General features: G+C 42.8%; 50 protein-coding genes and 2 pseudogenes (2 of these 52 cut by a window edge). 34 read left to right on the plus strand and 18 right to left on the minus strand.

All coding sequences use genetic code 11. The features are described 5' to 3' along the window. The 5 genes from HF322_RS00220 to HF322_RS00240 all read left to right on the plus strand — a co-directional run. A protein-coding gene (locus tag HF322_RS00220; RefSeq protein WP_219848132.1) for a serine hydrolase crosses the window boundary here: on the plus strand, positions 1–1,310 show its 3' portion. It extends 10 nt beyond the left edge of the window; only the last 1,310 of its 1,320 coding nucleotides appear in the window; the start codon falls outside the window, past its left edge; it ends in the stop codon at positions 1,308–1,310. A 233-nt stretch (positions 1,311–1,543) separates the two neighbouring features. Further along, a complete protein-coding gene (locus tag HF322_RS00225; RefSeq protein WP_169391392.1) occupies positions 1,544–2,794 on the plus strand; it encodes an FAD-binding oxidoreductase in 1,251 nt (416 codons plus the stop codon). A 111-nt stretch (positions 2,795–2,905) separates the two neighbouring features. Then, the gene (gene cobT, locus HF322_RS00230; protein WP_169391393.1) at positions 2,906–3,958 is read left to right on the plus strand and encodes a nicotinate-nucleotide--dimethylbenzimidazole phosphoribosyltransferase; all 1,053 of its coding nucleotides are present in this window, start codon (positions 2,906–2,908) and stop codon (positions 3,956–3,958) included. Continuing rightward, entirely contained in the window at positions 3,958–4,794 is an 837-nt protein-coding gene (locus HF322_RS00235) for an adenosylcobinamide-GDP ribazoletransferase (protein ID WP_169391394.1), read from the plus strand. Before cobT ends, HF322_RS00235 begins: the two co-directional genes overlap by 1 nt. 15 nt (positions 4,795–4,809) lie before the next feature. Continuing rightward, positions 4,810–5,376: a histidine phosphatase family protein gene (locus tag HF322_RS00240; RefSeq protein WP_169391395.1), complete on the plus strand. Its 567-nt coding sequence runs from the start codon at positions 4,810–4,812 to the stop codon at positions 5,374–5,376. Positions 5,377–5,378: 2 nt separating this feature from the next. Here the strand turns inward: HF322_RS00240 and HF322_RS00245 are convergent, their stop codons facing one another. Both HF322_RS00245 and HF322_RS00250 read right to left on the minus strand, forming a co-directional pair. Further along, positions 5,379–5,708 carry an SMR family transporter gene (locus HF322_RS00245; protein WP_188211208.1) on the minus strand — a complete coding sequence of 110 codons (330 nt, stop codon included), beginning with the start codon at positions 5,706–5,708 and terminating at the stop codon, positions 5,379–5,381. A 79-nt stretch (positions 5,709–5,787) separates the two neighbouring features. Beyond that, positions 5,788–6,924 (minus strand): glycerate kinase, encoded by a 1,137-nt coding sequence (locus HF322_RS00250; RefSeq protein WP_169391397.1) that lies wholly within the window; start codon positions 6,922–6,924, stop codon positions 5,788–5,790. A gap of 116 nt (positions 6,925–7,040) precedes the next feature. On the opposite strand from HF322_RS00250, the gene HF322_RS00255 reads away from it, so the two are divergent. Then, positions 7,041–7,886, plus strand: a complete 846-nt coding sequence (locus tag HF322_RS00255) for a WG repeat-containing protein (protein WP_169391398.1) — start codon at positions 7,041–7,043, stop codon at positions 7,884–7,886. Between the two features lie 25 nt (positions 7,887–7,911). Here the strand turns inward: HF322_RS00255 and HF322_RS00260 are convergent, their stop codons facing one another. Beyond that, positions 7,912–9,090, minus strand: a complete 1,179-nt coding sequence (locus HF322_RS00260; protein ID WP_169391399.1) for an MFS transporter — start codon at positions 9,088–9,090, stop codon at positions 7,912–7,914. Next, positions 9,090–10,289 (minus strand): amino acid aminotransferase, encoded by a 1,200-nt coding sequence (locus tag HF322_RS00265; protein ID WP_169391400.1) that lies wholly within the window; start codon positions 10,287–10,289, stop codon positions 9,090–9,092. The genes HF322_RS00260 and HF322_RS00265 overlap by 1 nt, the downstream gene beginning before the upstream one ends. Positions 10,290–10,692: 403 nt before the next feature. Between HF322_RS00265 and HF322_RS00270 the strand changes: the two genes are divergently transcribed. From HF322_RS00270 to modB, 16 genes are all read left to right on the plus strand, one after another. Then, on the plus strand, positions 10,693–12,981 hold the full coding sequence (locus HF322_RS00270; protein ID WP_169391401.1) for an FdhF/YdeP family oxidoreductase: 2,289 nt from the start codon (positions 10,693–10,695) through the stop codon (positions 12,979–12,981). A 1-nt stretch (position 12,982) separates the two neighbouring features. Beyond that, positions 12,983–13,918: a formate dehydrogenase accessory sulfurtransferase FdhD gene (gene fdhD, locus HF322_RS00275; protein ID WP_169391932.1), complete on the plus strand. Its 936-nt coding sequence runs from the start codon at positions 12,983–12,985 to the stop codon at positions 13,916–13,918. A gap of 277 nt (positions 13,919–14,195) precedes the next feature. After that, positions 14,196–14,840 (plus strand): 2Fe-2S iron-sulfur cluster-binding protein, encoded by a 645-nt coding sequence (locus tag HF322_RS00280; RefSeq protein WP_169391402.1) that lies wholly within the window; start codon positions 14,196–14,198, stop codon positions 14,838–14,840. After that, the gene (locus HF322_RS00285) at positions 14,837–15,874 is read left to right on the plus strand and encodes a xanthine dehydrogenase family protein subunit M (RefSeq protein WP_169391403.1); all 1,038 of its coding nucleotides are present in this window, start codon (positions 14,837–14,839) and stop codon (positions 15,872–15,874) included. The genes HF322_RS00280 and HF322_RS00285 overlap by 4 nt, the downstream gene beginning before the upstream one ends. 9 nt (positions 15,875–15,883) lie before the next feature. Next, positions 15,884–18,364, plus strand: a complete 2,481-nt coding sequence (locus HF322_RS00290; protein ID WP_169391404.1) for a xanthine dehydrogenase family protein molybdopterin-binding subunit — start codon at positions 15,884–15,886, stop codon at positions 18,362–18,364. Continuing rightward, complete coding sequence (locus HF322_RS00295) at positions 18,364–19,497, plus strand: XdhC family protein (protein ID WP_169391405.1); 1,134 nt, start codon at positions 18,364–18,366, stop codon at positions 19,495–19,497. Before HF322_RS00290 ends, HF322_RS00295 begins: the two co-directional genes overlap by 1 nt. Positions 19,498–19,505: 8 nt before the next feature. Next, entirely contained in the window at positions 19,506–20,216 is a 711-nt protein-coding gene (locus tag HF322_RS00300) for a nucleotidyltransferase family protein (RefSeq protein ID WP_169391406.1), read from the plus strand. A 55-nt stretch (positions 20,217–20,271) separates the two neighbouring features. Continuing rightward, positions 20,272–21,567, plus strand: coding sequence for a gephyrin-like molybdotransferase Glp (gene glp, locus HF322_RS00305; RefSeq protein WP_169391407.1), 1,296 nt, complete (start codon positions 20,272–20,274; stop codon positions 21,565–21,567). Positions 21,568–21,716: 149 nt separating this feature from the next. Continuing rightward, positions 21,717–22,835: a GTP 3',8-cyclase MoaA gene (gene moaA / locus HF322_RS00310; protein ID WP_169391408.1), complete on the plus strand. Its 1,119-nt coding sequence runs from the start codon at positions 21,717–21,719 to the stop codon at positions 22,833–22,835. A 78-nt stretch (positions 22,836–22,913) separates the two neighbouring features. Next, on the plus strand, positions 22,914–23,441 hold the full coding sequence (gene moaB / locus HF322_RS00315; RefSeq protein ID WP_169391409.1) for a molybdenum cofactor biosynthesis protein B: 528 nt from the start codon (positions 22,914–22,916) through the stop codon (positions 23,439–23,441). 42 nt (positions 23,442–23,483) lie between these two features. Further along, positions 23,484–24,170 (plus strand): molybdenum cofactor guanylyltransferase, encoded by a 687-nt coding sequence (locus HF322_RS00320; protein ID WP_169391410.1) that lies wholly within the window; start codon positions 23,484–23,486, stop codon positions 24,168–24,170. Between the two features lie 16 nt (positions 24,171–24,186). Next, positions 24,187–24,699, plus strand: a complete 513-nt coding sequence (gene moaC / locus HF322_RS00325) for a cyclic pyranopterin monophosphate synthase MoaC (protein ID WP_169391411.1) — start codon at positions 24,187–24,189, stop codon at positions 24,697–24,699. Between the two features lie 29 nt (positions 24,700–24,728). Further along, a complete protein-coding gene (locus HF322_RS00330; RefSeq protein WP_169391412.1) occupies positions 24,729–24,989 on the plus strand; it encodes a MoaD/ThiS family protein in 261 nt (86 codons plus the stop codon). Between the two features lie 18 nt (positions 24,990–25,007). After that, positions 25,008–25,511: a molybdenum cofactor biosynthesis protein MoaE gene (locus HF322_RS00335; RefSeq protein ID WP_169391413.1), complete on the plus strand. Its 504-nt coding sequence runs from the start codon at positions 25,008–25,010 to the stop codon at positions 25,509–25,511. 91 nt (positions 25,512–25,602) lie between these two features. Further along, positions 25,603–26,526 carry a molybdate ABC transporter substrate-binding protein gene (gene modA, locus HF322_RS00340; protein WP_223193108.1) on the plus strand — a complete coding sequence of 308 codons (924 nt, stop codon included), beginning with the start codon at positions 25,603–25,605 and terminating at the stop codon, positions 26,524–26,526. 45 nt (positions 26,527–26,571) lie between these two features. After that, complete coding sequence (gene modB, locus HF322_RS00345; RefSeq protein ID WP_169391934.1) at positions 26,572–27,270, plus strand: molybdate ABC transporter permease subunit; 699 nt, start codon at positions 26,572–26,574, stop codon at positions 27,268–27,270. Positions 27,271–27,339: 69 nt separating this feature from the next. Here modB and HF322_RS00350 read toward each other — a convergent pair whose 3' ends face one another. After that, positions 27,340–27,873 (minus strand): DUF2058 domain-containing protein, encoded by a 534-nt coding sequence (locus HF322_RS00350; protein WP_169391414.1) that lies wholly within the window; start codon positions 27,871–27,873, stop codon positions 27,340–27,342. A 331-nt stretch (positions 27,874–28,204) separates the two neighbouring features. On the opposite strand from HF322_RS00350, the gene HF322_RS00355 reads away from it, so the two are divergent. Beyond that, positions 28,205–29,608, plus strand: coding sequence for an aspartate ammonia-lyase (locus tag HF322_RS00355; RefSeq protein ID WP_308811475.1), 1,404 nt, complete (start codon positions 28,205–28,207; stop codon positions 29,606–29,608). Positions 29,609–29,652: 44 nt separating this feature from the next. Here HF322_RS00355 and HF322_RS00360 read toward each other — a convergent pair whose 3' ends face one another. The 6 genes from HF322_RS00360 to otsB form a co-directional block, all read right to left on the minus strand. After that, positions 29,653–30,321, minus strand: a complete 669-nt coding sequence (locus tag HF322_RS00360) for a glycosyltransferase family 2 protein (protein ID WP_169391416.1) — start codon at positions 30,319–30,321, stop codon at positions 29,653–29,655. A 50-nt stretch (positions 30,322–30,371) separates the two neighbouring features. After that, positions 30,372–31,142 carry a class I SAM-dependent DNA methyltransferase gene (locus tag HF322_RS00365; RefSeq protein WP_375138512.1) on the minus strand — a complete coding sequence of 257 codons (771 nt, stop codon included), beginning with the start codon at positions 31,140–31,142 and terminating at the stop codon, positions 30,372–30,374. Further along, entirely contained in the window at positions 31,126–31,980 is an 855-nt protein-coding gene (locus tag HF322_RS00370) for a PIG-L deacetylase family protein (protein WP_169391417.1), read from the minus strand. The genes HF322_RS00365 and HF322_RS00370 overlap by 17 nt, the downstream gene beginning before the upstream one ends. Further along, a complete protein-coding gene (locus HF322_RS00375) occupies positions 31,968–33,044 on the minus strand; it encodes an acyl-CoA dehydrogenase family protein (RefSeq protein WP_223193109.1) in 1,077 nt (358 codons plus the stop codon). Before HF322_RS00375 ends, HF322_RS00370 begins: the two co-directional genes overlap by 13 nt. Positions 33,045–33,156: 112 nt before the next feature. After that, positions 33,157–34,659 (minus strand): trehalose-6-phosphate synthase, encoded by a 1,503-nt coding sequence (locus tag HF322_RS00380; protein WP_169391418.1) that lies wholly within the window; start codon positions 34,657–34,659, stop codon positions 33,157–33,159. Further along, the gene (gene otsB, locus HF322_RS00385) at positions 34,656–35,579 is read right to left on the minus strand and encodes a trehalose-phosphatase (RefSeq protein WP_169391419.1); all 924 of its coding nucleotides are present in this window, start codon (positions 35,577–35,579) and stop codon (positions 34,656–34,658) included. Before otsB ends, HF322_RS00380 begins: the two co-directional genes overlap by 4 nt. 549 nt (positions 35,580–36,128) lie before the next feature. Between otsB and HF322_RS00390 the strand changes: the two genes are divergently transcribed. The 6 genes from HF322_RS00390 (at position 36,129) to HF322_RS00415 (ending at position 46,639) form a co-directional block, all read left to right on the plus strand. Next, a complete protein-coding gene (locus tag HF322_RS00390; protein WP_169391420.1) occupies positions 36,129–36,680 on the plus strand; it encodes a hypothetical protein in 552 nt (183 codons plus the stop codon). Next, on the plus strand, positions 36,664–38,889 hold the full coding sequence (locus HF322_RS00395) for a hypothetical protein (RefSeq protein ID WP_169391421.1): 2,226 nt from the start codon (positions 36,664–36,666) through the stop codon (positions 38,887–38,889). The genes HF322_RS00390 and HF322_RS00395 overlap by 17 nt, the downstream gene beginning before the upstream one ends. Next, positions 38,886–40,217, plus strand: a complete 1,332-nt coding sequence (locus HF322_RS00400) for a hypothetical protein (protein WP_169391422.1) — start codon at positions 38,886–38,888, stop codon at positions 40,215–40,217. Before HF322_RS00395 ends, HF322_RS00400 begins: the two co-directional genes overlap by 4 nt. A 421-nt stretch (positions 40,218–40,638) precedes the next feature. Then, positions 40,639–41,172 carry a hypothetical protein gene (locus HF322_RS00405; RefSeq protein ID WP_169391423.1) on the plus strand — a complete coding sequence of 178 codons (534 nt, stop codon included), beginning with the start codon at positions 40,639–40,641 and terminating at the stop codon, positions 41,170–41,172. Between the two features lie 3 nt (positions 41,173–41,175). Next, positions 41,176–43,491 carry a hypothetical protein gene (locus HF322_RS00410; protein ID WP_169391424.1) on the plus strand — a complete coding sequence of 772 codons (2,316 nt, stop codon included), beginning with the start codon at positions 41,176–41,178 and terminating at the stop codon, positions 43,489–43,491. Next, positions 43,445–46,639, plus strand: coding sequence for a tyrosine-type recombinase/integrase (locus HF322_RS00415; RefSeq protein ID WP_169391425.1), 3,195 nt, complete (start codon positions 43,445–43,447; stop codon positions 46,637–46,639). The genes HF322_RS00410 and HF322_RS00415 overlap by 47 nt, the downstream gene beginning before the upstream one ends. 308 nt (positions 46,640–46,947) lie before the next feature. On the opposite strand, the gene HF322_RS00420 is transcribed toward HF322_RS00415, so the two are convergent. Next, positions 46,948–48,528 carry a hypothetical protein gene (locus tag HF322_RS00420; RefSeq protein ID WP_169391426.1) on the minus strand — a complete coding sequence of 527 codons (1,581 nt, stop codon included), beginning with the start codon at positions 48,526–48,528 and terminating at the stop codon, positions 46,948–46,950. A 179-nt stretch (positions 48,529–48,707) separates the two neighbouring features. Beyond that, positions 48,708–49,271 (minus strand): hypothetical protein, encoded by a 564-nt coding sequence (locus HF322_RS00425; RefSeq protein ID WP_169391427.1) that lies wholly within the window; start codon positions 49,269–49,271, stop codon positions 48,708–48,710. A gap of 207 nt (positions 49,272–49,478) precedes the next feature. Here HF322_RS00425 and HF322_RS00430 point away from each other — a divergent pair, with 207 nt between their 5' ends. The 5 genes and pseudogenes from HF322_RS00430 to HF322_RS00445 all read left to right on the plus strand — a co-directional run bounded on the left by HF322_RS00430 (position 49,479) and on the right by HF322_RS00445 (position 52,456). Next, positions 49,479–49,835, plus strand: a complete 357-nt coding sequence (locus HF322_RS00430) for a type II toxin-antitoxin system RelE/ParE family toxin (RefSeq protein WP_169391428.1) — start codon at positions 49,479–49,481, stop codon at positions 49,833–49,835. Further along, positions 49,828–50,130: a helix-turn-helix domain-containing protein gene (locus tag HF322_RS00435; protein WP_169391429.1), complete on the plus strand. Its 303-nt coding sequence runs from the start codon at positions 49,828–49,830 to the stop codon at positions 50,128–50,130. The genes HF322_RS00430 and HF322_RS00435 overlap by 8 nt, the downstream gene beginning before the upstream one ends. Before the next feature lie 419 nt (positions 50,131–50,549). After that, a pseudogene (locus tag HF322_RS11590) lies at positions 50,550–50,633 on the plus strand (transposase); the annotation flags it as partial. Between the two features lie 30 nt (positions 50,634–50,663). Further along, on the plus strand, positions 50,664–51,134 hold the full coding sequence (locus HF322_RS11595) for a transposase (RefSeq protein WP_258192769.1): 471 nt from the start codon (positions 50,664–50,666) through the stop codon (positions 51,132–51,134). 198 nt (positions 51,135–51,332) lie between these two features. Beyond that, positions 51,333–52,456, plus strand: a protein-coding gene (locus tag HF322_RS00445) for an IS3 family transposase (protein ID WP_169391937.1) whose coding sequence is annotated in 2 segments (ribosomal slippage) — positions 51,333–51,531 and positions 51,531–52,456 — 1,125 coding nt in all. Because the reading frame shifts where the segments join, the coding sequence is not laid out codon by codon here. A gap of 47 nt (positions 52,457–52,503) precedes the next feature. Here HF322_RS00445 and HF322_RS11770 read toward each other — a convergent pair. The 5 genes and pseudogenes from HF322_RS11770 to HF322_RS00465 form a co-directional block, all read right to left on the minus strand. After that, a pseudogene (locus HF322_RS11770) lies at positions 52,504–52,614 on the minus strand (IS3 family transposase); the annotation flags it as partial. 437 nt (positions 52,615–53,051) lie between these two features. Next, a complete protein-coding gene (locus HF322_RS00450; protein WP_169391430.1) occupies positions 53,052–55,568 on the minus strand; it encodes a DUF927 domain-containing protein in 2,517 nt (838 codons plus the stop codon). After that, the gene (locus HF322_RS00455; protein ID WP_169391431.1) at positions 55,561–55,827 is read right to left on the minus strand and encodes an AlpA family transcriptional regulator; all 267 of its coding nucleotides are present in this window, start codon (positions 55,825–55,827) and stop codon (positions 55,561–55,563) included. Before HF322_RS00455 ends, HF322_RS00450 begins: the two co-directional genes overlap by 8 nt. Before the next feature lie 126 nt (positions 55,828–55,953). Continuing rightward, complete coding sequence (locus HF322_RS00460) at positions 55,954–56,820, minus strand: hypothetical protein (RefSeq protein ID WP_169391432.1); 867 nt, start codon at positions 56,818–56,820, stop codon at positions 55,954–55,956. Positions 56,821–56,825: 5 nt separating this feature from the next. After that, on the minus strand, positions 56,826–57,671 hold the 3' portion of the coding sequence (locus HF322_RS00465) for a tyrosine-type recombinase/integrase (RefSeq protein WP_169391433.1). The gene runs 345 nt beyond the window's last position; the window shows 846 of its 1,191 coding nt (coding positions 346–1,191); its start codon lies off the right edge, out of view; it ends in the stop codon at positions 56,826–56,828.

The following is a 57,671-nucleotide window of genomic DNA, read 5'->3' on the forward strand; positions in this document are numbered from 1 at the left end:
TACCAAATCGTATCATTCAAGACCGCTTGCAATCTTTATTAACCCAATTACAGCTTGATGATGTACCAGCGGGCGGGGCGGTGGTGGTTTATAAAGATGGCGTTTGTTTGGCAAGTGGGTCGGTAGGATTGGCGCGAGCGGGATTGCCTTGGCAGCCGGATACCTTATCGCTTAATTTTTCAGCGGGAAAAGGGATTTTGGCGACGCTGATTCATGTGCTCGTGTCAAACGGCATTTTGGAGTATGACGCGCCGATCAGCCGCTATTGGTCAGAGTTTGGCGTGAATGGCAAAGCAAAAATTACGCTTCGTGAGGTGCTATCGCATCAAGCCAATTTGTTTGCCATTACCAGTCTTGAGATTGATGCGCTTTCAATGATGAATTGGTCATTGATGATTAAGAAAGTCGCGGCAATGTCGCCTACCATTCCTGCGCCCATGCCCGATAGTCAAATGCCTTACGCTAGTGCTTACAGCGCGCTGATTTATGGTTGGGTGCTTGGTGGTTTGATTGAAGCGGCAACCCATCAACCTTTTCAGGACGTGCTTAAAACCTATTTGACCGAGCCTCTTGGTATTAGTAATTGCTGTTATTTTGGCGTACCAAGTAATAAGGTTAATCTTGTGGCAAAGCTGCCCAAAGATTTTGCGGCAGAGTCGCCTACCAAAAAACGCCGAAAGCCGGTACTAAAAACAGAAAGCGCAGAAACGCTTGCCACGTTTGAGCAGCTGCCAAGTTATGCGTGCTGGCAAGAACTTGCTGTTAAAAATGGCATTGCAAGTGAAGATAAACCGCTTAATACGGCGCAAATTAGCCGCTTATATTTTGACCAAAGTAAGCTTAATCTAAAAAATTATAAAGCGGCGCTCATTCCGAATGGCGCAGGGATTGATTATTACTCTCGTGATGCGCTGCAATCGGTGATGCCGGCGGTCAATGGCATTGCCAGTGCCAAAGCCCTTGCTATTATTTATGCGATGCTCGCAAGTGGCGGAAATTGGCAAGGTAAAACACTGATAGATAGCGCGACTTTTGCTAAATTATCAACGCCGCAAGTCGATGGTCAAGATGCCGTCATGCCAACGAACATGATGTGGCGGATGGGTTATCATCGATTGTTCCAAGTGTGTTCGCCCTCAAACGGTTTGGGATTTGGTCATATGGGCTACAACGGCGCGTCGGCATGGTGTGACCCCGAGCGCAATTTGTCGTTTGCCTTTGTGCATAATTTTGATGTGACGATGCTGACCGATATTCGCCAATTTGCCTTAACTGAGGCAGTAATCGCCATGGTTGATGAGTTGTTTTAAAACGTATAGCAGCCGTTTTTAACGTCACCTTGAATGGTAATAATGATTTTTGATACTAAATTAAATAACTAAAATTTAGTTTGATCGAAAATAATAGTTAAGAGAGGTTTATTAATTTTTTGATTAGCGTTACTATCACTATTTCTATATCGTAACGCAGCGGTCAACCAGCGCGGCGTTATTTTTTTTGGTAGCTTAATATCATAAGCTTAAAGTCATAAAAAGGGTCAGATATGCGCTATGATGTGATTGTAGTTGGGGCAGGAATGGTAGGAACATCCATTGCTTGGCATTTGCAAAAAAATGGCTCAAAGGTATTGCTGCTTGATAAAAAGCTGCCAGGGTCGGAAACGTCGTACGGTAACGCGGGGCTGATTCAGCGCGAGGCGGTGCACACCCATCCTTTTCCGCGCCAAGTGTCGGAGATTTTTCGTGTTCTGCCCAACCAAGGCACGGACATTCGCTATCGTCTGCCGGCGCTATTTCGCTATCATCAAGCGCTACTGCAGTATTGGAAATACTCAACGCCGCAGTCGGTTGCCAAAATTGAAAAAGAATGGCAAACCTTGATTGAGCATTGTACCCGCGAGCATCAAGTGATGATTGAAGCGTCCGGCGCGGATGAGTTGATTTCGCGTGATGGTTGGTTGCAGCTGCATCGCTCGGAGGAGACCCTAAAAGCGGCAATTGAGGCGGCGGTTCTTGACCAAGAAGTGGGCGTTGAGCATAAAGTGGTCAGCATTGAGGAGCTCAAAGCCTTAGAGCCAAATGCCAATTTTGATGATTTTGTTGGCGGGATTCATTGGCTGAACTCATGGCAGGTGTCAAATCCAAGTGCTTTGGTAAAAGCTTATGCCAAAAACTTTGAGGAGATTGGCGGCACGTTATTGACGCTTGATGTGACCGACCTTAAGCAAATCGATAGTGGCTGGCAAGTGACGACTGAAGGCGGCAAACAGTTTGAAGCGGACGATTTAGCAGTGGCGGCAGGACCGTGGTCAAACCATTTGATTAAACCATTAGGCTATGATTTACCGCTGTTCCCAATGCGCGGCTACCATCAGCATTTTATTATTAATCATAAAAACTCAATTCATCACAGCATGTTTGATATGGATAAAGGTTTTGTGATGGGACCGTTCCAACAAGGCATCCGCATCACCACGGGTGCTGAGATGACGTTGATGGAAGCGCCCAAAAACTTCGGTCAGCTTGAAACCGTGCTTAGATATGCGCGCCGGATTTTGCCGCTTGATGAGGCGGTGGAGTCCGAAGCTTGGGCAGGATCGCGACCTTGTATGCCAGACATGAAGCCAGTGATTGGTCGAGCGAGCAAACACGAGCATTTATGGTTTGCCTTTGGTCATAGCCATCAAGGTTTCACGCTTGGACCTGTAACCGGTCGGATTATGGAAGAGTTGATTCATAATAAACCGGTATTAGTTGATGTTGCGCCGTTTAATGCCGATCGTTTTGGTGATTAACCGTTAATAAAAAAGCGGCTACCGAAGTCAAATTTTTTAATTGGTAGCGGCTTTTTTTGCCTTAGTTTTTTTGCATTTTTTGATTGATATCATTTATTTTAGGATGTTCCTTTGACAGCTTTGATTATCCCAGCGGTTCCTTTGATTGCAAATGTTGAGCTTGAAAATGAGCTTGCCCACAAACTTGATAATAAAACCAAACCGCAAGGTGCGCTTGGTCGCCTTGAAAGTTTAGCGCTTCAGCTTGGGATGATTTTAGAGACGACAACGCCGAGCATTATTGATCCTGAAATCTATGTGTTTGCTGCTGACCATGGCTTAACAAAACATGGCACATCCGCATTTCCAAGTGCCGTGACGGCGCAAATGGTACAAAACTTTTTAAATGGCGGCGCGGCAATTAACGTTTTGGCGCGTCAGCATCATATTGGCTTAAAAGTCGTTGATGCAGGCGTCAATGCAACCTTTGCACCGAATAAAAACTTGCTTGATCGTAAAGTTCGCATGGGCAGCCGTGACGCGCTGACCGAGCCTGCAATGACGCCGGAGGAGTGCCAAACCGCGCTTAATCATGGCATGATGATTGCCGAAAATATGGCTGGCAATTTGCTGATGGTTGGTGAGATGGGTATTGGTAATACCTCAGCGGCAAGTTTGCTGCTGGTCAAACTGGGTAATTTGCCAATTGCAACTTGTATCGGTCGTGGGACAGGGCTTGACGATTTGGGGCTTGCAAACAAGCAAGCCATTTTAAGTCAAGTGCTAGCCCGTCATGACAATGCCAAATCACCGTTTGATATCCTAGCGGCGCTGGGTGGTCTTGAGATTGCGATGATGGCAGGGGCACTGATAAAAGCGGCTAGCCTGCGCAAAATTTTACTTATTGATGGTTTTATTGCAAGTAGTGCGCTATTGGTCGCTGAACATCTTGCCCCTAACACCGCTCAATTTGCTGTGTTTGCTCATAAATCGGCTGAAGCTGGTCATATTGAAATGCTAAAACTGCTCAATGCCAAGCCCCTTTTAGACATGGACTTGCGCTTAGGCGAGGGCAGTGGCGCAGCGCTTGCTTATTCGCTTTTGGTATCGGCTTGCGCGATTATGAACGAGATGGCAAGCTTTAGCGAGGCGGGCGTTAGCGAAAAATCGGTGACAGCTCATTAATGGCAAATTCGCAAAAATCATCAGTCGGGCTTGTTGCTACCTTGCGCCATGAATGGCGACTTATCTTAATTGCCATTCAGTTTTTAACCCGAATCCCCGTACTAAGTATTCCAAACTATCAGCCCGATTGGCTTCACCAAAGCAGTCGCCATTTTCCGGCAGTTGGGCTGTTGGTTGGGGTGCTTTGCGCGGTCGTTTTTTGGCTGATGAGCTTAATTTTTACGCCCTTAGTTGCCGCGATAGTTAGTACCGCGTTTGGCGTTCGGTTGACCGGCGCGTTTCATGAAGACGGTCTTGCTGACATTTGTGATGGTCTTGGTGGCGGCTATACCCGCGAGCGCGTGCTGACCATTATGAAAGACTCAAGGCTTGGTACGTTTGGCGTATTGGGATTGGGATTGGCTATTTTAACCAAAGTTGCACTTTTGGCAAGTATGCCACCGATGATTGCGGTTGTCGCACTTATTATTGCTCATGGTGCGTCTCGTCTTTGCTGCATTAGCCTTATTGCGCTGCTGCTTTATGGCGGTGATATTGAGCACGCTCGCGCCAAACCGATGGCGCAATCATTAAGCATCAAGCAGGCGTTGGTAGCGGGCAGCTGGCTTGTGATAGCACTGTTGTTATTAATGCTTGTTTTTCCAAAAACGCTGCAAAGCATTGGTATTTTTCAGTGGATTTTAGCGGCAGTTTTGGCAATTTTTGCGACCGATTATTGGCGGCGATTGCTCAAGCGTCGACTTGGCGGCTATACGGGTGACGGTCTTGGGGCGACTCAGCAAATCAGCGAGATTGCTATTTATGCCGGATTTGCGGCGACATTTGCATTGAATTAATTGACAAAAATCATCATGACCACCTTTTATCTTTGGCGACACCCAAAGCCTAATGCAGCAAAATATCGCTGCATCGGTCAAACGGACTTAACCGTCAATCGCCGAAAAAGCAAACGCCTTGCCAATAAAATTTCCCGTTTTGCTCGCCGTCATCACTTACCAAAAGTGATTTGGGTCAGTCCGCTATTACGCTCGCGACTTGTTGGCGAATGTTTGGCAGCGCGTGGTTTTGTTTGCCATATTGACCCGCGATTGATGGAGATTGATTTTGGCGATTGGGACGGCAAATTTTGGCAAAATATTGACAAAGCGCAAATCGATGCTTGGTGTGCTGATTTTGCAAATTTTGCGCCGGATAATGGTGAGAATTTAACGGAATTTTTTGCGCGAATTGAAGACTTTATAGCAAGCTTTGATAATGAAAAAAGCCCTGAAACAACATCGCCAAAGCTTATCGTTGGTCATTCCGGTTGGATAACGGCGGCAACGATGATTGCCAATGACCAAGCCGTGCCAACTGATGCCGCAACGTGGTCAAAAGCGGTAAGCTACAATGAACTTCGCGTTCTTAAGATAAAATAAAATCAATGCCCTGCCGTTTTAGAAAATAAATTAATCACTAAAACGCCGCCGACAATCATTACAATGCCGATAATAGCAAACAAATCCAAGCGCTGCTTAAACACAATCAGCCCAATGAGCGCGGTCAACACAATACCAACGCCGCCCCAAATGGCGTAAGCAATGCCAAGTGGAATAGTTTTGAGTGTTTGGGTCAAAAAATAAAACGAGAAAACATAAAGTATGGCGGTTGCAAGCGTTGGCAGTAGCCGCGTGAACTGCTCGGATTTCATCAAAAACGTTGTTCCGCTGACTTCAAAAACAATGGCAAGCGCCAAAAAGGTATAGCCCATGACGACTGGGTTGCTGCTCATAATAATTCTCAAAAATTTGCATTAAACGAATCATTATATCGCGTAATTGGTAAGCAAGTTAAAAAATCCGGCTACCAAGTTTCAGCGCGGCGGCTAAGTTCTTTGCGGTAACTTTAATATTATCAAACGCAGAAGCAAAAACGATATCGGGCGAATCAAGGCGTTGGATACTTGGCAAAATCACATCAAATGGCAAATCATAACTTTGCTGATAAATGGTATTATCAACGCCGCCGCAAATGGCAACAACGGGTTTGTATTGCGCTTTGGCAGCATTGGCAACATCCACCGCGACTTTTCCCATGAGGCTTTGAGCATCGAGTTTGCCCTCGCCGGTGATCACCAAATCGGCGCGGCTAATATGTTCTGCTAATCGAACGCTGTCCGCGACAATGTCAAATCCCGATTGCATTTTGGCATTTAAAAAGGTTAATAGCGCAAAGCCAAGACCGCCTGCTGCGCCTGCGCCTTGGGCGTTTTGGTAGTCGGGGTAACCGTGATTGTAAATGATGTTAGCAAATTTGGATAAGCTGTTGTCTAAATGAACCACCTCCGCCGCGCTTGCACCTTTTTGTGGGGAGAAAATTGCGCTTGCTCCGAGTTGACCGCATAGCGGATTGATGACATCGCTTGCCACCTCGATAGGGATATATTTAAGTAAAAAATCACTCGAATCCATCCGTGCTAAATTTATTAACGCGCCGCCGCCACTTTTTAACAGTTGACCTTTATCATCAAAAAATTTCATTCCAAGTGCTTGCAGCATCCCTGCGCCGCCATCATTGGTTGCGCTGCCGCCAAGCCCAATAATTAAATGCTCAGCACCGTTATTGATAGCGTCGATAATAAGCTCGCCAACACCAAAGCTTGAGGTTAGTAGCGGGTTGCGTTCATGGATCGCAAGCAGCGGTAATCCGCAAGCGTTTGCCGTTTCAATCACCGCCGTTTTGTTGCCAAGCATTAAGTAGCGCGCGCGAATGGGGCGCAATAGCGGATCATGAACCAAAACCTCAATCCAGTTGCCGCCAAGCGCAAAGGCAAGCACCTCGCTTGTGCCTTCGCCACCATCCGCCATCGGCAGCAAGGTAACATTGGCGTTTGGGAAAACCTCACAAAACCCAGCTTGAATCGCGCGGCAAACGTCGATGGCGGTAAGGCTTTCTTTGAAGCTGTCGGGGGCGATTAAAAGGTTCATGGTCATCCTTATTTATTTTATAAAAAATGAACTTTTGCCTATTTTTAATGAGTAGAGTTGTTATAATAAGCAATCCAATTTATGTTGATTAATTTTTCAAAAAGTTAGGAATACTTATGAAACTGCATTTTGTCCCATTGTTTGCTGCCATTTTAATTATTATCTTAACTTCACAAGCATCTGCTTATAGTGATGATGATTGTAAACCACCAAAAACCAGCTTTAGCGAGACGCTTTGCACAACCGATGCTAATATTTTTGTTGGCATGGATAAAGATTATCAGCCGCAAACGTTATTAAACAAGCAAGGTAAAGTGATTGCAAGCTTAAAAGGCTTTGATCAAGTGGGAACGTGGGAGCTGAGCGAGGGTCTGTTGCCTGTTTCTAAAAATGGCAAAATCGGTTATCTTAATACCCAAGGCAAGCTGGTTGTTCCGACCGTTTATGACAGCGTAGGCGATGAGGACAATAAATACGATGAATCTTGGGCAAATTTGGTGGATAGCGGTCGTATCACAGTCAAAAAAAATGGTAAATTTGGTGTGATTGATACCAATAACAAAACCATCGTTCCATTTAATAAATACGCGAAAATTGATGGGTTTTTTGATGGTCGGGCGGTGGTGTTTTCTGCCAAATCGCAAAAATATGGCGTGATTAACACGTCAGGAAAAGAAGTGGTCGCGCCGATTTATGACAATGTTTATGGAACCCTCGGCGGCAATGAAGGCTATTCTGAAGGGTTGGCAGGCGTTCTCAAAGGTAAAAATTGGGGCTTTGTTAATGGTGCTCATAAAGTAGTCATCCCATTTCGCTATGCTGATGACAACGTTCAACGCCTTGGGGTAAATTATTTAGGCGCGACTTATTTCGTTTTTGATAAAGGCGTTGCCGAAGTCAGCACTAAAAATGGCGAACCGGTTTGTATTAACAAGTCCGGCAAAACGGTCGCTTGTCGCTAAAGGGTTAAAAATTTTCAAATAAAAATCAGCGCGACCGAAAGCCATATCGGCGCGCCGACCAAACAATCATAAATGCCATGACTGACAACATCAGCACCGCCCAAGGAAAGGACACCGCGCCAAACTGATTGAGTAATATCGCGCCGGTTAAACTGCCACCACCGACCGCGATATTAAAAATGGTCACAAACATCGATTGCGCGACATCAGTATTTTCGCGAGCGGCATCGGCAAGCGCAGTTTGTAGCATGATTGGCGCGCCGCCAAAGGTCACGCCCCAAAGGGCAACGGCGATAAATACGACTGCTTTAACATCACCAAACAAGCCTAAAGCAAGCGCGGCAAGGACAAACGTTGCCAAACTGACTAAGGTTAATTGCCTCGGGTGATTATCCACCAAAAGCCCCGTGAGCCAAATTCCCAATAATGCCGCAACGCCAAACAGCAACAGCACAACATCAACGCGACCTTCAAGTCCTGATAACGTCAAAAATGGCTCAATATAAGTATAGAGAGTATTGTGCGCTAAAATCCAAAACAAAAGCGTCAATAAAATTGCCCAAATGCCTTTGATTTTAGCAACTTTGCTTAATGGCAAGCGCTGACTTGCGCTTTGACCGGCAAAGTCTGGAATAAACAAACGAATCCAAAAAAACAGCATCAAAGTTAAGGCGGACATCACCCAAAACACGCCGCGCCAGTCAAATATCCCGCCAAGCCAAGTGCCAAGCGGGACGCCAACAGCAAACGCTATCGGCTGACCGACGCCTGCAATTGCCAAAGCGCGACCTTGCAAGCCGTCTTTGACCAAGCGCATCACGTAACCGGGAAATAATCCCCAAATTACGCCTGCCATCATTCCGGCGGCAAAACGAACCGCAAGAATGACGCCGTAATGGCTTGATAGGGCGGTGATGATATTAAATATCAGCAAGCCGCCAATGGCAAACAGCAAGAGCCGCCGCCGATTCCAACTGCGCGTTGCCGCGATAATTGGAATGGCAGCAAGCACTGATCCAAGCGCATAAAGGGTGATGAGTTGACCTGCCAGCGCCTTTGATACGCCAAGCGCTGCGCTGATTTGCGGTAAGAGTCCTGCTGGCATAGTTTCGGTCATAATCACCAAAAACCCTGCCAGCGTAAAGGCAAGCAGCTGCAAATAGGGCAACGCAGTTTTTTGCTTGGCGCTCAATGATGCAGTCATTACGCGTCTTGAAGCACTTCTGCCATCGCGTTTGCGACATAATCGATATTGCTATCGTTAAGTCCTGCCACGCACATTCTTGAGTTTGAAATCATGTAGATGCCAAACTTATCTTGCAAGCGCTGAACTTGAGTCGGGGTAAGCCCCGTAAAGCTGAACATGCCTTTTTGACGGGTTAAATAGTCAAAATTGCGACCGGGAACTTTTTCTTCCAACACCGCTTTTAATTGTGAGCGCATTTTTTTGATGCGATCGCGCATCGCGTAAACTTCACCCAACCACTGCTCATGAAGCGCTTCATCGTTCATCACGATATCGACCACGTGACCGCCGTGAGATGGTGGGCTGCTGTAGATTTGACGAACGGTCAATTGCAATTGGCTAAAGACCAAATTTGCTTCGGCACTGTCTTGGCAAACGACTGACAAGCCGCCAACGCGCTCACCATAAAGTGATAAGTTTTTAGAAAATGAGTTACTGATAAATAGGCTCAATCCCAAATCAACGGCTTTACGAATCGCGTAAGCATCCTCGTCCATGTCTTCGCCAAAGCCTTGATAGGCGATGTCCATAAACGCAATGAGTTCTTTATCTTTGATTAACACCAGCAGTTCATCCCACTGCTCATGCGTTAAATCCATTCCCGTTGGGTTATGGCAGCAAGGATGGAGCAGCACGACGTCATGGGCATTTAACTGGCTAAAAAAGTCTTTCATCTTGTCAAATTTGACGCTATTGGTTGGCGTATCATAGTACGGATACTTGCCAACTTCCATGCCGCTTCCGGCAAAAATGCCGATGTGGTTGCCCCAAGTTGGGTCGCTCACGTAGCATTTGGCATCTGGATACCACTGATGGATAAATTCAGCGCCGACTTTTAGCGCTCCTGAGCCGCCGATGGTGGCGATGGTCGCTACGCGGTCTTCTTTGAGGGCAACTGAGTCTTTACCAAGCAACAATCGTTGACAAGCCAAGCGGTGACCAGGAAGTCCTGCCATTGGCAAATAGGGGCGCGGCAAAATTGGATCAGCAATGCGCTTTTCCGCTGTTTTTACGCACTCAAGGACATTTAAGCCGCCAAGCTCGTCATAATAAATGCCAATGCCCAAATTGACCTTATTTGGGTTTTCATCTGCCAAAAACGTATCGACCAATCCCAAAATCGGATCGCCTGCATAATATTCGATATGATTAAACATAAAATTCTCTTATTACTCGCTGAATTTTGATAATGACGCTATCACTATAAATGGGAATAACATCACAACGCGGTGATGCCAAAAAAAGAGAGATAAATCGTCAGGGAAAAAGCCGCGTTGAGGGTTGCGACACAATCAGCATAAACCAGTTGGCGATCAAGCTCAATGCCAATGTAGCTAAAGTTGAGTCTTTGTTACCGATTTTGTAGCGATGAGGGTTTGATCATTTACAAGGGTTGCAAAAAGGCATAAGGTGAAATGATTGTTTTTAAGTTAATTTTTAGCGTGGATAAAACCGCATGTTAAACGGTGTCTATTACTCAGCGCGCTTACTTTAAATTTGTAAATTTAAAACCCCAAACATTGCCACTCATTTTTAGCCCTCATTTTAAAAGGTCATCTTATGCGCAAAATTCCTGTTTATCCGCATCCGGCAGCCGGTTGGTCGGCGCTGATTGCCTCAAGTCGAAAATTGATGGATTATCAATCATTTTTGCGCGGCAGCATTAGCGTTTTGCACAGCAATCAGCCTCATGGCGGCTTTGACTGCCCCGGCTGCGCTTGGCCCGATCATAAAACCCATAAAACTTTGGACGTTTGTGAAACCGGAATCAAGGTTTTAGCCAGCGAAACCACCAATCGAACGGCAGATGCTAAGTTTTTTTATCAAAATAAGGTAAGCCAATTGCAAGATTGGTCAGGCTATGAGCTTGAGCATGCAGGGCGCTTGTCCGAGCCACTTTGTTATGACGCTACTGAAGATCGTTACTTGCCCATCTCTTGGGAAAAGGCGTTTACAAAAATCGCTGACGAGTTAAAAGCGTTGGCAAGCCCCGATGAGGCGCTGTTTTACACGTCAGGTCGCGTGACCAATGAACCAGCGTTTTTGTATCAGCTGATGGTTCGCTGCTTTGGTACGAACAATTTGCCCGATTGCTCAAACATGTGTCATGAGCCGACCTCGGTGATGCTTGCGCGGCAGCTTGGCGTTGGCAAAGCGACCGTTATTTTAGAGGACTTTGAGCGCGCCAAACTCATTTTAATGTTTGGTCAAAACCCTGCCACCAATCACCCGCGAATGCTTGAAATGCTGGCTCATGCTCATAAAGAAGGCTGTAAAATTATTTCAATCAATCCCATGCGCGAGCAAGGTTTAAAAGCATTTCGCAATCCGCAAAAGCCCACACACATGGCAGCAGGAATGAGCGATGACATGGTTGATAACGTGATTCAAATCCGAGTTGGGGGCGATGTGGCGCTATTAACCGGAATGGCAAAATGGCTCGTTGAAAACGACAAGATCAATCATGACTTTATTGATAACGAAACGTCCGGATTTGCCAAGCTTAACGATTGGCTTGCCGCGCAATCTTGGGAGGATATTGAGCGCGGCGCAGCACTTACTAAAGACGATATCATCAGCGTTGCCAAGCTTGTTGCCAAAAGCCCCGCCACCATTTGCACTTGGGGAATGGGGATCACTCAGCACATCCAAGGCGATGACAATGTAGCGATGATTGCCAATCTGTTGCTGCTTATGGGAATGATCGGTATTGAGGGGGCGGGAGCGTCGCCGGTTCGCGGTCACTCAAACGTCCAAGGCGACCGCACCATGGGCATTCATGAGCGTCCAAAACCTGACTTGCTGGCAAGCCTTGAGCGCGTGTTTAACTTGCCAATGCCAAAAGAAAATGGTTTGGACGTTATCCAAGGCGCCAAAGCCTTAATTGATGGCAACATTAAAGCGTTTGTCAGTTTGGGTGGCAATTATTCGGTTGCCGCTCCTGATAGCAAAGCCATTCAACAGGCGTTAAGCAGGGCTCAATTAAGCGTTTTTGTTGCCACGAAACTGAACGAAACCATGCTTTATCCTGCAAAAGTGAGCTTAATTCTGCCCTGTATCAGCCGAACGGAGCGTTATATTACCGATTATGGCGAACAATTTGCCACCATTGAAGACTCGATTTGTCAAATTGTCGCCACCAAAGGTCATTTAAAGCCCGTAAGTGAGCATTTAAAATCTGAAGCCCAAATTGTGGCAGGAATTGCGCTTGCGCTATTTGACCATCCAAGCATTGATTGGCAAAAAATGAGCACCGATTTTGATGTGACCCGCGATTATATTGCCCAAGCCATTGAAGGATTTGATGATTTTAATGAAAAAATTCGTGAATCAAAACGCGGTTTTCATTTGTACCATCCGGCGCGCCACCGATCTTGGCAGACCCAAAGCGGCAAAGCGCAATTTGAAGTCCCCAAGTATCCGATTACTTTAGTTGCTGATCGCGCCGCGAAAATAGAAAAAGAGGCAAATAATAATTCCGTTTGGCAATTGACCAGCGTTCGTAGTCATGACCAGTTTAATACGATGATTTTTGGTTTTGAAGATCGCTACCGGCAGACGCATCGACGCGATGTGCTGTTTATGCATCCCGATGAGATGGCGCGGATAGGCTGGCAAGAGGGCGATCAAATGATGGTTACCCGTGAGGACAGCCATGGCAACGCGCGAACGCTTGGACCTTTAATATTGACCAAAATGGACATTGCCGCAGGATCGGTTGCCACCTATTATCCAGAATGTAATGATTTGATCGATCTTGACAGCCACGCGCCCGAATCACGAACGCCCGGTTACAAATCTATGACCGTAAGCCTTGCTCGTTATGATGAGGAGCGCGCCTTTGCTTAAAGTGAAAAGTAATGCAAATTTGGCAAGTCAAGCTGACGATGAGGCAGCACAAAACGCGCCGCTAAGTCGTCAGCATGTGACCCAAAAGCACATTTACCAAGAAAGATCCCAAGATCAAAACGTAGAGAAAATCGCTACGACCGAAAGTTTGGTTATTGAAGCGGCGATTGCCATCGTGATTAATGGCATTCATTACGCCGTTTTGATGGCAAGCCCAAATCAGCTGGACGAGCTTGCGCTTGGGTTTTTATTTAGTGAAGGCTTGATTTCGCAAAAGTCCGATTTGCTTGATTGGGAAATCACGCCCATTGTTGATTTGACCGTGCTTGCTGATACGATAAACGCCTCAGTTGAATTGACTGATAATGATGAATTAACTTTAGCGCATTTAAGCGATTATGACATTTATTTGGTTGAGCTGACTTTAAATCAGCGCTGCCATCAGCGTATCCAAGCGCAAAGACGGCTGCTGTCAGGTCGAACGGGCTGCGGCATGTGCGGGATGACCGGAATTTATCAAGCGCTACCAAAATTGCAACCGATGACGCACCTAACGCCAAAACCTAGCCTTGATACGCTGCTAAGCGCTTGCGCTTTGATCAACAAAGCTCAGTTGACTCACCAATTAACCGGTGCGGTTCATGCTGCTGCGGCAATTTATAACGGTCAGCTGTATTTATTTGAAGATGTTGGTCGCCACAATGCTCTTGATAAATTGATTGGCTGGCAGCTTAAAACAGGAGCCCGTGTTGATTATGTGATAATGACCTCACGGCTATCGATTGAACTGGTACAAAAAGCCATCCGCGCTAATATTCCATGGCTGATTGGCATGTCTGCGCCAACGAGCACGGCTATTTTAGTTGCGGAGCGTTATGGCTTGGGACTTGGAGGGTTTTTACGCGACAATCGGGTGACGATTTATTCAAAAAATTAATTTATTCAACAAATTAATTTATTTAACCTATTAATTTATTTAACACGTTAATTTCTTATTAACCATTCTCATTTAATCTCACAATTTATTACCAAAATTACCAAACTCTATCGCAATGATGGAATAACCTCACGCAATGCAAACTTAAGTGTTCAGATCGCTATTCGCATAAGCCGCTATGATGGAACGGTTATTTAAAGTAATCAGTTATTTAAAATAATTAGCTATTTAAAATAATTATAAATTAACTTCCATCGCCAGCTTGTGAGATGCCAGCATGCCAAATTTAACCTTGACGATTAATGGTCAAGCGCATCATCTTGATGATCTTGATCCAAGAACCAATCTGCTTGACGCTTGCCGTCAGCATCTTGATTTAACCGGTGCCAAAAAAGGCTGCGATCATGGTCAGTGCGGTGCTTGCACCATGATCGTGAACGGCAAGCGTATCAATAGCTGCTTAACTCTAGCAATCATGCACGATGGCGATGAGATTACCACCATTGAGGGCATCGGCGCGCCAGATTCGCTCAGCGAGCTTCAGCAAGCCTTTATCGATCATGATGCGTTTCAATGCGGTTATTGTACGCCCGGTCAAATTTGCTCCGCGACGGCAATGATTGGTGAAATTGAAAAGCATTTTCCAAGTCATGTTTCTGATGACTTAACCCAACCAAAAATAAGTCTTGAAGAAATCAGCGAGCGCATGAGTGGCAACCTTTGCCGCTGTTCAGCCTATCCCAATATTATCAACGCCATTTATCAAGTGTTGTCTACTAAAGGGTTAACAAAAAACGACTCATCAAATACCGTCACTTCAACAACGGATAGCAAGCCGCAAATCTGGTCGCCGCTTACAAGTAATGCCAAACCTCATCAAGACAATAATATAAGCCAAAATCAATTAGGAGCTGAATCATGAAACCTTTTGTTTATCAGCGCCCTAGCCATATCACTCAAGCGACAACTGATGGCGCCGCCCAAGACGCCACGTTTATTGCTGGCGGCACCAATTTGCTTGATTTGATGAAACATGACATTGAAACACCACTAAAACTGGTTGATATCAATCATTTAGAATTAGCTCAAATTGAAAAGCTCGATTCTGGCGAATTAAAAATTGGCGCGTTAGTCAGCAACAGTGATCTTGCGGCGCACCCTGAAGTTATTACCCATTATCCGGTATTATCAAGAGCATTATTAGCAGGGGCGTCCGGTCAACTACGAAATAAAGCCACGACGGCGGGCAACTTATTACAACGAACGCGCTGTTATTATTTTTATCAGATTGACAGCCCGTGTAACAAGCGTAACCCCGGTTCAGGTTGTCCTGCTATTGAAGGCGAAAGTCGATTGCTTGCCATTTTAGGCGTAAGTGACGACTGTATTGCTCAGCATCCCTCCGATATGGCAGTGGCGATGCGCGCCCTTGATGCCAAGGTGCTAACTCAACTTCCCGATGGCAGCTCACGCACATTGACCTTAGATGAGCTTTATCGTTTGCCAGAAAATACCCCAAATCTCGAAACCAATTTGCAAACAGGCGAGCTTATTTCCCATATTATTTTGCCGCCGCCGGTAAGTGGTATGCAAACTTACGATAAAGTCCGTGATCGCGCTTCTTATGCTTTTGCTGTGGTATCGCTTGCTGCTGTTATTGATGTTGATAGTGACGACAATTTGACAACAGTTCGCCTAGCCTTTGGCGGTATTGGCGTCATGCCATGGCGCAATAGAGCGGTTGAGGCGCTGCTTATGAGCTCAAAAGGTGAACGCGAAGCGGTGATTCAGGCAGCAGAGTTGCTGCTAAGTGATGCTAAAACTACCCAAAAAAATGCCTTTAAAGTCCCACTAACCAAACGCTTAGTCATTCAGGCGATTGATCGTGCCATCAGCGCCAGTAAAGAGGCGGCACTGAGCAATTCCGCCCAACCTGCCCATTTAAATTTGCCTTAGGAGCACGTTATGCCATCTATTTCTGATATTAAATCGCTTCTTGATGACAAACTTGCGCCGCACAAGACGCTCACCATGGATGACGCTGTGCCAACGCTGCTTGGCAACACGCCGCAGCAAGAAGTTGGAAAACCGGTTAACCGCTTACATGGTGATCTAAAAGTCAGCGGTCATGCCAAATATGCCGCTGAATATCGCTTTGATGATGAGCTTCACGGTGTTTTGGTTTGTGCGACCATTGGCAAAGGTAAAATTTCGCAACTCCATACGGAAGCTGCAAAAAAATTGCCGAACGTCGTTGATATTGTCATCGATTTTGATCAATTTATCCGCCATCCTCAGCAAGGCGGCAAAAAAAAATCACCATCTCAAGGCGCAGATACCATCGTTTATCATGGTCAGCCGGTAGCTTTAGCAGTCGCTAAAACGTTTGAAGCGGCAACCGAAGCGGCAAAATTGGTACAAATTGAATATCAAAATGAAAGTGATGATGGCGCGTTTGATTTTGCTAAAGAAAAAATGGGCGCCGATAGCATGCCCAAAGTGCCTATTCAAAGCCAAGGCGATCCTGAAAAAACGCTTCAAGATGCCGAAGTGAGTGTCGATAAAACCTACACCACGCCAAGCCAAAGTAACTCGCCAATGGAGCCTCATGCAACCATTGCCAAATGGGATGGCGATAACGTGACGCTTTATACCGCCAACCAAATGCTTGCCTCTTGCAAACAGCAAGTTGCGGACGCGCTGGATTTAAAGCCGGATAACGTTCGCTTGGTGTCGCGATTTGTTGGTGGTGGTTTTGGCAGTAAGCTTGGCATTGCGCCTGAATTGATTGCCGCAGCAATTGCCGCAAAACAGCTGAATGCGCCCGTTCGCGTGGTCATGTCCCGACCGCAAGTGATGGAAACAACGGTTCGGCGCTCAAATACTGAGCAGCGTATTGGCTTGGGCGCAGACAAGGACGGTCGCCTTCATACCATCATTCATGACAGCATTATCACCAACTTGCCTGACCAAACTTTTTATGAGCCAACGGCGGAGGCAACGCCCTTTTTATATCAAGGGGATAACCGAAAAGTTAGCTATAAAATGGTTCGGATGAATCAAGTATTGGCAGGATCTATGCGCGCACCAGGGGAGGCGGTCGGTCAAATCGCCATGGAATGCGCCATGGATGAGCTTGCCGAAAAGCTCAACATTGATCCTATTGAGCTGCGGATCCTTAACGAACCCAAAAAAGACCCTACCAAAGATATTCCTTACTCAAGTCGTCATTTGGTGGAATGTATGAACGTTGGCGCTGACAAATTTGGCTGGAGTCAGCGCCAAGCAACGCCTTGCAGCGTTCGCGATGGTGATTGGCTCGTAGGAATGGGAATGGCAGCTGCTTGCCGCGTTAACAATTTAGAAAAATCACAAGCTCGCGCCAGTATCCAGCTGAGTACTCAAAAAGCCCTTGGCGTTGAAGCCGTGATCGAAACGGACATGACCGACATTGGCACAGGCTCTTATACCATTTTGGCGCAAATTGCTGCTGATATGTTGGGATTGCCGATCGACCATATTGTGGTTAACTTGGGCGATACCAATTTGCCGCCAGCGTCTGGTTCCGGTGGCAGTGTCGGCGCCGCAAGTGCAGGAAGTAGCGTTTATTTAGCCTGCCAAAAATTGCGGGAACTCATTGCCGAGCAGGCACAAACCTCAAGCGACAATCTGGCGATCAATCACGGCACGGTTTCTGAGTCTAATGAGGGCGACAATAAAAACTCTGGATTGGTTGAGAGCATAAAACAAACCGTTAAAGAAACAGCAAAAAGCGTCTCTTCAGAAATTATCGATAAAGCGACCGAAACCGCCAAAGAGGCGCTTCATAAATTCTCTAGTGATGACAAAGAAAAGCAAGACCAAGAAAGCCATCAAAATAGTCCAATCGATTTATCCTCACCTCAGACTTTGCGCGATATTTTAACGCATTTTGATGGCAATAAAATCAGCGCCCTTGGAACGATTAAACCGGGGAAAACCCAAAAAGCTTACCGCCAAGCTTGTTATGGCGCAAACTTTGTTGAAGTTGGCGTTCACCGAATCACGGGTGAAATCCGCGTTCGCCGGATGACGGGCGTCTTTACCGCTGGCAAGATTTTAAACCATAAAACAGCAACCTCACAGTGTTATGGCGGCATGGTATTCGGTATTGGCTCCGCGCTGATGGAAGAAATCGTTCATGACAAGCGCACAGGTCGCCTTTGTAACCGCGACTTGGCGGAATATCATATTCCGGTCAATGCGGACGTTCCGCAGCTTGATGTGACGCTTTTGGATGAAGAGGATAAATACGCCAATCCTATTCATATTAAAGGTATTGGCGAGACGGCGATTTCAGGAGCCGCAGCGGCGATTGCCAACGCAGTTTATAATGCCACAGGCGTTCGGGTTTATGAGTTTCCAATTAAACTTGAGCATTTACTTGATAAACTTCCTGAGTGCTAATGAACCAAGTTAGCGATATTTTACACCTTGCCAAAACTGCTGTTAACGAAGGTACCGACGCAGTTTTGGCAACGGTGGTCAAAACTGAAGGTTCAGCCTATCGGCAAGTGGGTGCGATGATGCTCATTTGCGAGGACGGTCGCTCCGTTGGCATGATTAGCGGCGGCTGCCTTGAACCGCATATCATCAAAAAAGCATTTTGGCTGACCAAAGATGGGGCAACCGTTCAAATTTATCAAACTGGCGACAGCGATGATGAGGACGAGGCAGATGAAGCGCTAAACTTTGGGCTTGGCTGTAACGGTCGTGTCCATGTGTTGTTTGAGCGCTTAAATGATGCCGCGCCCTTACTTGCCTTGATTGATCGCGTTCGGCAATCACAACTGCCGCAAACGATTGCTTCGGTGATTGATTTAAATACTCCGGAACTAACTATCGGAACACGGTTTTGCTTAGATGATTTATCGCAAAACCAATTAACTGATATTCAAGGCAAAACGCAGTTTACCAAGGATAAATTACTAACAAGGCTAGCTGACTTTAATTCGCAAAATTTAACTAAAAAGCCTTTTGCTCATTATGAAGATGATAAAACCACTTGGCTGATCCAAAACATAAAGCCACAAATCCGCCTACTTGTTTGCGGCGCGGGAAATGATGTGATGCCGCTGGTCACTTTAGCCAAAATGCAAGATTGGCATGTGACGGTGATTGATAGCCGAGTGCATTATGCGACCAAATTACGATTTTCAGCCGCTGACGACGTGCGCTGTGTCCCGCTTGACGATTCCGAAACCCTGCTTAATTTAAGTAAAAACGCCTTAGTTGCTGTCATGTCGCATAGCCTAAGCCAAGATCGAGCAAGGCTTAGCGTATTACTTGCCAACCCAACTCATTACCATTATTTAGGTCAGCTTGGCCCTAAATACCGAACCGAGCGCTTGATTGACGAGATTTTATCAGCAAGTTCAAATCCTGAAATTTTTAACCAAGGGATTAAAAAACTGCATTTTCCAATCGGCTTTAAGCTTGGCGGCGATGGTCCTGAAGCGTTAGCGCTTGGCATTATGGCGCAAATGAGTGCAGTTATTCACCATGGCGATTTGAAATCCAAAGATGGGTTAGGGATTTAAACTGAATAATGACGACGCATTTGCAAAACGCTGAGCCTATTTTTCCTCCTTCTCATCACGCGGTGATTATTTTAGCTGCCGGACTTAGCACGCGCCTTGGAACCTCAAAGCAGTTGCTTTACAAAAATAATCAACCATTAATTGAAGTGATGACCAAAGAAGCGCTTCAAACCCAACCTGCCGCCGTTATTATTGTCAGCCAAACTCAATCTAACGAGCTTTCCCAAATATTACATGACATCCAAGCGTTATCCAATCGCAACCAAATTGTTATTAACCCAACCCCCGAAAAAGGCATGGGGCAAAGTTTATATTTAGCGATTAATCAGCTTAAAACGTTAGCCGAGAATCTTGAGATTGAGCACCTATTAATTTTAGGCGTCGATCAAATTCATTTAGACAGCGCGCATTTAGAGTGCCTCTTAGCCGAAAAACAAGCCGCCAAAAACAAAGTCGTCGTTGCCAGTCGTTACCCTAAAGATGGCGCAATCATTGCTGACGCTCATCACAGCGACGTGATTGGGCTTCCTATTGCCATTGATTATGCTAAGCTCATTGACTGGCAAGAAAAAATTTTTGGCGATCAAGGACTGCGGTCGCTACTGCGAAGCTTGGATGCTTGCCAAATTGCAACCATAACTAACCCAAAGCTTTGCTATGATATTGACACCAAAGGTCAGCTTGAGCTTGCGCAAAAAAATGGCTGGTTAGATAGCTAATAACTTGTTTTAAAAAGTTCTAATTATAATAAATTAAGAGAGAAAAGAGCCGGATATGATTACCATGGAAGCGCTTGTTGCCGCCATTAGCGCGCGGATTGACGTTTACAACCAAACTGATTTGCCGCAAACCTTGCGACCAACCATTCGTTTGCCGCTTCTTGAAAGCCTTAATCATATCCTAGCTGTCGATGTTGCTGCGCCGTTTGATGTGCCAAGGCAAAATGTCTCAGCGATGGATGGCTACGCGATTGCTAAAGGCAGCAGCATTGCTAAAGAGGGCAAAATTACCATTATTGGCGAGTCGCAAGCTGGTCGCGCATTTATAGGAAATTTGCAGGCAGGTGAGGGTGTGCGGATCTTTACTGGCGCTGTGGTTCCAAGTGATTGCGATCGTATTTTGATCCAAGAAAATACCGATTTTGCCAGCATTCGCCATCAAATTGACAAGTCCAAACCTTACGACATTACCGTCACCGAATTGCCAAGCTCGGATGACCATATCCGCCGTCAAGGCGAGGAAATCACCCAAGGTGCGGTCGTGCTTGCCGCCCAAAAACGCTTAAACCCCACCGATATCAGCTTGCTTGCCAATTTAGGCATAGCCGAAGTTCAAGTTTTTAAGCCTTTAATCGTTGGGCTGCTTGCAACTGGGGACGAGTTGGTTGAGATTGGCGGAAAGCTCGATAGCCTAGCGCAAATTTATAACAGCAACACACCAACTTTAAAAAGCTTATTAAAAAATCTGCCCGTTACGATTAACGATTACGGGATCATTGCGGATAATAAAGCCGCCACGATGGCGGCAGTCAAGCGCGCGATGAAAGATTGTGATGTCGTCATTTCAAGTGCAGGCGTTTCGGTGGGTGATTATGATTTTTTAACCTATGTGATTGATGAAGTTGGCAAAATTAATCACTATAAAGTTGCGATGAAACCCGGAAAGCCATTTGTTTTTGGGGAGCTTTCTTACGAGCTAAGCATTCCGGTATTATATTTTGGGCTTCCAGGAAATCCACTGTCAGCGGTCGTTGGGATGTTGCAGCTGGTGATTCCGGCGCTTTGGCAGTTGTCAGGCGCCGCCAAAAGTGAGCTTCCAAAGCCGCTAATGTTTCAAGCGACGGTCACTCAAGATTTAAAAAAAGCGCCCGGTCGCAAAGACTTTCAGCGTGGTATTTTATCGCAAAACGCTCAGGGCAATTATGAAGTTAAAGGTTGCCCCAATCAGCAATCGCACCGCATCAAGCAATTAAGTGATGCCAACTGTTTGATTGTTCTTGATAAAGATGCAGGAAATGTTCAAGCAGGCGAAAGCGTTTTAGTTCAGCCGTTTGCTTGGTATTATCAATAATTTTAATTTTGTTACGGTTATAAAAAATGAGCGGTCAATATTCGCCTGAGCTCGCAATAGATGCTATAGTAAATTGACGCACTCCCAAAGCTTAATGCCTACAAGTTAAGCCCTAGGTAATTTAAGTAACTTAATCACGGAAGTTTATAATGACCCATCAGCGCCCAACAGCAATGTCTGCTAAGCAGTTTGAGCCTTTGCCCAAACCTGCAAAAGGTGCTGATGCCAAAATACTACGTGACCGTTCTCATACACCGAAAACGGAAACTCAAGATTCAAAAGTGATAACCTCATCACCACTTACCGACAGCTTTTCGCGGCAACTGACCTATTTGCGCCTATCCATTACCGATTTTTGTAATTTTCGCTGTGATTATTGCTTGCCCAATGGTTATCAAGGGATTCGTGCCAGAGATGAGTTAAGCCTTGATGAAATTGCCATTTTGGTTCAAGGTTTTGCAGCACTTGGCACGAAAAAAGTGCGAATCACTGGCGGCGAGCCTTCTATTCGTCAAGATGTCACCCAAATCATCGAAACCGTCCGCCAAACCTTTGGCATTGAAACGGTTGCGATGACTAGCAACGGCTATAAGCTTGGCAAGCATTTGGCAGATTGGCAAACTGCCGGACTTAATCAGCTTAATATCAGTATCGACAGCTTTGATGCGGCAACTTTTCATAAAATCACCGGAATGAATACGCTACCTGCGCTGATGACGGACATGGAAACACTGCTTGAAACGACCGACATTAAGCTTAAAATTAACAGCATTTTGATGAAAGAAACGGTTTTTGACAATCTGGTTTATGCGCTTGATTACGTCAAATCACGACCGGTGACCTACCGATTTATTGAGTTTATGCAGACCAGTGACAACAGTCAGCTATTTTTTGCCCAACATGCCCATGCCGATCGCGTGAAAAACTACTTGCTTGAGCGCGGCTGGCAAGCTGAGGAGCGCCATAAAAACGATGGTCCTGCGATTGAATTTTCTCACCCCGATTATTTAGGTAGAATTGGGCTGATTGCCCCTTATGCTGCTCATTTTTGTGACAATTGCAACCGGCTTCGGGTCAGCTGTCAAGGTCGCGTTCATCTGTGTTTGTTTGACCAAGGCAACTATGATATCCGCTCGCATTTACAGCACGACAACCCCCAAAGCTTGATTGCTGCGTTGCAAAACCTGATGCCCATCAAGCCTGAGCATCACCATTTACACGACTCAGACAGTGGAATGATGCACAATTTATCGATTATTGGCGGCTAAATTTAAAAATAATATTTTCAAAATAAATAAAATAGCAAAATATATTAAAAATCTAACCCTATTAAAAAAGGATGATTCATGAGTAAGCCGCAAGCGCCATTTTTACCACTTAATATTGCCGTACTTTGTGTTTCCGACAGCCGAAGCATCAATGAGGACACCTCAGGAAAATATCTTGCTGACAGTTTAACTGAAGCAGGTCACAACCTTGCCGATCGTAAAGTTATCAGCGATGATGTTTATCAAATCCGCGCTGTGATTAGCGCTTGGATTGCCGATAACAATATCCACGCTATCATCACCACTGGCGGCACTGGATTTTATAAGCGCGACAGTATACCTGAAGCGGTTGGCGTGTTATTTGACAAATCAGTTGATGGTTTTGGCGAGATGTTTCGCTTGATTTCTAAAGATGATATCGGCATGTCTACGATTCAGTCGCGAGCCATCGCGGGAATGGCAAACAACACCGGCATTTTTTGCTTGCCGGGGTCATCGGGTGCTTGCCGAACCGGTTGGGAGGGCATTTTAAAAGAGCAGCTGGATAACCGAACTCGACCTTGCAACTTTGTGGCGCATTTTTTAGGTGAAAATCCCAATCATTAACCCTTAATTTTTGGGCTAATAGTTTTTGGCTAATAGTTAAAGATGACTAAAGATTTTAATAACGATTTAATGCCTGACGCCATTGTGATTTTAGCAGGCGGTCAATCAAGGCGGATGGGATCAGCAAAGGCTTTATTATCATTGCCAACTGGTCAGCGCCTACTTGATTATCATGTTAATGCTGCAGAAATTTTTGATTGTCCAATTTTGATTGCGGATAATGATCAAGGATTTTTTGCTAAATTGCAAAGTCATGATGGCGCAAAAATAACGCAAATTAGTGATTACCAGCCAAAAGGCGCTCAAGACCAAAATCAGGGCGGGGCGCTAGTAGCAATTTTAGGGGCAATGCAAGCGCTTCAATCATTACCGCCAGAAGCTTGGCTGCTTGTCATTAGCTGTGACAGCTTAATTTCAGCACCGATGCTTTGGCAAAAACTGCATGGCAAAGTTGTTTTGGTAAATAAAACAAAGCAAGCTGATATAGTTTGCTTAAATGGTCATAAAATTTTACCGTTATTAGGCGCTTATCGTTTAAGCTTGGCAAGTGAGTTACAAGCTTATCTTGATCGCGGCGAGCGCCGAGTGATGCCGTTTATTACGCCAAAAGTTAATCTGGTTGATAGCCCCCATTATTGGCAAGCTTTGGCAAATTTTAATACAACAACAGACTTTAAAAACGCTTGCCAAGCTTTTTATCATTTAAAGCTTTTGTCAGCTAGACAGTAGAGAGTTCTAAAAATTTATGACCTACCAATCAAATAAAAACGCCAATCAATTGTCACACTTAACGGCGTCCGGCGACATTCAAATGGTTGATGTCAGCGGCAAATCAGCGACGACGCGCGAGGCGACCGCCCAAGGTCAAGTTCGTTTTTTACCCGAGATTTACGCACAAATCAAAGCTGCTGATGGCATGACCAAAAAAGGCAGCATTACCCAAACCGCGCACATTGCAGGGATTATGGCAGCGAAAAAAACTGCTGATTTTATCCCGCTTTGTCATCCGTTGCCGCTGGATAAAATCGGTTTAAGCTTTGAGTTTGATGATAAAAATTACGCTATTAAGGTTACCGCAACCGTTAAAGTCACTCACAAAACTGGCGTTGAAATGGAAGCCTTAACCGCAGTAAGTATGGCTTGCTTGACCATTTACGACATGACCAAAGCGCTATCGCATGATATTGTGATTGAGGGTATTCAATTGCTGCAAAAAACGGGCGGCAAATCGGATTATAGCGCTCAGCCTGACGGTTGATGCAACCATTTTAGCTACAGGAGCCAGTTATGAGCGTCGAATCGACGATTGAAATCAACGTTCTATATTTTGCTAACCTTGCCGATGAATCAGGCTGCGATGAAGAGTCGCTTGCTATTGCTAACAAGATGTCGCTAAGCCAACTTTATGATCATTTACAGCAAAAGCATAGCCTAAGCATGCCACAATCTGAGCTTCGTGTGGCAATCAATGACTATTTTGTCTCTTGGGATGAGCCGATCAAAGCGGGTGACAACGTGGTATTTATCAGCCCCGTTGCTGGCGGCTAAAGGATTAGGATAACTTTCATGGACAATCATTTTGAGAAAAGTGTTCATCAAGGCGCGATGCAAATTAAGCGCAGTGTTGATGACGCCTACCATCTTGCGATCCAAGATGGCTTTGCGCTTCTTGATGTCGCTATCGATGAGCCGCGATTGCGCAAAGCACTCATTGATGATCGCAGTGGGGCGGTGGTTAGCTTTGATGGTCGCGTCCGCAATCATAATAATGACAGTCAAGTTCAGCGGTTAACGTATTACGGTTATGAAGCGTTGGCGATTAATCAAGGTCGATTGATTATTGACAAAGCCAAAGCGCAATTTGGCATTGTAAACGCCGTTGCCATGCACCGAATTGGCGCGCTTGAGATCGGCGATATGGCGATTTGGGTTGGTGTTTCAGCGGCGCATAGGGACGCCGCCTTTGACGCTTGCCGCTGGATTTTGGATACGATTAAAGCGGACATTCCAATTTGGAAGCAAGAGTATTATCCCGATGAGCCGTCAAAATGGCTGAGTAATAATGGTTAATTAAAAGTTAAATTATCAGCAAAACTTTGATTATCATAAACTTTTTTGTTTAATAACAAATTTTAATAATAAAAATTTAAGGACAGTAAAAATGACGCCAGCTGATTATGAACCGTTAGCCGCTAAGCCATCAAAATTATTGTTGCTAAGCTTAAGCGCTGTGGCTATCATTGCCATGAGTGGTTGCAATAACAGTGAAGCGCCAAGTGACTCAGCTGCCACTAAAACTAAGCAAGAATCGACTCAGACTGCCTTACAAGAGTCAAATCAAGACTTAGCGACTCAAGATACTCAAGCGACTAAAGGCAATGAAATTCGCATTGCCGCCGCCGCAAACTTATCAGATGTGCTGCCCAAAATTATTGACAGTTATAAAGCGGATAACCAAATCCCAAATCAAAATATTGACATCACTTTTGCGTCTTCAGGAAAGCTGGTTGCTCAAATTGAAGCCGGCGCACCTTATGATATCTTTTTATCGGCTGACCAAGATTTTCCGGCAAAGCTTGCAGGCGGTATGCTCAAAGACAAAAGTCAACCATTTACCTACACTCAAGGTCAGCTGACGCTTTATAGCACCAAGCACGCCTTAACGGACTTTACGCCTGAATCATTAAAAAAACTGGTGACCGAAGACAGCGGCAACAAATTCACCATTGCCAATCCCGAGCTTGCCCCGTATGGCGCATCGGCAAAAATGTATCTGACCGATCAACAAGCCTACGACAATTTGATTGCCAAAAAACAGCTGATCCAAGCTGAAAATATTGGTCAAGCCTTTCAATACGCGCATACTGGCATCGTCGATTATGGCTTTGTGGCGTTATCACAAGTCAAAGCTGTGGATGCCCCTACGGATAAGTATTATGTTTTAGATCAAAGCGCTTATCCGGCGATTTTGCAAGATGGCATCGTGGTTAAAAACAGCAAAGTGGCAACGGACTTTACCAACTATTTACGTAGCAAAAAAGGTCAAGATCACTTTGCTCAATCAGGCTATTTACCTTTGAAATAAGTTTGGCAAGCTGAGTTATCCGCAAACAAGGCGAGAGCAGTTATGATGATCGGGCAGTTTATCGCCGCTGAAATGCTTGCTCCGATTTGGGTAAGCATCAAGCTTGCTGCTATTACCACAATTTGTCTGCTTATTTTTGCCACCCCGCTTGCTTATTGGCTTGCCAAGCCAAGCAGCACCATGATCGTCAAGCGCATCAAAGTGCTGTTAATGGGCGTGATTGCCATGCCGTTAGTGCTACCGCCGACGGTGATTGGCTTTTATTTACTGCTGCTATTTAGCCCAAACTACGGCATCGGTAATTGGCTTGACAGTCATCATTTAAGCGCGCTGATTTTTACCTTTGAAGGCTTAGTGATTGGCTCAATCGTTTATTCGTTGCCATTTTATATTCAGCCGGTTTACGCTCAGTGCGCGCGCCTGCCAAAGAGTATGCTAGAAGCCGCGCATTTGCTTGAGCCAAGCCGGTGGCGCTGCTTTTGGCAAGTGATTTTACCGCAAGTGAAAATCGGCATTGTGCTTGGCAGTTTGATTAGCTTTGCGCATACCATTGGTGAGTTTGGTGTGGTTTTAATGATTGGCGGCAGCATTCCGCACGAAACCAAAGTCGTTTCCATTGCCATTTATGAGCAGGTCGAAGCGCTTAACTATGATGCCGCTCATACCATGTCACTGGTTTTGATTATCATGGGGATGGCACTCGTCGCGCTGATTGCAAGCGTTGGCAAAAAAGGCGTTCGTTGAGCGCCTTTTTTATTGTTTAAATAAAATTATTGCCTTGAGTTTAAATCGCTGAGTTAACCGCGACCTACATTACCACATCAAGTCATCTGGGATGACGTACGCCGCATAAGGATCGTCCTCATCCACCTCATCGTTGGCTTTGTCGTTAGAAACCACGATAAAACCTGCCATTTTTTCATTGATGCGTTCCGCTAGCGGATAGGGCAGTAGCGCGTAGCTGTCGTCCAAGCGCGCAATCACCACGTGACCGGCTACGATTTGATCAAAAAGCTTTTGCGTGGTGTGGATCTTTTTGATCTTGCTGTCATCAACAAATTGATAGCTGACATCGCCTGCCGTGTCTGCAATTTGGTACTGCTTAATCATTTGTTTGATGTTGGCAGCAAGGGTTTTTTGCTCAAGCTGCTGCTGCTTTTCTTGGTTCAGCTGTTGGTCCTTTTCAACTTTTTCAGCTTGGGCAGCCGCCAGCGCTTTTTTTGCTTCAAGAGCAGCGTCATCGCCCGTGCGTTTGGCGTGAGCGGATTGTTTATTAAGCTGCTTTGCTTTTTTGCTGTCCACCAATCCGGCTTTGAGTAATTGAGCTTGAAGGGCATTTTTAGCCATAGTCTTTCCTAAAAATTGGGGGTTAAGAGTGTTAAAATTTAAGCAAAGGGTCAAATCGATAAGGCTATGGTAGCAAATTTTGCTTTCAGATGGCATTGCTTCTTAAAGTTAACCTGTGAACCATTAATCAAGCGATTTTGAAATTGACCTAAATTTGTTGCCTTTTTTAGGGTTTAGCGGCGGTTTTGTTCGGCAAAAGTGTTATGATAATTTAACGCTTCATGATAATTAGGAATAATTTATGACGGTTGCCTCCCCTACAAAAGCTTTTAAAGTCGAAAAAACAAAAAATAAGCCTTTACTAAATGACCATGCCGAAACCTTAGTTGCCATCGATGACAAAGCATCATTTCGCGTTGAGTCGGATTTGCTCGGTGAACAAAACGTTCCGGCAGCAGCGCTTTATGGCATTCAAACTCAGCGCGCTCACCAAAATTTTCATATTACAGGCGTTCCGATCAGTCATTTTCCAGAATTGGTGATGGCGCTTGCGATGGTAAAGTTAGCAGCAGCAAAAGCCAATCACCGCCATAAATTGCTGAGCGATGATAAAGCGCGAGTGATTATTGAGGCGTGCCAAGAGCTAATTTTGGGCAATTATCATGACCAGTTTATTGTCGATTTGATTCAAGGCGGGGCGGGGACGTCGACCAATATGAACGCCAATGAGGTGATTGCCAATATTGGTCTTGCAAAATTGGGTTTTGAATTTGGGCAATATCAGCATTTGCATCCGAATAATGATGTCAATCGCTCGCAATCGACCAATGACGTTTACCCAAGTGCGGCGCGATTGGCGATTGTTTTTGCGGCAAGACCGTTAAAAGAGGCGGTAGATAAGCTGCAACATAGCTTAGCGATTAAAGCGCAAGAGTTTGCTGACGTGCTTAAAATGGGGCGAACGCAAATGCAAGATGCCGTGCCGATGACCCTTGGTCAAGAGTTTCGAGCGTTTGCTAGCGATTTGGGCGGGGAGACGGCGCAAATTGAGCACTCTTGCAAGCAGCTTTGTGAGGTAAATCTAGGTGGAACGGCGATCGGTACGGGAATCAATGCGCCAAGCGGCTATGCGCGATTGGTGGTGAGCGAGCTTGCTTTGGTGAGCGGTTTGCCCATTAAGCTTGCTGAGGATTTGATTGCCGCAAGCTCAGATATGGGCGCATTTGTAAAGTTTTCAGGGACGCTGCGCCGCCTTGCAATTAAGCTGTCAAAGTTAAGTAACGATTTGCGCTTGTTATCGAGTGGTCCAAGAACGGGGCTTGGCGAGATTAACCTGCCCGCCGTTCAACCCGGATCCTCCATCATGCCCGGAAAAGTCAATCCAGTAATTCCAGAGGCGGTCAATCAAACGGCATTTCAGGTGATGGGAACGGACATGAGCATCACTATGGCAGCCGAAGCCGGTCAGCTTCAGCTGAATGCGATGGAGCCGCTTATCATTTATAACCTACTAAATAATACCCGAATGCTCGAAAAAGCGATCCGAATGTTAGATACACTTTGTATTCAAGGCATTACTGCCAATAAAGATCACTGCGCGTTGCATGTTAAAAATAGCATTGGCATTGTCACCGCGCTTGTGCCGCATATCGGCTATGAAAATGCCACGCGGATTGCAGAGGTGGCGCTGGCAAGTGGGGTGAGCGTTGCTGATTTGGTTCGCCAAGAAGACTTATTGACGGAAGATGAGCTTAATAATATTTTGTCACTTAGGAATATGATTCATAATTTGTAATCAAAAAAAGCGCTTAGCAAAGTTACAAGCTAGGGGCTTTTTTATTATGAATTGCTCTTTTCCAAATTCGCCAAAAACGCCGCAAAACCTTCGGCGGCTCGCGCTTCTAACCGGCTGCTTGTGGTGACGCGAACGCGGTTGCTCCACGTAATATCAAAATTTTGATTTTCAAATTTTTTAACCAAATTGACATCTTCATGGCAAGGCATCGGCTCAAAGCCGCCAACAGTAAGGTAAGCTTTACTGCTAAAGCTTAAGTTTGCGCCATGAATGTGGCGATGCCCCATTTTATCTTGGTAATGCGCCAGATAGTCATCGCGCGTTTTTGAGGTTAAATGTGACCAATCAGCGACACTGACCACACCGCAAATCATATCAGTCGGTTGTTGCAACTGGTTAACTTGCTCAGCCAACCAATCTTTGCTCACTGTCGAGTCCGCATCGGTACAGCAAAGCCAAGTTACGCCATTTTTGATAGCATGACGAAGCCCAAAATCGCGAGCGCGACCAACGCAGCGATAATCGCAAGATAAGTAATCGACGCCCAAAGCTTTCACAATATCTTGCGTGTCATCGGTACAGTTATCAAGAACCACAAGCGGATAAGCGTCAACACCTTGCGGCAATTGCGCAATGGCAGTTTGAACGGCTGCTAAACAATCCGCGATCGTCTTCGCTTCGTTATGCGCTGGAATGACAATGCCGATTTTCATATTTTCATAGTCACCTTTATGTTCTTTATACTATTTATACCAAATACCATTTAAACCAAGTTTTCTTGCTCAGCGACTGAAATCTGCGTATTTTGCCAAACGTCCAATAAAAAGTCGCGGTCAACAAGGCAGCTTTGGTGGGTAAATATTGCTTTCGCCGCTTTTTGGCTTCGCTCATTAACAGGCAAGTTAAAAGCATTTTGCAAGCGCTCATGAACCTTTTCGCCTGTCATATCAAAGCCATCAATCGCGTAGCGCCAGTGACAGCATAGCAGCGTCCCGCCTGATACCAAGTGCTTTTGCACCCAGTTAATGACGATATCAATATCAGCGGCAGATAGATAATATAAAATCTCGCTAATAACAATTAAATCAAAAGTTGATTGATGCGCCTTATTTGTTGAAGCGCCATGTTGAGATTTTGGTAAATCTGACAATACTTTTGGAATAATGCCTTGAATCACTTGAACATAGGACGCCTTTACCAAGCGCTGTTTTGCTAAGTGCACGGCGTGGCGGTTACCATCGATACAGACCAAGCTTTGACAGCGATCGGCAAGCAGCTCACTAAACACACCATTGCCGCAGCCAAGCTCAATGGCGCGCTTGTATTGACTTTGCGGCAGTAGCGATAGACAAATATCGCGCTTTCTTTTTTCATACCAACGGGTTTGGTAGTGCCACGGGTCTTTATTACCTTCATAAAGCGCATCAAAGTAGGACTCTGAATACTCAGAGGCGTGGTCATTTTTTATGGTTTCCGCCGCGTTTAATCGGTTGGTAAGGTTCATGGGCGTGATGGCATCAATCGCGTGAGTCATGTAAATAAACCTCCCAACGTTGGCTGATTCTGGCAATAGTTTTTTCAGATAATATCGGTGGATTTCCAGTGCTTTGATCGGTGGTAATTTGACTGGTAAAACAAGAAATGGCGGCTGATTTATGCTGTAATTCATCGGCGGTTAAGTCAAGTCTGAGCGCGTTTTGCCAAGGGATTCGGGGGTCATTGGGTTGTGCCCAATGCCATGCCCAAATCAGCACTTGATAGCAGTGCAGGTGATGGGCTTTGGCAAAGTTTGCCACCACTTGACCTGTGGCTTCGTGGTCGGGGTGACCATCATGGACAAATGGCGTCACTAAAATATCATCAGAGTGAATTAAATCAGTCAGCTGATCAATAAACTTTACTTTTTGAGAAAATACGTCACCATCGGTTAAATCAAGATGAACCGTTGTCACTTGCTGCGCTATTTTCAAAGCTTTAAGAGCAGCAACGCTTTCTTGCGGTCGGATGATGCCAAGCTTATTTGGCGGATAAATGCTAGAGTCTGGATGGCTTTGAGTTCCGCGCGTCACATAAACGATCAGGATGGGATTGCCATTGGCAGTAAGCTGTTGCAGCAGTCCACCGCAGCCCAAAATTTCATCGTCAGGATGCGGGGCAAAAATACAAACGCGCTTGTTCGGTGCAAAGTGTTTTGTGACGTCTAATCGTGACAAATTATGCAGACCTCGCCAATTTTGCCAGTCCTCGCTGCTTGTACCTTCGCCTTCAATAATACGATCGCCAACGATCGGATGAAGCGTGATTTCAGCCGTGTTTTTTTGCTTTCCATTATCTAAATCAAGGTCGACTTTTGATGGTGTTACAGTTGCCATAAGCGCTCCTGATCTTGTTTTGAACTCAGCTCTTTTTGCAGCTTAGCGGTCAATTCACCGATGTTTTGCCAATCAAACGCGCCGTGGCTTTGACGGATAAATACGCTCAAATCGGCTGATAACCTTGCAAAATGTGCTTGCGTACAAAATGGCGCCGCACCCAACGCTTGCCCAACGGTGTCTAAAACTTGCCGCGCGACTTGTTCAGTATTTGCTCGCAGTTGCCGAATGCTAAGCTCATGATTGCTATCCGGTTTTGTATCAATTAAATTAGCAACATAATAAAAATACTGCTGATTGGTTGACAATGCAGTAGCAAGTTGACCTAAATACATCGCTTTATAATCGTGGGGCTTTTTTTGATAAGCGGTGATTAAATAATCCGCTAATGACGTTGCCGCTCCAAACCAACAAGCGGCAACGCCTGCTGCCCCATACCAAAATCCTACGCGGTCTAAATATGCATTTGCTGTACCGACAAGGCGCGCAGCAACACCATCAAACTGGATGGTTGCGGTATCGGTCGCTTGCATTCCGACCGCTTGCCAAGGGCTATTGTCAATAGCAATCCCAGATTGCGCCATATTGACCATAACCAGTTGTGATTTCCCTGCTGCATCGCGATAAGTCAGCAGCCCAAAATCAACGAGATTTGCCCCTGAGCACCACGCTTTATTGCCAAAAATCTTACCATTGTCAAAGCGAATCGGATCAGAATGACCTTCAGCAGCCCAAACTGCCCACAAGCCTTGAGCTTTAACATCATCCACTTCATGCAAAATGCTCAAAGCATCTAAGTGCGACTCAAACCACTTAGCAATCGTTAAATCAAGCCCTGCCACAAACGCCAAAATTTGCCAACGTAATAACGTTTTTGAGCCGCTATTGACCATACCGCTTGCAGGATGAGGAATGCGATCACTAAAGCCGATCAATGTATTTAATACCGAATGCCGTAATTCATCAGTCATCAAGACATTTTTGGCATCTTTCTCGGTAGTGATTTCAGCAACCGCTGCTCTAATTTCGCTGAGTAAATGATGTTTGGTCGCGCTTTGCCGCATATTGACTTCCTATTTTTTAAATTTATTGTTTTTAAATTTATTGTTATTTTTATAATTTTCTAATTGATCTAGTCATAATTAAGTAGTCGCAAAACTTTTAAGCTTCTTCAGTTTAGCTATTTTTTAAATATAAATCGGCTAAAAATCGTTGCTGCCACTGCTGCAAGTCCTCTTCTTTTAAACCTTGTAGCAATGTTTGGTGGCGCGCTTTGCGCTCGGCTTGCGGCATCGTTAGCGCCAAATTTAAGCCATCCATCACGCTTTGAGGCTGGTGTGGGTCGATCAGGACGGCTGCCTGCATTTGCTCAGCGGCGCCCGCATATTTTGACAATACTAAAACCCCAGGATTTTCACTATCTTGAGCCGCAATATATTCTTTGGCAACTAAGTTCATGCCATCTTTAAGCGAATTTACCCAGCAAACATCGCTTTGCCAAAACGCCGCCATAAGATCCGTGCGGTTTAGTACTTTTTCGCTATACGTAATGGGCTTCCATTGATGGAAACGCTCATCACGACTCACATTGTTTAAGGCAAATTCTTGATTGACCTGAGCAACGGCTTGGTTAACGTTTTTATAAAGCCGTTGATAAATCAGCAAATCTAAACGGCTTGGGCAAGCAATTTGAAACAAGTCAAGCTGCTGCTGATATTCTGGATAACGTTGCAAAAACTTTTGATACGCTGAAAAACGCTCTAGCAGCCCTTTAGAATAATCGATCCGATCAACGGCAATAATTTGCTGAGCCTTAGCTTTTGTAGCGTTTGTTGTTGGCAGATTATGGTCGGTTTTAGCGTTAAATCGTGGTAAATCTTGAACTTCTTGCTGAATTTTTGCGACATTGATGCCGATAGGGTAAGCATCAATTGCTAAATGGTGGCAAGTATCATAATTCAGGTTAAGGGTTAAGCTGCCTTGATCTTGATTGTCGCTAACAAGCTGATCGGCTAAATAGTGGCGCATGACAGTTAGGCAGTTGGCTTTATCGCGCTGCGACTGGACACCCAAAACATCATAATAGGCAAGGTGCGCAATCAGATCAGGGCTTTGTTTAAGTTGTTGCCAATAGGGCAAAGCAGCAAACGGCACATGCAAAAAAAAGCCAATTCGGTTTTTGATACCAAGCTTACGGCAGTGATATGCCACGCTTAAAAAATGATAATCATGAACCCAAATCACATCATCAGGCTGAATAATTCGTTTTAACTGCTCAGCAAATAGTCGGTTTACCTCCTGATATCCAGCGTCATCCATCGGGTTTTGAGAGATTAACTCTGGATTTTCATGCAACAACGACCAAAGCACATTATTCGCAAAGCCGCAGTAAAAATGCTGATATTGCTTGGCAGTTAGCGCGGTGGTGACGTAGCTAAGATCGGCTTTGATATTGGTAAAATTAGCGCTCGTTGATGCTGAATGGGAGATTTGGCGAAACTGATTGGTCGGACAACTGCTCAAGCTCGCCCCATCGCTATGGATCACTTCACCATCCCAGCCCATCCAAATTGCAGGCTGCTCAATCAAAACATCGCTTAATGCTACTGCAAGACCACCTGCCATTGGCTGATTGTCAGGAAGCTTGACGCGATTGGATAAGACGATTAATCGGCTCATATGTCATGCCTCCTTGTTTTATTGTTAAAATCAGACGTTGACGTGATTAAAGTATTGGGAGGGTTGATAGGGCGTTGGCAAAAGCTTAAAAAGCTTTCAAGAAAACTTGTTACCTCAGCAATATCGCGCAAATGGTAGCGAGCAAAGGTCGGATCATCACCAACTTTTATTCCCAAGCCATTTATCGCATCTGAGCGTTTTTTTATAGTGCCATTTTCGGTCAGCTCTTCACCTTGAACCGCCAAAAATCCTACCTCATCGGTGACGTCATCGCCTATAAAGATAGGGCAAATATTATCGCAGTCGGGTAGGGTATCAAATAGCGCTAAAATCGCCCCGCCTTTATTAACGCCTTTTGGCACCAACTCCCAAACATACTTTCCTGATTTTAACTCCCAATTTGGATAATCTTTTACTAGATCTTCCATGATGCCAAAAGCAGTATCCGCTAAGAGAGGATGTTCCCGAAAATGCAAAGCCACGGAGAAAGGCTTATTTTCTATTCTTAACTCAGGATAAGGCAAACAACATTGAGAAATGCTATTTTTGATCGCTGTCAGCTCCGCAATATCAATGAAAATGGAAGTTAATTTGCTATTGCCGCTGTTATCAATAGCAATCTCTAAACCATGAGTTGCTGCAATTGGCAATTGTAATGAAGACAGCATTTTTTTCGCTTCAATCAGACTGCGACCTGTCACCGCAGCGATCATCACGCCTTGCTGCTGAATTTTTTGCAAAAGGGTAAGGGTTGCTTTAGGAATAAAGCTTTGTTTTGGATCAAGAGTAAATTCAGCAAGCGTCCCATCTATATCTAAAAATAAACAATAGTTTTGATTGGTAGGTAAATAGGTCGCAATTTGGCTTGGCTGAAGCTGAATTGCTTTTGTTTTGACGGGCGTATTATTGGCAGCAGTCACACTTTTCCCTTTTTAATAAAAAATGGTCTTTTGAGCTAATTTAATTAAATATGAGATAAGTGAGCTGCTAAAAAGCAGTAAGCAAGAGCAGACAAACTTAGATTTTAGTCTGCCATGGTTTAAGGGATGCAACGATAGCAAGAATGCTTCATTTAGCAGCAGTTGTGTAACATTGGAATTTTTAAAAGAAAAGTATAGCCGTAAGCTTTAGGAATTCATTGGAGAAAATTTGCTAGCTAATTTATGAGTAATGACCGTAATTTTAAAATAATAAGACAAAAAAAAGCCCCACTTTAAAGTGAGGCTTTTTTAAAATTTGGAGCGGGATACCCCGACCTTGGCAAGGACGTAAACCAAAGTTATATTAAATTTATATAAGCTATAAGCCTTTATATTAAAGACTTGTAGCTTTTTTTATTCTAAATATTTTAATAAAAAATTAAGTCAATTTAAGGTACTAATATATTTATGGTCACTATAAAATTATGGTAGGATGACACCAACCAAAAATTTATCTATACCTCCTCTATCGATAATAAGAGATTGATCATGGTGAAGCGTACTAAAAAAGTAGTGAGGCGAAGCGTCAAAAGCGTTGCCATAAAAAACAATTTAGTAGTGCACGCATGTGCCAACAAACCTTATCAGATATTCTGCGAATTGTTCGATGCTGAGATTAATGGGTTTTCTACAGATAGGACACTATTATTAGAAGTCGTTGAAATAGACAAGCATTATTATTTTTTTGAGGATTTTAGAGAAGTTGGTTTGCTACTGAACGGCACTGAAATGTCTATTAGAAGAGTGGATTTTTCGAATGCAGAAATCGAGCGCCGCGCCTGGTCTTGCCTTATGAGTGAGTTTATAAAGTTAGATCCTATCAACCCAAAAATTTTTGAGGCTATAAAAAGCAGTATGCCTGCTCAGGTGCAACAAGCGCTATTTAATAAGTCCCTGACTATAGAGCGCATTTTGGAAATTAAAGGTCTCAAGCGTCATCACTACGACTATCAAGCCAGTCTATATCGTAATCAGCAGCCCAATAAAATACCATCTTTCTCTGAACTCATTGCTGAGGTACGCCATGTCGATAGTAGATGATGTGAAAAAGCTAATACCAGACTCTGATGATACCTATACGGAGGATCTTAGAAACTTCTTTTTGACTATAGCCAGTCTGGTGACAGATGATTTTATGGACATTGTAATTGAAACTAGGCATCTAGAGGTTTTAACCGCTGTACAGCTGCGACAAATATATGATTCCTATAATGGCAAATTGACTAAGCCTGGATATCCAACTCGAGCATTTATTGCTAGTACCTATCATCTACCAAATCTTGATACTACCAATCCAAATAAAGAATGGATTTGGGTCGCAAAATTATGCCATTTACTTGTCTATTTTGGTCAAAATAATTTATCAAGACGTATTATTGAAACTACCGCTGAAGCTCGGAGGTGGATAGATTCAAAAAATATTAACCATGAGATTTGGCAGCACTGTTTAATGCTGCAGGCTGATACGCTAAAGACCACGTATAAAAAATTTAAGAGTTATCGAGATGAGCTTGAGGATAAAAATGACATTAAGTTCAATGCATTTAGCAGAATATATCGCACTATTGATTTTGCATTTAATGAAAAAGATAGTATAACGCGCGCTTCCACTGGTAGGAAAAATGGCAAGCAGAGAAAAATTAATGAACCAAGGACAGAACATGTAACGCAAACGGATATAGATGATGATACTGATGAGTTGGTATCAGTTACAAATTTTGAGAAATCAAAAAATGATAACGACATCAATCGTGAGCGATTAGATAATCCAATCCCTGATTTTACTTATATTGAGCAGACAACGCTAAAAGAGACTGAGAAATTCTCAACAAATCAGATTTATCGAAGAACGCAAGCAAAATTTGCGCATGCAAATAAAAACGAGCGGTTCGTCAGTGGTAATATTCGGCAACTGCCACTAACAACTATTCAGAATATAATATCTAGATTATGGCAGTGGTTTGATGAATGTGATAGCGATAGAGAGAAAAAACGAGCGATAGCCTATTTGCTGCTGTCATTATATACAGGTCATTCAGTCGCTAGACTCGCTGAAGATATAAATAACAATAAAAAAGAAATCATTGATATCAGTGCTCGTAAAAAAAAGTACGAATTTATTATTGATTTAGATATCACACCGCTGCGTATCAGAACAGCGGGAATAGAGTCCGTTATTGCTAACCGATTAACACAGTTCAAGGTGCCGCTACCTGATTCATTAGGCGCTTTTTTAACTTATAAAGGGCATCCTACTTCGTTAAACATTAATGAAATTATTGCTGATTTACGAGCAGTTTTAGAGCTGCCAATTATCAGTTTGGGTAGGATTGAAAAGTCGCTCTACACAATTTTAATTCATGAAGTCAGTAGCAGTCAATTTGCCACTATCATTACCTCACGAAACAGTAAAAAAAGAGCGGATATTTGGTATTGCTCACATAATATTGAGAAGATAGCAGACGTTTATCATAATGCAATTAAAATCCTTACAGCTCGTTGTCATAACAAGCTTATTGCCGTTGACTACTTATCTTCGGTTGAGCTTAGTAGTAACGCTTTAGGCAGTCAAAACAGCCCTGATTATCCTATAGCCAGCTTATTTATGAATCATCTTTATAATAAGGTAATGACTACTGAAAATTATATTGAAAAATTCAACTTTTATAATCTGTGGCTGTGGCATGTGTCCCTTTTATTAACCTCAATAAGAGCAGTAGAAGGTGCGCCTGGTTATCTCAACCAAATGAATTTTGAGGCAGGTATCGCTTGGATTTCTGATAAAGAGGAGCGGGCGACAGGTAACAGTCAGCGCCTAGTGCCTATCTGCTCATTTTTGGCAGAAGCAGTTCAAAGCTTTTTAAAGTACTTAGCAAGTTTTGCTAAACGTTATGGACGCATAAATCCTAATCTTAGTGTTGAAGTTGATAAAATTTTGGCATCTGAGCGGCCATTGTTAAATTTTTTAGATGAAAAAGGCGACCTTAAGTCTTTGCGACCAGCTACCATTATTCAAGAACTGAGTGAGAATTTTCGTTTTAAGCCAGACTGGACACGTCATGTCGGACAACGGTTTTTACATGAATATGGGCTAGATGAAGCAATCATTTTAGCGATATTTGGTCATGAAATGATGGGGCAAGAAGCGTGGCGAAAAAACTCAGCTCTATCTATGGGGCACATATTATCTGCTAAACATGTTTATCAAGAAATGGTAGTGAAGCTAGAATTACAGCAGGTAGTTTTATGAAAAAGATAAGACCAGCGTCCCTACATGGTCGCTTAAGACGCTCAAAAGAAGCGCAAGATCGGCGCAAGCAAGCCTTACAACATACCGAAGAGCTATGTCAGAACGCTTGGGATACATTTCTTCAGACGAACCAATCTGCAGAGTTGATAACGGATGAGCAAATTTACGATTTATACGAATCACTGTATAAAGAGATCGAAAAAAATGTATCAGCGCATTTATTACCCTTTGCACTCTTTGAGCGAATGCGTTTTTTTAATAACATTAATGAAGATCGTAAAGCAAAATGCTTGCCTTTATTGCCAAAACCTATCATTGCTGTACGACCACAGCGTCCTAAAAATATCAACGATTTTGATAAGTTCTTATATTTATCCGAAGCACAAAACATTGTCACACAAGCGCTTGATAGGTGGCAGCAAAAAACCACCTTTTCGTTGCTTGACTGCATCAGCTGGTTTTTGTTCTCACTTATCAGTTTTGCAGGCTATAACGATGAAAAGATACTCAAAGAAATTTATAACTCTCTAAAAGATGGTAAACCAATCTATCAGATGTTTGGTGATATGCTTGTCATACCGATCAAGTTACTGTCATCTGACTATGGCAATGAGATTGTTACCATAGAGGATGAAGTAGGCGAAGTTTATCAGACCCGTCTCATTATTATTGACGATATCAGCCGGTTATGGCTATTTAAACTACAACACCAACTTCAGATACAAAATGAGTTTCCTAAATACCATCAAGTAATAAAAAGGCTAGGGGAGTTTACTACAGAGAATTTCACGGTTAAATCTATTCATAAATCAAGCTACTTACAATACATTGCAATCTACTGGCAAACCTTGCCAGAGACTTATTTGGATGTTCAACTGGTTCAAGTGCTAACAAATCAGCAAAAGCAAACCTCAATATCAACAGCACAATGGCTTAGGTATTTTCAAGGTATAAAAATACCCACGACTGTGCTGTCTGATGATCACGTTAGTAAATTAATGATTGAACCTAGCATCAGTGACAGTACTGAGAACTTACGTGACGTAATTAAGGTCGAACGATTTAGGTCTGATGCAGTCAAAGAAATACGCACCATTCTCAATGGTGATAAAAAACAAATTCAATATAAGCTAGAAAAACTTTTGACCCAAAACTTATACCTTAATCAAGAGCGGCTAGTTAGATGGATGCTTGATCTGTTTATTAGCAATAATAAAATTAGTACCTTAAAGCGGTATTTGTCTGAGATTGGTAATGGTTTTATTGCAGGGACGCGTACTGCTGACTTGTCACAATGGTCAAACCCCGATATCGATCAAGCCACCTAAGAAGTTCTAAATATCAGCAGCTCTTTCTAGCCCTTATCTAGTATGGGTTAGATGAGGTTTTCATCATTAAAGTTATTTTGGTTTTGCATTTGTCGATGTGACTTTTGATAATCTGAACCCCTAAAAATCCCTGATACCGCTACCTAAGAATAAATACAGCGAGATTAAAATAAGCTGCTAAACGGGTTTGACTGTGATTATTAATATGATATTGAGCTCTGTATCTTACCGTCTTTAAGTTAAGTATTGAATTACCCCTTTTTAAAGGGCTTTTTTTATTTAGTTCTAGTCCTGTTTTTAATAAAAAATTATGGGGAATAAAGCTGTTTTTAGCTGATCTATCCCTTGATTTATGCAACGTTATAACGTAATATTTTAAATGTAATATTAAAGATAAGTTATTAAAATGAAAAGAAAAAATTTGAAAGCAACACAAAAAATTATTGTGCTAACTACTAAAAATTTAGCAGTTCATCCGCAAGCTAGAAAGGCATTTTTAGTTTGGCAGCAGTTTCGACCCGCTTTGGATCAAGCAAATCTTTGTGGTCTTGATGAGTACTATGGCAAGCCAATCCGGCTTTGTGCTTTAAACGACCGTTATTTGTTTTTTAATGATTTTGCTTTGGTTGATGAGATTTTAAAAGGTGATCAAAATGGTCGTCGGCTTTGTTTGGTGATTCCAGAAAGTTTGTCTGATATTCAGCGGTTGGCATGGTGTGAAGTGATTTATTTGTCAAGATTATCTGTTCACCACCCGAGCCTATTTAAAGCATTGCAGCAGGCACCTCGGCAGATGATTTGTGAGCTTATGGGAATCAACAGCTTAACCGTTGCTGGTTACTGCAAGTTTGCTGGAATCAGTCAAAACGCTTTTGAGTATCAGCAGTGCAAAATGGCTCGTGACCTGCCAATGCTAGGATTACCAAAAAATATGAATTGGATGGGTGACAATTAAGCTATGAGCGGCTATGAACTAATTATTGATTTAGCAGACAATCAAATCTGGGATAAATTGGTTCCAACCAAATCTCCGTATGCTGATCAGATACGCCGTCTTGTGATGCAAATTATTAATCTGGTGTCAGACGATGATATCGAGATTATAAATAGCCCTGCTTTGGCTAAAACAGCTGATTTTAATGAGATCGATGGTTTAGGCGTTATTGAAGAGATTGTCCGGCTCGGCAAAACGGGCGCTTGGGCAGCCACTTATATGATGATGTCGTTTTATCATGAGTATGGCGAAATTGACAGCAACAGCCCGGCTTGGCGATTTATGAGTGGCTATTTAAAGGTCATGTTTTTAATCACTGCTCGGCATGATAAGCATTTTGCCAAAATAGATAAGCTTGGTGTTCGAATTCGTATGGGACTTAAGCCTCATGATCCGCAGCGTGAACTTATTAATAAGCTTATCGAGATTCATGAAAGCCGTCATAATTTGTCGTCATGTTTGACTGATATCAGGTTATATGAAGTACAAATGAGAGAAGGGGAAGCTTCAGGAAAAAAGGCAAACAACAACCTTGCCAGTAAAATTGGTCAAATCAGACTGGCCTATGAAGTGGTCATTAAAAATAAAGCGTTTGTCAGTAAAGATTATGGCGTGCGTGATGATAAGCCGTCAGTCAATGTTATCAAATCTGTAGAAATAATAGATGAGGTGCCTTTTGAAACCTTAGTATTTCAAAATAATGGCACGCCACCTTCAAACAATGTCGCTTTAGCTGAAAACACTGCCGATGATCAGCCTATTCCGCTGCTTGATAACCAATTTAAACCAAGCAAGGTCATTGCCAAATCCTCTGAGCTTCAGCAGTGGCAACTTAAGAATAACTATCAACATGCCAGGCGCAATCAGTTTTATTTTCCAACCAATCATCGTCAGCTGAGTATCACAGGCTACCAGAGGCTATTTGCCACGCTTTGGCAGCGTTTTATTGATTTGATTGAAAACAAGCAGGACAAGGAAGCCTATGCTGTTTTATTACTGACCATGCTAAGCGGTCTAGGCATAGATAATGTGACTGCAGATTGGCAGCGCGATCGCAGTCAGCGGCAGTACTTTGTTTATGATAGCAAAAGTAAAGTGACAAGCATTGCCATCACTATCAATGTGACTGTTAATCGGCGCAGCCATTTACTGTCGCAACGGCAAAGCTATGGCAGCACCTTTCATCGAGCATTGCCAAAAGCTTTGCAAAGCATGCTTGAGAATAAAACTGCCGTTTCGCTTGATCATGTTAAATCGGTAATAGCCAGCATTAAAAATGAGCTGAATATACCAGCGCTCAGTCGCCAGCATATTGACTCAGCACTGTTTGTTATCATTAAAAATGGTCTAAACCGACCACTTCATGCCGATGCTCTAACAGGGGTTGATGTTCGTCACAGCTCAGCGCTGTATTACACCAGCCATAAAGTAATGGATTTAGAGCAAACCTATCAAACAGTGGTAAAGCTTCTAACCCTTTACTGCGGTGCTAATCAACAAGAGCGCTTGATAAATGAGTGCAACAAGGCCATGAATGGTCAAAAAAAGCGCATTGGCAGTGATATGACTTTAAAAGTTCATATTTGCCAAAACTTTTTTAACCAGCTGGCAATGAGTGCCAAAAGCTTTAATAACAAGCTAAACGCCTCTATTGATCGCTACATTGAGCAGTTTAACAGCTATACCATCTGGCTTTGGCATATCATCATGATCCAAACCGGAATCCGACCGGTCAATCACGCTCCAGGATTTCTGAATCAGTTTGATTTTAATCGGCGGCTTTTTTGGGTGTCAGATAAGGAAATACGAAGCAATCAAGCGGATGGTAGATTAATTCCAATGAGCGGCTTTTTAATAACGGCGATAAAAAACTATCTTAATTATATCAATCAGTTTGCTGCTATCTATAATCCACTGTTCCCTAATACCGCCTATCCTATTGATCATATCCTAAATTCAAAGCAGCCACTGCTACAGCTTTACCAAAAAAACCCGCAAGGGTTTGTAGGAATTACGCCAGGGCGAGTTCGCTATCAGCTGCAAGGTTTTTTTAGTCATCAGGACAATTGGCTGCGCCATCAGCTCAGATCCATGCTCACAGGCCGCGTGTCAGACCAGTTGATTTGCGCGCTTTATGGTCACGAACATCCTGATCAAGAATTTATGCATCCGATGTCATCAAACTTTATCAATCAACTGCATACGCTAAGCCTGCATTTAGAGGCTATCGCTGATGAGCTTTATCTACAACAAATTGAGGTTTGGCCTTATGGAAAATAGCGCTCATGGACTGCGGCAAGCAAATAAAGAGAGTGCCAAAAAAAGAATTAAACACGACGCTCAAGTATTGATTCAAAACTATCTTGATGAGTATCCTATGGCGATGCCGGGTGACTTGCAAAATCACTATGAGTCAATGAATAAGCTGCTTGAGAGTAAGTTTGATACGGCGCAAAGCTTTCAGCTTGCTCGGCGCGGGTTGTTAGAGTTTGTTCGTGATTATAACAAGCTTCATCAACTCAATCTTGATGAACCTGTGGTTCCTATTCTGGCAACCCGTGATCGCTTAACCATAGGCTATGACTGGTTTACCCATGGCCGCGTTGTGGCAGACAGTAGCACGGTAATGATCGATATTTGGCAGCGAAAAAAGCGGTTCTCAGCTAATGATCTGGTTGAGGGGCTGATTTATAGCAGCATCATGTTTGGCGGTATTAATGACATTCAGGTGCTAACAGCGTTGTATGATTGGTTATTTGGTGATCGTGTTATTTACAAAATTGATTTGCCGATCGCTGACACTGACCAAACAACTAATTCAAAGAGTATAGCAGTAATACCGCTTAGCGTTTTTGATAATAACTATGGCTGCGCGATTGATGACAGTGAAGGTCTGATTCAATTTGTTGATTATGTTCCAGATGATCTGAGCCTATGCTTTTTATTGGCGCTAAAGGGTAGTGATTTAGGTAAAGCTAACATTAAGCCCTTAAATACGCTGATCAATGATCTTTCAAAAAAGCTTAAACTTACCAATAAAGACATTAATCGACCAAAAGAATCAATGCTCATTAAATGGTCTAATTATCACTGGCGCCAGCTAGAGGGCAACCGGATTGATGGTGCGCTTGCCATGGTAAAACAGGGCGACATTAAAACCACGGGTCTGCCTACCAAAAAACTCATCATTTATAATAAAGAGCCCATCAATTTAAACCCTATGCCTTTGTTATGGTCAGAGCTGTTTGATGCCAGTTATCAATCCTCTAAAAAGTTAAGCCCTCAAAAAAATACCATAGCCTATCCGGCATTTAGTAAAAATATCATTAAAGAGGTTCAAGAGGCGCTCAAACTGTCTAGAAATGAAGCAATTGCTCAACTGGAGATAATCCAAAAAGATAACAGCCAACCCAATGCTCAGCGCTTGCTAAGTTGGGCGTTGGCATTACTTGATGACACAAAAATTCGGCTTAATACCATCAGCAAGTACATGGGCTGTATTGGTCGCGACTGGCTGATGCTGACCATAGATGAGGATCTTGATCAGTGGGAGGGCAGTGACTTTGAGGAAATTTACGAGCAAATCATTCAAAGCAAAGTCGAAGATAACCGAAAAAAATCTATTCTGACGAAATCATCTGAATGGGATGAGAAATCTGATGATTTAGGGGATGAAGATGACAGTGATCAGATTTCTCAAAACCAATCAAAGCCGCAAGACTCTGCGTTTGATCGGCTAAAAGACACCCAAAAATTTACCTATGGCCGATTAAAAGCATTTCACGATCATCAGCAAACTCGTTTCGATGCACCGTATGTTTATTTCCCGTGGGGGAATAATCGGCAAGTGGTGAAAGCTGATATGATATCGCATCGTGTGTACCGAGCAATGAAAACCTATATCCAGTCATCAAGTTTAAAGACCGACCAAAAACAGTTATGCCTTGTGATATTGGCTTTGGCTTATCGAACCGGAATGCGAATTAATGAAATCATTGGCATCAGACTTAATGATGTTGCTGATATAGGCCGCGTTAATGGCCATTTGATTGAACGTCCAAAAATTATTCTTAGCCCTAATCGTTACCGTAGGCTTAAAAGCCATAGCGCTAAGCGGGTAATACCAATAGATAGCCTATTGAAAGCGGATGAGATGCAGCAGTTTATGGCGCATTATCATCAGCAGCACAGGCTAAAACGGCGCTATTTATTCTCGCTTGGTTCAGGCGATCAGCCATTAGCGCCCACATTCTTTAGCAATTTAATGAAAATTATTTGGGATCGGCTGCTGGTTACGCATGATTTTACCTTTCATAGTTTTAGGCATACGGCAATCAGTCAGTTGGCATTGGTGTTGAGTCATTCACCACTGGCTCAGGTGATGACAGATTATGATACAGATCACAGCGCAAATATCGTCAGCGCCGTTCTTGCCAACAATAAAGATCAGGGCGTTTGGTTTGGTCTTGCAAGCCTTGCAGGTCATCTGACGCCGGATACGACGTTTGAGCATTATATTCATACGGCTCATCTGCTAGCAGGTTGGCAAATGAGTACGGCTCAGCTGACCCTGCCTTTAATTGTGCTTGATATGCTAACGGGCATTGATGATCAAACCGCAAATAGGCAAGAGAGCAGGGCGTATGATGCCAATACTAAACAGATTCACCTTGATAAAATAAAGAACTATTTGGTTGGAAAGGTGGCGGGCAAAGAGTCTTTATTTGTCGATAATAGATCACCAGCTAATACAGATCATGAGCACAACGCAGTAGATGTTCAGCCGTCTATATTTATTCATTCTAAAGTTTATGATGCTATTACCATGTTAGAGGAGCTACAAAATAGTAGCGTTGATAGAAGATCAGAGCGGTTAGTAGAGGTTGCAATTCGGCATGGTATTGCTATTAATGAGGCGAGACAACTTTATGATAATGCCTGCCGGCTTTGCCTCGATAACGATAGATTACTGTTAACTAAACCTACTGGACGCGAAAATCAAGAGGTTTTAGTGAAAGCCATTGATCGGGTTTATCAGATGTCTATTGATGATCCTGAAGAGCTGAAAACGTTTGCAAGCATATTCTCAGAAAGGCACAATATGACCTCCTCATTTATTAGCTTTGGAAAAAGACGCAAGCACCTTGAAATGCTTCAACAATTTATGAGCATAGGCTGTCAGATTGTAGATCCTATCCATTGGGAGATTAGGAGCCACAGTGAACAATCAGTTCGGCAAGTTAAGAAAGACTTAGGATTGAACAGCTTAATACGCGTCGGTACTCATAACAGCAGCCATGCTTATGATGTAAAAATAATCCAGAAAAAAAATAGAAAATCCGATAAAAACTGGGCGAAGGACGAGAAATACCTGTCGTCGTCAGGATTGCTGAAATATTTAGGATATTTATTACTAATTTTGATTTGATAAGTTTTATTTCTCAAACACTTTTAATCACTATAATCATAAATTTTTATTGACATATAGTAAAAAATAATTTCTATCCTAAAATATATTGAAGTACGGGATGAGTTTAGGTCATTCGAGCTTTCCTATGTTTTGTATTTACGAATAAGGGCCACAAAACTTTTCACAGACTATTATAAATAATCTTATTATAGCGAGACCATCCCGAATTCTGTGTAAATGCTTATTTAATTTAGCATAGCAGCCAGCAGTTACACAAAGTTTGGGAAAGGCTCCTAAATCGCAGTTACACAGAATTTAGGATAGTCTCAACTATTTTTATTAAGAAGGTATTTATCAATATTAATAATGTATCTTTCTATACTTTTTAAAAGATTTTTGATGTGCTTTTGTTCCTGTTCAGCTTCATTCTTTTTATCAGATATTGAAATATGTTTTTCATTTAGCTCCTCAAAATATTCCCTTTCCTCTTCTGAAATGTCTTTTTGGAATTTATAATTTTTTAGTCCTTTATCATTCCATATATAGGCTAACTCTTTGTAAAATGAGTTAATTACACTATCGTAATCTACAAGTTGCTTTTGATGTAATGGAATAGTTTCAACTAGCATAGGCAAAATCCTATTGTTCAAATCTATTATTTTTGAAATATATATTTTTGTATCTATAAACACTTGGAGCTTGCTAATATGTCCTATTAAATCTAACGCCCCTGTAATAATAGATCCTTTTACATGCATCAACTTTATCTTTTTTATATAGTTGTTAGGTAAATCTCTTATAGTGAAATTATAATTAAAATCTCTATACCTATTATTAGCTTCGATATCAGTAAGCTCGAAAACTTTTTCTAATTCTTCAACTAAATGGTCTAATGCCTTAATAATATATGTATCTACAAAAAACTTTTCACTTTTCTTCGAAATATTACATGCTGTTATTAAGTCATTAAAAGCATTTTCCCAATAAGATTGATATATTTCAGTAACGTTATATTGCTTATTTGTTCTTTTATTAGTTTTTTTGGTTATTCTTTGATATTTTTCAGTATACTTCTCCATATTGGATACACTAGCGTATTTATAGTTTACCCATTCTATAAAAGGGAAGATCTGTATGCCTTTATATATTAAAAGAAGATAAAAGTAACTTGAATTTCCATAGCCGAAATTCGTCTTAAACTCTATAGACAAATTCTGATCTACATTTTGTCTTGGCTTTGACCATCCATAGTACCTATGAGAGAAAGTTATAATATTAGGATTTTCAAGCATCATAAGTTGCCGCGCTTTTAAATATCTATATGCATGAATCCAAAGGCAAATATACTTAGTTATCTCTGCTTTTAATTCTCTGAGGCTTACATCATACCGCTCTTTCAAACTATCTACTAATTTTGGATCTTTTAAATCTTCTAAAGAATTACTATAGACTAAATCAAGAGTTTTTTTCAAATCTAATATACTTTCTATTTTTTCTCCTATATTTATTTTTATATTAGGAATATATTTATCGGACAAATAAATGCAATAATTAAAATAATCATTATTAATCTCTTTAGATAAAGAGTTAGACAATTTGACAATTTCAGTATTATTTATATACCTAATAAACTTAATTAAATCCAAGTCTTCTTTAGAATAATAAAATTCAGTTGTATTATCAAATATTTCAGAATATATATTTTCTATAGGGAAGTATAATTTCTCATATTCACAGTATTCAGCTTTATTCATGAATAATATATGATTAACGTTAATTCCTTTAGCGTAAAAAATATATTCTTCGGAAATATCTGCTATTCTCTTAGCCCTGGTATTTTGTTCGTTTTTTAACAAATATGGCATTAATCTCTTTACTTTTTCTATTTCTTCATAACTGTAATACATATTAATCTCTACATCAAATTTTATATAAATCAGCTAATAGTCTAGTAAACTATACCCCAAAAGAACCGCTAAATCCGCCTCAAAAATAGGCATTAGAACTATATAAATCAGACTGCTATAATGAGCCTTTCCCAAACTATGTGTAACTACTTATTATTCGCTAACTGGAAAATAATTAGTTATTCTGTTCCGATTTGGACTAACTTGGACTTTAAACAATTTACATTTCCTTGCTGTTCATATTCTCTACCAATAGGACTATTAGGTACATAGTCTGAATACTGGCCATTTGTTGAAATAAAATCTCCCATCTTATAAGTGCGTCCAGCTAGAAACAAAGTTTTGCTTGATTCCTCCCAGTTCACTATCTCCTTTGGATATAGGGGAAACGTAGCTGTGTTATAAACACCATCTTTGCCCACTAAATAGATACAACCATCTTTCCATTCGAATTTACCTTGTACGAGAGCCACAGATTGAGCTGGTCTTATAGGGTTGACGTAGTAATAAAAAATACTGGTTTTTTGCGCTGGATTTTCAGCCATCTGATTGATACCATCTTTTGTCGATCCAGAACCATCGGTCGCCACGTAATTTTTGTTATTTGCTTGCTTATCGGTCATTATAGGCGATGGCGTCTGAGTTGCGCTCGGACTTTTACCTGCAAGATGCTGCTGACAGCCTGTTAATGGCAATGAGCAGCTTAACGCTAAGGTAGTCATGCTAAATTGATAATTTTTCATAGAAATATAGTCTTCTAATAGTCGAATAATGTTCTAATTATAAGTGAGAACTTCGTTTTTGACTGTAAAAATATGCTAAAAAATATCATCAGCTCAAGCCTTACAAGTACATCCGTACGTAATGGATAATAATCCCACTTATTTTTATTTGAAAATTTTCTAAGTTACTTATATAATATAGGCTATAATCTATATAGTGATTGTAATATGTGGACAGTCATCACAACAGACCTATTTAACGACTGGCTTGGTCAGCAGGAACAGTCAACACAAGAAAAAGTCATTGCCGCTTTGGTGGTGCTAGAGCAGCAAGGGCCAAGCCTAGGTCGGCCTTTAGTTGATACGGTGTATGACTCAAAATTCACCAATATGAAAGAGCTGCGAATTCAGCATCGAGGTAAACCACTAAGAGCTTTTTTTGCCTTTGATCCAAAGCGGCAAGCGATTGTGCTTTGTATTGCTGATAAAGGTAATAAAAAGCGCTTTTATCAACAGATGATAGCAACGGCTGATGAGCAGTACGAACTTCATCTTAAAACTTTAGGAGACGCATCAAATGGCTAAGACACTCCAAGAACTGTTAGCTGAGCGCTCTGCCGAAAGCCAAGCTCGAATTCAACAGCTGGCAGAAGAGTTGCTTTTAGAAACTCAGCTTTATCGCATTCGTGAGGAGCTTGAAATCTCTCAAAAAGAGCTTGCTCAAACCCTTGGCATCAAGCAGCCCTCGCTTTCTGCCATAGAAAATCGTGGTCAGGATCTTAAAATATCAACCATGAAAAGGTATGTAGAGGCGATGGGTGGAAAGCTTCGAATCGACGTTGAATTGCCCACAGGAAAGCATATCGGCTTTAATGTTTAAAGGTTATCTCAATCCCTATCGACAACTAGCCATCTTTTTAGATGGCTTTTTTATTAGTTCGTCATATTGCATAAGTTTTAATATTTTTTCAGCCGCCGTTATTGATTTGATGTATGCTGACAAAACTGACCAGCAAAGCTTGGTAAACTAAACGTATTCATCGGAGTTTATCATGACCAAGAAAATAATCCCTTATATAGCCTAATCGCCCTAAAAATGTTATAAAACAAAACATCTTAACTGACACCTCAATTCATCATGACCTATTCCTTAGACTTTCGCAAACAAGTGCTTAAAAGCTTAGCTAACGGCATGACCTTTGCTGAAGCTGCCGTATTTTATGACATCAGTCCGACCACTATTCAAAATGGAAGAAGCGGCTTCACAGCAAAACTACCCGCAATGTTACTGCACGAAAGATACCCGATGAAGCGCTGCGCAAAGATGTTGAGGACTATCCCGACAGCTATCATTACGAACGTGCTGCCCGCTTAAACTGCAGTGCCTCAGGGATTTGTGAGGCATTAAAACGTTTGGGAATCAGCAAAAAAAAGACCTTAGAGCACCCAAACGCTTGCCCGATGAAAAGAGCTGAGTTTGAAGCCAAGCTTCACTCTTTCAAAAAACAAGGCTTTCCCATCATCTATATGGACGAAAGTGGCTTTGAGCATGAAACGATAAGACCATACGGTTATGCTGAAATAGGTAAGCCTTGTATTGACAGCTACAATTGGCAAGGTAAAAAACGTACCAATGTCATCGGGGCGTTATATCAAAAGACCTTGTTTGCCTTAGAATTTATTGAAAAGAACGTCAATTGGCGGGTGATTTATAACTGGTGCAAGTACAAACTAATCCCAAGCCTTAAAACCAAATGCGTAATTGTGATGGACAATGCGTCCTTTCACAAAAACCGTCGCATTGCAAAGCTGCTCAACCGTTATGGTCATCGCATCTTGTGGCTGCCGCCTTACAGTCCTGATCTAAACCCTGAGCGAGGATAAAGCAAAGCACTGCTTTGCCCGAGCGCAAGGCGAGAGCTATGCTCGAGTAGGAGAATAAATGGGCTCAAGTAAAATTCTTAAGACAAGGTTGGATAGAAAATGACTTATCAAAACTGTTTTATGATATTCATCCAAACCATAACTCTTTTAAGGTGAACTGACTATAGCGACGAATTTAAAGCCGAAGCTGTTAAAAAGATTGCCGACAATAACGGCAACGTTTCAGCGACAGCAAGACAGCTTGGCATTGCCATGCAAACCTTATCGAACTGGAACAACAAAGCCCATCAAGGCAAGCTGATAGGCACAGAACAATATGAACCTGATCTTATGACAGCTCTTCAAGAAATAAAGCAGCTAAAACGACAGCTTAAAGTTGCCGAAGAGGAGCGCGAGATCTTAAAAAAGGCAACGGCGTACTTCGCGAAAAACAGCTCGCAAAGTACGCTTTTATCAAAGCGCACCTTTTGGAATTCAGCATTTATGGAATGTGCCGTGTGCTTGGCGTTAACCCCTCAAGCTATTACGACTGGGCAAAGCGCGGTATCAGTGATCAGCAGATTCATCGCAACCAGTGCGAGCTGTTGGTCAAGGCCGCTCATCGTCAAACTCAGGAGCGCTACGGTATTGATAGGCTTCACGCTCATTTAATCCAGCAAGGGTTTACGATCAGCCGCTACATGATCCGGCGAATAAAAGAGCAGCACGGCATCAAATGCCGCCGTCACAAGCGCTTTAAAGTGACCACCGACTCAAACCATAACAAGCTGGTCTATGACAACGTATTAAATCAGCAGTTTGATCGGCAAAGCCCAAATCAAGCTTGGGTCAGCGACATCACCTACGTTTGGACAAATGAGGGCTGGCTGTATTTAGCAGGGGTGAAAGGTCTATTCACCAAAGCGCTGGTCGGCTATGCCATGGGGCCCAGAATGACCGCAGATTTAGTCTGCCGTGCGCTGATGGCCGCAGTGAAAAACAAACGACCGTCTAAAGGGCTCATCGTTCATTCAGACCGCGGCAGTCAGTACTGCAGCCATGCCTATCATAAAATCATTGATCAGCATGGGTTCATAGGATCGATGAGTGGCCGTGGCAATTGTTTCGACAATGCGCCCATAGAAAGCTTTTCGGGTGAGGAGCACTGCTCCGCAAGAAAGAATGAGCTGATATACCATCAAGACTATAAAACCAGATTTGCGGCAATGACTGACATTCGCCAATATATTGAGCTGTATTACAATCAGACGAGAATTCAAAAGGGTTTGGGCTATAAATCGCCAAGACAGATGTGGTTTGACTTTTATCGTCAGGCGGCGTAATTAAAATCTCCCAAGTTTAGATCTACGGGATTGACGGCATATATCAAAGCGCCCGATTTGTGATAATAACAAGTCATGCTAATGTTAAAGATCAGGCAAGCACGGCGTTTGCTAATACCGCGATCTTCAATGTAATGACACGCTAAAGTGTGACTTCCTCATAGGATTCTCCTGCTGATGTATTTTGGCAGTTATTCTCTATTTATGAGTCTTCTTGTTTTTAGGGGGGATTACCACGACGTAATAGAAATTGCTATGATTCTGATAACAATACATATCTTCACCGCCTTTGATTTTATGTTCATAACTTACTCCCCATAAAAAATGTTGGTTAATTATATATTGTTTATTCTTAATTCGACATGATGTTAATACCTGTTAGTTATGCTTAATTTATATGAGTTGCAAAACAAAAAGGCGCTCACTTGGAAAGTCTTATTATTGTTTTGTCATACCTTAGTTTTTTAACGGGACGGGCGGGACAGCCCTTACCAATACTAGCTTACAGCCGTCCCATTAGTAAAAAAACTTTCGGGACGGAACGGGACGAACGGGACGGATTAATGATTGTAAGCGCGTCCCGTCCCGTTTCTAATTATCGCATTATTTCATTTTGGGACGGCGCTAACTCTTGTGCTATATGGCTCGTCCCGTCTGTCCCGTTCATATTATTAAGGTCACAGTTAAATATATCAGGTTTGACCACATAGACGCTTGGTCGCTCCCTAATAAGTCTTGGCGGAACCTTATAAGTTTTGCGGTCATTTTGCTGAATAACCAACAACCCTGCTTCCTCTAAAACTTGTAGCACTTTCTTTTTGCTAAAAGGTGAACAAACTTCCTTATCAAAAACACTGGTTAAGAAATAATATTCACCCGTTTCAAGGTTGTGATAGCCCGCCCGATTGTGGATTTTCACCATAAAGTCCTGATAGACACTGCTATGGCAAGGCTGAAAGCGACTTGAGCCGTGCTGCTCAATAAATGACTTGATATGCTCAATAATTTGCTGCTGTTCGTGTTCCCCATCGTGTCCGTAGTTGTCAAGCCAATTATCAAAACAAGTCGCTACGGCTTTGGTGGCTTGTCCTGCTTGCCAACCTGTAATGCCCGCTTTGGTTGCCATCTCACCCGCCGCCGCTACAATAGCAAAGCGTGTACCAACGCGGTAAGCTTGCGCCTTAATGTCAGGGTAACGGCTCATAAATTCATCAATGAATGTTTTAGCGGTAGCAGTAACGGCGGCTTTATCTTGGGTGAGATACTCAAGCCACGCCATGCCCGCGCTGCCAAAGTAGCTAGATGATAGCGTCCTGATTTTGTCGGCTTGCGCCTCGCCTGTGGCTGCCAATACCAAACTATCAAAAGTCTTTAAACCCTTGCCCGCATCAGCATCAATATGAGCAATTCGAACCTCAATCCCTGCATTAGTCTTTTGCCCTACTTGCGCCATAAACTTGTCTAAGGCTTCCTCACCATTGGATAAAAATATAAGCCGCCATGTCGATGTTTTGCGGTTGTGACCGCTGACGGTGCTACGCCCTTTACCTTGACCGTTGCCAATCATATAAACGCATTTACCAATGATTTTAGGGTCACACTCACTAATTTCATCAAGTGCTAAAAAGCTGTCGTTATGCTGGCAAGCTGTGCTTTCAAGCGCGTTGTCAGTTTGCCGCCATGTCTTAACGTAGTTATCAGGATTGCCCCAAACACTAGCAGCCACTTTGAGCGATAACGATTTTCCCATGCTGCTTGAGCCCAAAAGATGAAAGCCGCCGCCGTCATAGCCCAGCGGCTCAAGCAACTGACCTGCAAAGGCGCAAGCGATTGAGAATACAAAGCGGGACTGGTCGGCAAGCGGTTGGCAAAGATTATCGCGCCACTGCTCAAGGCTGCCTTTTTGGGCTAAGGTGCTATTGATGGCATGGCTTGATTGATAAACGATAAGCTCGTTATCATCGCCGCCTAGTGTGGTATCAGGCAGAACGAAACGCTCACCATACCAACCTAATTTACTGACACAAAGCGCGCGCTGATAGGCGGGGTAATCCTGAATATACGCATCTAAATAAACACGGTGCTTTTGATTGGTAGTGATAAGCAAGCCTTGATTGGCAAGTTCGCGGCGGTACTCTCTTGCATCACCTTGCAGCAAAGCAAGCGGCATCGCCCATTGGTGCAATTTGTTATCGGCATCATGCCACTTTAACAGCCGCCCCCAACTGTTGCTGGTATCATCGCGGGTTTGCGCGATAACCTCAAGCGCTGAACAAATCCGCATCTTATACTTAAAGGTAATGTTGGCGGGGTCATCAAGGTTATATTTTGCAAGGTATAAGCCATCGTGGTAAAGCTCAAAGCGCCCATCATCATAAATCATCGGCTCATTGAGCATGACGGCTTTGTCTTTTCGCCATTCAGGATAATAAGCGGTGTCAGCAAGGTTGATGATTTCAGCTTCTGCTTTTACCTCGTCAAGACGCTTAGGGTTGTCATCTGTCCCTAACATCGTGGCAAAATCAGCGATTGTTACCAATGCTTGTGCCTCAACGCCTGACAATCTATTTAAGGTCGTCTTATCATCAAGCGTCATTGGTACGATAACGCGGCGGGTTCTGCCCCAGTGCTGAATCATGGCTTTAACGTGATGCGGCTTGTTTGTGGCGCTTACAATGATAGTTACTTTTTCATTGGTCGCCATACATTTGTAATAAGCTTGCAGCCCATCGTCTAAGCCATTAAAAGCAATCACTTCATAGCTTGGATCATTGTCACCAAGAACAATCGCGCCATAGCCTGTATCATCAATGATGATAGGCGGCTGCTTACCGTTTGGCTGATAGAATACCGCGCCTACCGTTTCGCCATGCTTATCAGTCAAGGCAATGGCAATGCTGCCTTGTGTTTGCTCAATCTTGCCAGCGTCCGCGCCATCGGTTATAGTTAGGTTTGCTGTGATTGCTAGCAGTTGATTATCAAGCAAGCCATCAGCTTTTAGTAATAAAGCATCGCATAATAGCTCTTGCTCGGTTGCTGGCTTGAAAGTCTTAAGTTCATCTAAAAAGCTCACGCCGCGAACGTGGGCTTTTTCTTTGTTTGAATTAATCATTAGTTTCCTCCTGCACATCAGAAGGATTTAGGCTTTGCTTTTCTAGCCACCCTAAAACGTCCGCATTTCGCCAAGCCACCATTTTTGGAGATAGTTTAACACTTGCAGGAAACCTACCATCGTTACTCCACTCATGTAAAGTCGTTCTCGAAAATGGTAAAAGTGGCAGAATGTCTTTTGCTCTAGACATTCCCTGAAGCGGCAAAAGGTTACTAACCACACTTTTTTCAGTTTGGGTATTCTTTGTAGAATCTTTCATTCTAGCGTCTCCGTATATTACGATGATTATCCACCGCAACGAACAGTTACGGTGTAGCTAGAATATAAGGTAGGAATCATACATAGTCATCGCAACTTGCGACTTGCAAATCGCAACTTGCGAAAATTAGTCTAAACTACGTTTGTTAGCTTCTGTGAAGATCTTTTCAATATTGCTCTTGCTGAGCTTTGGAGTCTCCTTAGCAGTGATGTGATCAACTATTTCACTTTGATTAACAAAATTGATTTTGTTCTTTTTCTCAGTAGATAAAACTTTGGACTCTTGGTCTAATCCCAATATTATATCCTTAAGAGCGAATATAAGACGATAGGCGCTGTCCTTCACATCATTTAGATTTTCAGTAGGTTCTTGAAGTTGAGTAGCTCGCAGATCTCTCTTTAATCTATCGACTTCTACCTCTAATAGGTTTCTACCACGTTTTAAACGTTCAATATGCTCTCTAGCTTCTTCAAGTTCATTTTCTAAATAATCGTTTCTTTGCTTGTTTTTATATTCACTGACTATATCTAGTAATTCTTCTTTATCAAAAACTATTTCGCATTTCAAACCAGTTTTTAGGTGTTTTTCATTTATCTTGTCATTTATATTATATAAACAATAACCTAATGAAAGATCCTTATTTTTTAGATTTTCATTACTAATACTATAGATCTTAATTTCTTGAGCTACAGGATTTCCAACTCCTAAGATAGCTTCAAGACAAAATTCTGAAAGGAATATGTTTTCGTTAGATAACTTAAATATACCCGAAACATAAAACTCTTCTTCAAAGAGTTTGAAGACATAGTCAATACCTCTCAAAACTGTTCCATTTTTAGTAAGGTGGGCAGCACCTTTGTAGTCAAGATAGGGGGTCAATTGACCAGATTTTATTCTTCTATACACTTCAGTGTCACTTATGCTTTTATCTATCATATCTTTGAAAAGTGCAACAGAGTCTTTAAAATTATAAAAATCACTACTTTTTAACATAAAAATCAATAACCTTTTCGAAAACTATTATCTATAAAATCTGCCCACGCATTCATCATATCTCGACGATAATCTAAATGCTGCGCTCCGTTATAAGCTTTACTTATCTTGTTTTCTTGTTCATGAGCAAGCTGTAGCTCTATAGCTTCATGCATATAACCTTGTTCGTGCAGGGTGGTACTCGCTAGCCCTCGAAAACCGTGTCCTGTCATCTTATATTTATAGCCCATCTGATAAAGCGCGTTAATAAAAGCATTTTGGCTGTATGGTTTGCGAGTTGAGGGGTTATAGAATACATATTGGTCCGAAAACCCTAGTGCTTGTATTTGCTTTAATATTTCTATAACTGGAGATGCAAGGGGAACTATATGAGGGCGATTCATTTTCATTTTTTCGGCAGGTATTCGCCAAGTTCTATCGTTCCAATCTATCTCTGACCACTCCATGAATCTAAGCTCATTGGTGCGTACGAACGTATAGCATAGGAACCATAAGCCTAATTTAACTGTGATATGACCAGTATAATTATCAATATCTTTTAAAAGTTGAGGCAGCTCTTTTGAAGTGATTCGGCTGTGGTTTTTGGTTTTATGCGGTTTAATTGCCGCTGATAAATCTGCTGCAGGATTATATGTCGCTAAGCCTGTTCTTATAGCATGTTTAAATATTTGACCCACTTCGGCCATAATGCGTCGAGCCATCTCATTAGCACCGCGTGACTCGACGTTTTTACCAATCTTCAAAATATCGGGTGAGGTAATATCGTTGATAAGCTTATTACCTATTATTGGTTTTACATCACGTTCATAAGCAGAATAGTTACGGCTAAAGGTAGAAGGGGCTAAAATGGT

Origin of the sequence: Psychrobacter sp. MF31 (assembly GCF_012847335.1) — a bacterium.
Lineage (GTDB): Bacteria > Pseudomonadota > Gammaproteobacteria > Pseudomonadales > Moraxellaceae > Psychrobacter.

Bases quoted from the DNA above. Each gene is read 5' to 3' on its own strand.
- HF322_RS00225 (WP_169391392.1), top strand. From the start codon at position 1,544: ATGCGCTATGATGTGATTGTAGTTGGGGCAGGAATGGTAGGAACATCC.
- HF322_RS00235 (WP_169391394.1), top strand. From the start codon at position 3,958: ATGGCAAATTCGCAAAAATCATCAGTCGGGCTTGTTGCTACCTTGCGC.
- HF322_RS00240 (WP_169391395.1), top strand. From the start codon at position 4,810: ATGACCACCTTTTATCTTTGGCGACACCCAAAGCCTAATGCAGCAAAA.
- HF322_RS00245 (WP_188211208.1), bottom strand. From the start codon at position 5,708: ATGGGCTATACCTTTTTGGCGCTTGCCATTGTTTTTGAAGTCAGCGGA.
- HF322_RS00250 (WP_169391397.1), bottom strand. From the start codon at position 6,924: ATGAACCTTTTAATCGCCCCCGACAGCTTCAAAGAAAGCCTTACCGCC.
- HF322_RS00255 (WP_169391398.1), top strand. From the start codon at position 7,041: ATGAAACTGCATTTTGTCCCATTGTTTGCTGCCATTTTAATTATTATC.
- HF322_RS00260 (WP_169391399.1), bottom strand. From the start codon at position 9,090: ATGACTGCATCATTGAGCGCCAAGCAAAAAACTGCGTTGCCCTATTTG.
- HF322_RS00265 (WP_169391400.1), bottom strand. From the start codon at position 10,289: ATGTTTAATCATATCGAATATTATGCAGGCGATCCGATTTTGGGATTG.
- HF322_RS00270 (WP_169391401.1), top strand. From the start codon at position 10,693: ATGCGCAAAATTCCTGTTTATCCGCATCCGGCAGCCGGTTGGTCGGCG.
- HF322_RS00280 (WP_169391402.1), top strand. From the start codon at position 14,196: ATGCCAAATTTAACCTTGACGATTAATGGTCAAGCGCATCATCTTGAT.
- HF322_RS00285 (WP_169391403.1), top strand. From the start codon at position 14,837: ATGAAACCTTTTGTTTATCAGCGCCCTAGCCATATCACTCAAGCGACA.
- HF322_RS00290 (WP_169391404.1), top strand. From the start codon at position 15,884: ATGCCATCTATTTCTGATATTAAATCGCTTCTTGATGACAAACTTGCG.
- HF322_RS00295 (WP_169391405.1), top strand. From the start codon at position 18,364: ATGAACCAAGTTAGCGATATTTTACACCTTGCCAAAACTGCTGTTAAC.
- HF322_RS00300 (WP_169391406.1), top strand. From the start codon at position 19,506: ATGACGACGCATTTGCAAAACGCTGAGCCTATTTTTCCTCCTTCTCAT.
- glp (WP_169391407.1), top strand. From the start codon at position 20,272: ATGATTACCATGGAAGCGCTTGTTGCCGCCATTAGCGCGCGGATTGAC.
- moaA (WP_169391408.1), top strand. From the start codon at position 21,717: ATGACCCATCAGCGCCCAACAGCAATGTCTGCTAAGCAGTTTGAGCCT.
- moaB (WP_169391409.1), top strand. From the start codon at position 22,914: ATGAGTAAGCCGCAAGCGCCATTTTTACCACTTAATATTGCCGTACTT.
- HF322_RS00320 (WP_169391410.1), top strand. From the start codon at position 23,484: ATGACTAAAGATTTTAATAACGATTTAATGCCTGACGCCATTGTGATT.
- moaC (WP_169391411.1), top strand. From the start codon at position 24,187: ATGACCTACCAATCAAATAAAAACGCCAATCAATTGTCACACTTAACG.
- HF322_RS00330 (WP_169391412.1), top strand. From the start codon at position 24,729: ATGAGCGTCGAATCGACGATTGAAATCAACGTTCTATATTTTGCTAAC.
- HF322_RS00335 (WP_169391413.1), top strand. From the start codon at position 25,008: ATGGACAATCATTTTGAGAAAAGTGTTCATCAAGGCGCGATGCAAATT.
- modA (WP_223193108.1), top strand. From the start codon at position 25,603: ATGACGCCAGCTGATTATGAACCGTTAGCCGCTAAGCCATCAAAATTA.
- modB (WP_169391934.1), top strand. From the start codon at position 26,572: ATGATCGGGCAGTTTATCGCCGCTGAAATGCTTGCTCCGATTTGGGTA.
- HF322_RS00350 (WP_169391414.1), bottom strand. From the start codon at position 27,873: ATGGCTAAAAATGCCCTTCAAGCTCAATTACTCAAAGCCGGATTGGTG.
- HF322_RS00360 (WP_169391416.1), bottom strand. From the start codon at position 30,321: ATGAAAATCGGCATTGTCATTCCAGCGCATAACGAAGCGAAGACGATC.
- HF322_RS00365 (WP_375138512.1), bottom strand. From the start codon at position 31,142: ATGACTCACGCGATTGATGCCATCACGCCCATGAACCTTACCAACCGA.
- HF322_RS00370 (WP_169391417.1), bottom strand. From the start codon at position 31,980: ATGGCAACTGTAACACCATCAAAAGTCGACCTTGATTTAGATAATGGA.
- HF322_RS00375 (WP_223193109.1), bottom strand. From the start codon at position 33,044: ATGCGGCAAAGCGCGACCAAACATCATTTACTCAGCGAAATTAGAGCA.
- HF322_RS00380 (WP_169391418.1), bottom strand. From the start codon at position 34,659: ATGAGCCGATTAATCGTCTTATCCAATCGCGTCAAGCTTCCTGACAAT.
- HF322_RS00390 (WP_169391420.1), top strand. From the start codon at position 36,129: ATGGTGAAGCGTACTAAAAAAGTAGTGAGGCGAAGCGTCAAAAGCGTT.
- HF322_RS00395 (WP_169391421.1), top strand. From the start codon at position 36,664: ATGTCGATAGTAGATGATGTGAAAAAGCTAATACCAGACTCTGATGAT.
- HF322_RS00400 (WP_169391422.1), top strand. From the start codon at position 38,886: ATGAAAAAGATAAGACCAGCGTCCCTACATGGTCGCTTAAGACGCTCA.
- HF322_RS00410 (WP_169391424.1), top strand. From the start codon at position 41,176: ATGAGCGGCTATGAACTAATTATTGATTTAGCAGACAATCAAATCTGG.
- HF322_RS00415 (WP_169391425.1), top strand. From the start codon at position 43,445: ATGAGCTTTATCTACAACAAATTGAGGTTTGGCCTTATGGAAAATAGC.
- HF322_RS00420 (WP_169391426.1), bottom strand. From the start codon at position 48,528: ATGTATTACAGTTATGAAGAAATAGAAAAAGTAAAGAGATTAATGCCA.
- HF322_RS00425 (WP_169391427.1), bottom strand. From the start codon at position 49,271: ATGAAAAATTATCAATTTAGCATGACTACCTTAGCGTTAAGCTGCTCA.
- HF322_RS00430 (WP_169391428.1), top strand. From the start codon at position 49,479: ATGTGGACAGTCATCACAACAGACCTATTTAACGACTGGCTTGGTCAG.
- HF322_RS00435 (WP_169391429.1), top strand. From the start codon at position 49,828: ATGGCTAAGACACTCCAAGAACTGTTAGCTGAGCGCTCTGCCGAAAGC.
- HF322_RS00450 (WP_169391430.1), bottom strand. From the start codon at position 55,568: ATGATTAATTCAAACAAAGAAAAAGCCCACGTTCGCGGCGTGAGCTTT.
- HF322_RS00455 (WP_169391431.1), bottom strand. From the start codon at position 55,827: ATGAAAGATTCTACAAAGAATACCCAAACTGAAAAAAGTGTGGTTAGT.
- HF322_RS00460 (WP_169391432.1), bottom strand. From the start codon at position 56,820: ATGTTAAAAAGTAGTGATTTTTATAATTTTAAAGACTCTGTTGCACTT.